Raw genomic sequence first — 57,671 nt, 5'->3', positions numbered from 1 at the left:
AAAACTGCGCGCGATTTCCGTAGTGCCAGTCGAGGTACACGCGATGCTCGTGCCTTCCCGTGCGGGTGACGTTGAAAAGCCGCGGCGACGAAACGCCGAATATTTGCTCGCACATCGGCGGCAGAGGGGGAGAATAGTCCGCTATGACCTACCGTAGCCCGTTCGGCGACATCGACACCAAAGATCACAACGGCGAGGACGCGCTGTGCCTATCCCGAACGCACAGCGCGAACGCTGTCGAAGACACGCTGATCGAGTTCCATCAGGCCGCTCTTGCCGCGATCGACAGTCAGGCGCCGCAACCCGCGTTCTTCCTCGCTCGGCAACTCGCTGAGCTTACGCTGAAGGCTCTGCATTTGCCGCACTTCCCGAACGGGCACAATCTCACCGAGCTGCTCGACAGCCTCCACAGGCGCGGCGACGACCTGCTCACCGGCGGAGCTGAACAGGTCTTGATCGTCGCGTTCGTCCGCGACCTCGCCCATCACGACCCCCGCGGCGACGAGGGGCGGTATCCGACCACCCGCGCCGGCGACCCGGCGCTGAAGAAAGTGTGCTGCGCGGACCCTACCCTGCTGCGCGAACATGTCGATCGCCTGCACAGCTACGTCCAGCGCAGGCTGGCTGCCCAGGCGGTCGCGCCAGCCTGACCACGCCCGTGGGGGCCTGGCTGAACTTCAGGCCGGGCCGCTGAGATAGGCGATTTGCAGGAACGCATCGGGGCCCGCATCATCGGGGCGTCGGGCGCGCGACCCGCAACGCCAAGGACTCCGCCGCGGTGCTCGTGCTCGACGACAACCTCGTCTCCTACGTCACTCGCCGCGACGTCCAGGAGGCACTGCAACCGGAACCACGCCGAGCTGGTTGCAGTCAGTGTTTCGCGACGCGATCGAACACGATGAGGTCCCAGCCCGCTGCGATGACGAGTTCGCCACCAGGCCCAGCCGCTACGGCGCCAATACTACGGCAGTCGACAATGGAGTGAGGCTGGCCGGTCGCGAGGTCCCATACCCATGCGGTGTGGCCTTGGTCGGCGGTGATGGCGATCGGACGCCCTTCGATCGTGCTGCATGCCACCGCCGTCACGGGGTCGTTGTGCCCAGTGAAGGTCGTTATCTCATCACCGGTGGAGAGGTCCCAGACCTTTGCGGTGCGATCCTCGCTGGCGGTGATGGCGACGGCGTGGCCATCGAGAGGGCTGCTTGTTACCGCAGTCACATTGCGGGTGTGGCCCTTAATGGTGGTGATCTGGTGGCCGCCGGCGAGATCCCATACTCGAGCGGTGTGGTCTTCGCCAACGGTGATGGCGACAGGGCGCCCTTTGATCGTGCTGCAGGCCACTGCCGTCACCGGGTCGTTGTGCCCGGTGAACCTCGTTATCTCATCGCCGGTGGAGAGGTCCCAGACGCGCGCTGTGGTGTCGTTGCTAGTGGTGATGGCGATGGGGCGACCGTCGAGGGTGCTCCATGCCACTCGCCTCATGTAGCCGGTGGCGCGGCCGAGAGTCGTGATGAGGTTGCCGGTGGCGACGTCCCACAACTGGGGGTTACCGCCATGGCCGCTGGTGAGGGCGAACAGTTGGCCCCCACTAGAGGGCACGGCCCCCACCCTCACCCACTGGGTGGGGCTGTTGAAGGTAACAATCTCATCGCCGGTGGACAGGTCCCAAACCTTCACCGTGGCGTCCTCGCTGGCTGTGGCAGCTACCGGGCGACCGCCGAGCACACTGCTTACCACCGCATATATGTCGGCAGAGTGACCAGGGGTGGCATATGAACGAACTGTGCCAGTCGGCAATCGCCAGACACGGGCGGTGTTGTCCTCACTGGCGGTGATGGTGACAGGGCGTCCGTCAACGGTGCTGCTGGTCACCGCCGTCAACCAGTCGGTGTGGCCGGTAAGGGTCGTGATCTGGTTTCCGGTGGCGAGATCCCACACCCGTGCTGTGTAGTCATAACTAGCGGTGATGGCGACGGGGCGGCCGTCGAGGGTACTGGTGGTCGCGGCCTCCACCGCTTCGGTGTGGCCGATGAGCGTGGTGATCTTATCGCCAGTGGCGAGGTCCCAGACCTGGGCTGTGGTGTCGCCGCCGCCAGTGATGGCGATAGGGCGGCCGTCGAGAGTGTCGCTGGTCGCGGCCGTCAACCAGGACTCGTGGCCGGCGTAGGTGGTGATCAGATCGCCGGTGGCGAGGTTCCAGACTCGGGCTGTGGTGTCGTAGCCGGCGGTGATAGCGACGGGGTTGCTGTCGAGGGTGCCGTAAGCCACCGCATTTATGGCGCGGGTGTGGCCGGTGTGGGTGGTGATCAGATCGCCGGTGGCGAGATCCCAAACCCGTGGGGTGTGATCGTCGCCGGCGGTGACGGCGACGGGGCGGCCGTCGAGGGTGCCGCAGGCCACGGCCCTCAAGGGGAGGGTGTGGCCGGTGTGGGTGGTGATCAGATCGCCGGTGGCGAGATCCCAAACCCGTGGGGTGTGATCGTCGCCGGCGGTGACGGCGATGGAGCGGCCGTCGAGGGTGCCGCAGGCCACCGCCGCCACGGGGCCCATGTGCCCAGCGAAGGTAGTGAGGAGGTTCGGACTTGCTTGCGTGCCGGTCGCCCAGCGTGGTTGCCACGTCAACCGCGCAGCCAAGTGGTATTGCAGGCTTGAGGCTTTAAAGCGGACCGCATCGACGGCGAGTAACTGCCGACGCCGTGTTGCCGGGAGGTGGCGGCTGATGTCGATGGAGCAGCGGTAAACGGCAGCGGCAAGCCTGCCTGCGTCGGTATTGGCTCGGTGCATGGCCTGCAGGAGCGCGTCGGGCTCAGCGTGCACAAGGTAGTCGGCATCGACGACCAACGTGTCGATTTGCCCAGCGAGCGCGGCGTGGGTGGCGAGGTGCCGCAGGGCGTACGGATGGGCGCGGGTCCAATCACGGTGGCCGTCGAGCGTTCGCGGCACGCGGCTCACCAGGACCTTCGTGATTGCGGTGTGTATGGCGAGGTCGTCAACGCCGTCGCGGAGATGGTCAGCCAATGCTTGGTGGTATAGCCGGTAGGTGGAGTGGCCGTCCTCGGTGGCTTCGACGACGTAGGAGCCGGCGTGTCGACGCAGCCAGAACAGGTCCTCATTGGTGTAGTTGTTGCCAGCTGCACGCGAGGCGACGGCAGCCCAGATGTCTTCCCAGGGAAAGCCCTGGCCTTCGGCGAATGCCAGCGGGCGGAGCAGGTCTCGGACCTTGGTGGCGTTGTCGCCGAGGCGGGTATCGATGTCGCGGTGCATCGCCTCGCCGGGATAGGTGGGTAGCGAGCTGCGCCAGGCCGAATCGGTTGGGTCGACGGCCTGACCTTCGGCGGCAAGGGTGGCGCTGGTGATCCGCGCAACTAGGAACGAGCGGTGGGCGGCTTCGGCGACGGCGTCTGCGACGGCGCGGATCAGCTGCGGTGATTCGTGGCGGTAGGGGCTATCCTGGGCAGCTTCGAGCAAGCCGCGGGCGGCGTAGGCGGTTAGCGCCTGAAGGTCGGCGTACCGGTCAGCGTCCAGGTCAACTACGTCTTCGCGGCTCAGGTCGAGACGGTTGAGGAGGAAGTCGCGAGTACCGACCAACAGTCGCAGCCGTCCCGCCGCGTGCTCGATAAGGGGTCGGATCAGGCGGCGGACGAGGTGGTCGGGGTCGGCAGCCTCGTCGAGGGCGTCGACGATCACGGTCAACGGTCTGCTGCGGTCGTCGAGCTCTTCCAGAAGTTGGCCAGGTGTGCTGGCGTGAGAGCGCACGGCGGCGGCGATCCCGGCTAGAACTTGATCGGTGGTCAGACTCTGGGCGTAGATCGTCACGTCCACCGCGCCTGGGTCGGGCACTGCCGCGGCTGGAAGTCCGAGTGTGTGCACAGGAACGGTGGCGCGGTGCTGGGGGTGGGTGAGGGTGGCGATGAGACCGAGTACGGCGGTCTTTCCGGATCCGGGGTTTCCTGTGACCACGTGCAGTGGCCGGTCTGGATGTGGGTGGTGAAGCCAGGCGGTGATGTCCAGCAGCGCGGTGTGTCGGCCGCAGAACCACCACCCCTGCAAGTCATGGGCGGCGTGGCCGCCCATGGCGCGGACCAGCAGCCGGGTATGCAACTCAGTGTCGCGGCGCGCGGATTGGATATCGAATTCGCTGGCTTGCTGGATGGCGAGGTCCACCTCTGTCATCCGGGGGTCGTGGCGCGGGTTGGGCAGGAATGGTGGGACCTCCCCGGTGAGACCCGTGACGCTATGGCCGATAGTCTGATAGCCCGGTTTTTCGGCGTTGGTGTTCATCGCCTGCACGATTGCGTCCAAGGGCAACGTGGCGGGGTTGTATCCAGCCGCTGGCAGGGCGCGGACCGCATCCTGCAGCAGTCGCGGGAACGCGCCGGTGCCAGCCTCCTCAGCTGGTTGTGCAGAGGTGATGACGGCCAAGCCAGCGCCGTGTTCGTCCCCCCAGTTGCGGGTCATGGTGGTAATGGCGGCGGCCGTCAGTTCAGCGCCGCCGTGACCGGAATAGCAGGTATCAAGCATCAGCAGCACCCGGCGGACTCGGGTCTTGAGCAACATCTTGCGGGCCAGCTCTGCAGTGGGCAAGGCGTCGGCAACGTCGGCCGGGTCTGTGTCGGCCGTCAGTAGAAGATGCTCATGGGTGTCGTCTAGAACTTCGCCGTGTCCGCCGATGTAGACGGCGACGATGTCGTCAGGTTTGCGGGCCTCGTCTAGGCAAAATGTCCGCAGTAGCGCGGTCAGCTGGCCCTTGTGCGGGTCGAGCCCGAGAGCGCTGATGTGCTGGTAGCCGAGATCTTCGGTGAACAGACGGATGATCCGCTCCCGCGCGTCGACGAGGCCCGGCCGATCCCACTGCGGAGCGCTCGGGTAATGCGCAATTGCAGTCGCGAGTAAGAACCGCCGCGGCCCCTCAGATTCATTGGGCACGCAGACCTCCCGCGATCGCCTTGCCGGTGAGCTCGTCGGTGAGGTATGCGCTGACGGCGTGGGCGTGGGCGCCGTTGTGCACCACCGTGTTGATCACCCGCGATCCGAATCGCGGCCGGAGATCCTTCTCGAGCGCAACGACGTCGCCACGGTCGGCCACGTTCGTCCATTCCAGATCTTCAGAACCCGGCCAGGTGCCGAGCCCGCCGGTCGGGGCCGGCATTAATCGGTCGAAAATCAGCTTCTCGATGCCCAGCGGCGACCCCAGGGTTACCAACGCCCGCACTGGATGGCCCGGCATCGCCGCCAGCGTCTCGTAGGCCACCACTGACCCCAGCGAATGCGCCACCACCACACGGGTGTCCTGTGTGATCAGCGTACGCACCACCGCCTGGGCCGCCTCACGCAGCAGCTGGTCCAGCAAGTAGCGGCGGACCTGTTTGAGATCAAACACCATCGCTCGCAAAGCCAGACCACCGAAGAAGCCCGAGCGGGAAAGCTGTCGTAACGCTGCTTGCACCGCTCTCGGCGCCCGCACCAGCGTGTCCGCCTCCGGCCGCGCTACCTTCGGATCCACTCGCGCGGCCTCCCGCCACCAGGCCAGCAGCAGGTCCTCCTCCAGCCCGGGGTCAACGTCGGTCTCGGTGTACATCGGGTCTCCGACAGCTAGCCGTTGCCCAGCCGGGCGGAACAGGTGTCCGTAGAAACCCATTACCACCTCGTCAGGGGTAACCGTACGGTCACAGCCAGCACGGGTGAGCCCGTCCAGCAGAGCCGGGGTCCAAGTACGCAACAACGACTGCTCGCCGGCCAGCTGCTGCCCTATGCCGTGTACGCAGACGATCCGCCCCATCGCACCTCCCACCGCGAGAGCGCATGAGTCTACGGCGCGCTCGGCAAGTAGTCGCTGACTGCACCTCTAACGTTGCCGCGCCACGTACCAACCACGTGGTGCCCCGAACAGCGGAGTCCAGCTGACCTCTATTCGAGAGCTCGCGCTGGATGGCGTCTCGACCATCGTGTCCCGTCAAGAGGGGCTGTCACCGCAGATCCGGGCGAAGTGCGAGCGCGACGCCCGCTACCTGCGCGCGGTCGCCCGCACCATCAACGCTGACGCGGCGCCTGAACTCGACGCCGCGCTGGCCGAAGCGGTGTTTCTGCAGAGCGTGCACGACCTGGACGTCCATTACAGCTCCGACAGGCTGCCCGACGCACTGGAGCCGGAGGCGGTGGAAGCTGTCACCCACGCGGTGACCGAGGCGTTGAACAACGTCGCCAAGCACGCCGGCACGACGGAGGCGTGGGTCGTGGCCACCGGCGAGGAGAGCGGCGAGCTGGCGGTGATCGTCACCGATCATGGCTGCGGCTTCGACCCGGCCACCACGCCGTCCGGCACGGGGCTGTCCCACTCCCTCCCGGCGAGGTTGGCCGAGGTGGGAGGGACCGTCGCGGTCGAGAGCCACGCCGGCAGCGGCACGATTGTGAAAATCTGCTTGCCGCTCTGCCCGACGACCCCCGCCACCAGGAGGTACGACCGTGACAGAACCGGCCGGCGACCAGGGCAACGCGACCGAGATCGCGGCGCTGGGATCGCTGTACCAGGCGGAGCGATCCGAGAACGTAACCCTGCTCAACATCAACATCGCGCTGCTGGGCGCGGTGCTGGCCTACGCGGCAGCGTCAGTGGCGTTCCTGGACAAGGTGCCCCAACTGCCGAGGCTGGCCGCGGCGCTGGTGCCCATCCCGCTGTGGCTCGGAATGCTCTACAGCACGCTGCTGGTGGCGTTGCAGGGCAGGCGCGGAGCATCCGCGATGGCCGTGGAGGATGCGCTGTTCCGGCAGACCGGCATGGACCAGAGCCTTCGCGGCCGGATCGGTTCCCGGGCGGGGAGCGCGTGGTCAACCCGACCGTCGCGACGTGGCCGTACCGGATCCCGCTCGGCGTCCTCTGTGTGGTGCCGTGGGCATTGGTGGGTCTCTACATCGGCTACATGCTGGTCCACTACGTGAAGTCCGGGGCGATGCTGACCTGGTCGGCGGGCGGGTACGCGCTGGTGCTGGGTGTGGCCGGCGCGGCCTACTTCCGTGCCTTCCGTGACACGCCCAAGCTCACACCATCCCCATGACCACGCGCCGGAACCGCGACAAACCTCAGCACCACATAACAGGGCAGGTCAACACGCAAACAGCAGGTCAGAGTCGACGACTCGCCGCAGGGGAGCAATAAACGAGACCTCATCTGAGGCTTGGTCTATAGTCGCCTCAACTTAGGAGGCAGCTTGACCCACGCGCTTACTCAGCCGGACCCCGACGACTCCGACGCGTGGCTGGCCTGGGCTACGCAGCAGCTCGAACCCCTCGATCTCACTGTCGACCTGCTGCACCGCGTCGCCGAGAACAGCCAGCGCAAGAAGGACGCGACCAGTCCGCTGGCCCCGCCGCAGACGCCGGGGCAGGACCAATGGAGCGAGGCCGTCATCAGCTTCCGGGAACAGACGGGCTGGGACCGGGACGAGGAGGGCGGTCTTCCTCGCACCTGGCACCCGTCGCACAACTTCTACGTGGTGATTCGCGCCGGAGACGACAGGACTGGCCTGTTCGACACCTGCCCGAGCCCCAAAACGGTCTTGCGACCGATGCTGCGTGACCTCATCGACGACGTGCCGCGCACGGTTCCGCTGTTCGACGTGACCGGCGCCGGCAAGCCCATCCCGTCGCCGAGCGGGCAGCCCGAGCTTTGGCTGTTCATGTTCTCGTTCCGCGACGGCGTCCTGTATTCGGAGCTGTCCAGGCCGGCCGAGCGGGTCGAGGACAAGATCACGAAATACCACCAGCGGATCCCTATTCCGCCGCTGCCGTACACGCGTACTGATACTACTGTCATCGTCACCCCGGACGACGATCTGGACACCGGGCCAGACATCGACGTTCGGCCGATCTGATGCTCAGAAGCGGAGTTTCGCGTGTCCGTCTCACCGTCACGTCTCACGTTGGCGCGCAAGCTGCGCGGTCTGACGCTGGCCGAGCTCGGACGCATGACGGACCTGAGTCCGCAGACGATCAACCGCTGGGAAAATGATCACCAGCAGCCGACGCCGGAGTGCCTCGAACGGCTGGCCGAGGCACTCCGGCTACCGGTCGAGTTCTTCATGCAGCCGGAGCTGGAGCCGATCCCGATCGAGGCGGTGAGCTTCCGGGCGCTGACCAAGACCCCGGCGTACCGGCGCGATGCGGTGCTCGCCGCAGGCGGTATCGCGAGAGAGATCGCGACGTGGATCTCCGAGCGATACCGGCTGCCTGCTCCTGACCTGCCGTCGCTTAACCTGCCGCCTGAGGCGTCGCTGCACGACATCGAGACGATCGCCCTGCGCGTTCGCGGCCAGTGGGACCTCGACCAACGGCCGATCCCCAACATGGTGCATCTCCTCGAGGCGCACGGCGTCCGAATGTTCTCCCTCGTGCAAGAGGTCCGCGACGTCGACGCCTTCTCCCTGTACATCGAGAACGAGCCGTTCATCTTCATCGACACCGGTAAGACCGCGGAGAGGCAGCGGTTCGACGCAGCCCACGAGCTCGGCCACCTCGTCATGCACCAAGGGCGCGAACGCGTGCAAAGCCGGGAGGCCGAACGGCAGGCGGACCGATTCGCCGCCGCGTTCCTGATGCCCAGGGCCGACGTCCTCGCTCACAACTTGCGCAACGCCAGTCCCGACCAGCTCATCCAGGCCAGTCGCCGCTGGCGCGTATCTGCCATGGCGTTGGCTCACCGCCTCAGTGAACTGGGGCTGCTTACCGAGTGGGGTTACCGCACCGTCTGCGTTGAACTCGCCAAGCGTGGCTACCGCCGCAGCGAACCCGGCAGTCAGCTCGTTCCCGAATCGTCGCAAGTGCTGGAGAAGGTCTTGGCGCACCTCCGGGCCAACGGAGCTGGCGTCAAGGCCATCGTCAACAGCACCAAGCTCACTTACGACGAGTTCAATCGGCATGTCTTCGGGCTGGCCAGGACGGTGAGTCGAGGTGGCGCCACCGGGTCGGCCGTAACTGTTCAACAGGGCAGGGAACACCTCCGCGTGGTGAGTAGCCAGTCCTGACTCGGCTGACGATCACTGCTGGCGAACTGGTGCAGCGGGGTCGAACAGCTCCTTGTATCCCCTGCACAAACGAGGGTCGAACGTGATCACGGTCGCGGAGCGCTCAGCCTGTGGGGAAGTGTTGGTCGATTCAACGCTGCGGAGGCGACTGCGGGCTTCGTTGGCGGTCGACGACTTGCGGGAGGGGGCGCCAGGCGAGCGTGGCTGCTATCGACTCCTGTCAGGGGCTGGAGCTGTCAGCCCGCGCTGGAACAAGGTCAGGACTTTCGCGGAACGGCTGTGCTGGCTGCAGCCATAACGCACGCGCGTCTTCCCGGTCGCCCCGGTCCCGCAGGATCGCCGCCAGCGTGTCCAGTGCTCGCCCTTGGCCCCGTCGCGTGACCCGTGCGGTCCGCCAGTTCCGACGCCCGGTGATCGTGCTGCAGGGCGTTGCTGTGGCGGCCTTCCGCGTGACGGAGTTGCACCTGCACGGTGTTTCAGCTTCATCCACGCCGGCAGGTACTGGTCCGCCCCGAGCAGCACCGCGGCCGCCCCAGCCCGTCGTCGATGAGCTTGCGCAGCGCCAGCGCCTCCCGGTACGGCTCGAGTGCCTCGCTCTGGTGCCGCATTGTTCCAGCATCGCGTCCGGGAGGCGGTGCAGTGCCGCCGCACACCGGTCCGGGTCGCCCAGCTTGCGCGCGGCCACCAGCGCCTCTCGCGGCACCTCCACCGCTTGTGTGATCCGGCCGGCGTCCAGGTGCCGCCGCGCCGTGTTGAGCGTCACCGTCACCAACGTCATGACCCGCAACAGCTAGCTGGCGAGCTTGGCGCGCAGTGACTGGAGGTCGCCGGTTCGGTTCCGCAGTAATCGGCCGCGGTGATTCGAGGCCAGGTCTGCGGGTTTGATGACGACCAGCCGCAGGCCGTGGGCGGGGATCTGCTCGTCGCGGTGCTGGTCGTATCGGGCGCGTTGCAGGCCACGGTGGACGCCGCTGATGGTGAGCTGGTCGGGCTTGTCGAAGTGTCGGACCGGGCGGTCGTGCTGAATCTCCCGGTACTCCACCACCAGATGCTGCCGGGGCCAGTAGCTGTCGACGGGCAGTGTCCGGGCGCGGCCGTTCTTGCCGGGGTCGCCCTGCAGCCAGTCGAAGCGGGCTTGACGCTGGCCGCGCTCGCCTAAGATCTCGTCGCATTGGTCGAGGACGTAGGTTTCGTCGCTGCTCTCGCGCCCCATAGGGACCATCGTGCTCGCCTGTACGGCCGCCTGCACCAGCCGCGATCGGGGCGCGGGGAGGCTCAAACCGCTCGCGTCACTGTTCGAACGCGAGCCGGAAGATCGCCACAAGTTCTGCATCCATGTGCATTCCGCCAGCGCGTTGGTAGCTGCGCACCGCCGGGTCGTAGTCGGTCTCGGTCGGAGGTTGTGTGCCCTCGGGCAAGACGCCTTCGGCGATCAGGTTCTTGACGTGTTTCGAGATGGGCCCGGTCAGTCCCTTGATCTGGCCATTCTCGTTCCCGAACGACGCCCGCAGCTCCTGCTGTCCCGCATGTCCGCCCCCGTCCACCAGCAGCTTGAGAACGGTGCGCTGCTTGGACGCCAGCCGGGAGAGCAGGATTTTGGCTCGTTCAACGGTGTAACCCTTGTGCTCAAGTGGGTTGATCTCCGCGTGTAGCCCGGCCGGAAACTCTGCTTGCAGGCGATTAGCCACCTTGGCGAGGACGTCGAGCTCGCCGGTTAGAACCAGAGTGCCGATCATCATCGGGTCCCGTCTCTTGATGCAACTTGAACCCTAGTGTGACACGTCTGCTGATGGAATCAAGACCCGAACAGCAACTGTTCATCGACATGGCTATGCGACAGCGCTGTCCTAGATGCATCGTTCGACACGCCCGTGCGCAAACTCGACTTCGGCAGCGTGTCGGATGAGCAGTCGCGCTCGTCGAGATGCACCGCGTCGAGTGCGGCCAGTGCATGCAGGTGCGGTCGGAGAGCCGTTTGTTGCGATTTTCGATGCGGTCATTGGGTCGCTGGTGCTCGCGATCAGCGGTGCCCGCCGCTTTGAATGGCTGGGTTCGAGCCCCAGGCGGCCCACAGTTGATCACGCGTTTGACGTGCGCGTTTGCTGAATAACCTGCAGGGGTTCGTTGTCGGGGAAACCCGGTGGAGCTCCGTTGCGTCTCCGTTTGCACCGGCGTGCCGAACGGCGGGTGTGTCGACCTGTGGACCTGCGCAGGGTGCGGCTGGCCTGACGGATGTGACCGTCGTCCAGTGACGCTCGTTTGCGTCGGTGGAGGGCCGCGCCGCCGCATACGGTCACCCGACTTCCAGGCAACGTCGATCCATGACCGCAGACCCCAGCACCTAGCCCGCAGAAACCGCTTCAGGGATGTGCGCTCCGTGCTGGTTCACTCGATCGTGGGTCGTACCCGTGATCGGCGTCCCGTTCCCGGACACCCTTGGGAACGCCCCATGACCTGGCCCGAATGGCGCTCCGTGGCGCTGCGCGGTGCCCACGTGCCGAAACAAACCGCTCGGCCACACCGACTATGCGTCGTTAGAGTCGTCGTATCCGATGCCGAGGGGACGAGATGCAGTCGTTTGACGAGGGGCTTCGCTGCCAGGACGTCCATGCCGGCCTGCGCAACGTTGACCCGAACTCGGGCACCCTGACGCCCCTGGCCGACACCCAGCTGATCGGGATGGCCGCAAGCCTGGCTGCTCTCATCCGTGGCCAGGACGTCATCGCCGATGCGCAGGCGCTGCGCGCCGTGGCTGCCGAGCAACTCGATGTCAACCAGTTCGCCTTCGACACCGTCATCGGGGCCTTGGCCGACATCGAGTTCGTGCAGGGAATTCAGACCTCGGGCGGCAAGATTACTCGATTCACCGAGAACGTCCCCTATTACGACGACCTCTACGCAGAGCTCGGTCGGGCCTGGCGAGCTCGGCAACCTACCGAACTCGAGCAGCAGATGGTGACGCTGGTCGACCACCTCGCCGACACCCCGGTACCGGTCGAGGAACTTGCCGCTCGCATCGGCCTGGACACCGCCGCTGTCCCCCAGCTCCTCGAGGTCGGCGACCGGGCAGAGCTTGTCAGGACAATCCCGCTGCTGGACGGTGACGTGGTCTATTCGCCGTTCTTTGGGTTCGAGAACCCCGACATCGTCGGCGACCTCGTCCGCGACCATGGCCCGGCGCAACTGGCCGACGCCTTCGCTGCCCTGCGTGGCGAACAAGGTATGCCGATCACCGACGCGCAGCCGGTGCTGCAGGACGCCATCGGACGTGGGCTCCTGCTCGCCCCGGCGGTGGAACTGCCGAACCACACTGTGCAGCCGTTCGCCGCCCTGCCCTACACCCTCGATCGGGAGCTGCTGCGCGGCCGGAAGCCGGTGCTGGAGAAGGCGCTGGCCGTGCTGGCGTGTTTGCGTTGTGGGCAGCACTTCGGTGGGTTTACCCGCCTCTCGGCCGGCGCCCTGGTCAACGTGATCGACAAGCTGCTGGACCCGCACCGTGGGTTCCTACAGCCCCACAGTTCCCACGCACGCCAGTACCGGCTCATGCACTCGGCCGGAATCATCGCGTTCGACCCCGACCCGTATCCCGGCGGAGTCTGGGTGCAGCCCCGGTTCATCGACACCCAGGACAACCGGGACGCCCTGCGCATCGCACGCGATCTGATCACTCACGGTGAGCCTGTTGCGGGGAGGGTCGGCGACGATCAAGCTCGAGCCGCGTTGGTGCTCGAACGGCCATTCACGGCGCCCATGCAGACCACGGCGCGACTGCGGAGCAGGGCTACGGTGTCGCCCAAGCAGTGGCAGTCGGTGGTCGACGCGGCGCTGGGACGGGGACGGATCCGATGACTGAACAAGACCTCGGCCTCAAGGTCGCATCGCGGCGGCTGCTGTGGCGGATGGGCTACACGACCCGCCTCGACGTGCAACTTCGCGGGGCATGGGGCCCCGTGACGGCATCGGATACGTCCAAACATCGGGGACGGGCTACCTCGCAGCCCGAGTCGTTCACCGATCTGGACGTGCTCGGCCTCAGCCTCACAGGCGGGGCCCGGCTGCACAGCACGATTGTGGACTGCAAGACAACCGAACGCGGGTCCACCGGCCGCATGTTTTGGGTGCGCGGCGTCGGTGACTTCTTCGCGGCCGACGACGCCTACATGGTGCGCGACACGGTCGTCACCGACGCCGCGCGGCAGCTCGCCGTCCGGCTGGGTATCACCACGCTGACCAGCACCGACCTCCGCCGGCTCGAAGAGTTGCACCCGTGCGACATCCCGCTGGACACCGCGCCGATCTCGCACCTGTTCGACGTGGCCAGCGCAGCGGATGTCCTCGCCGCCTTCAACGGTCTGAACAAGAAACTCAAGCCACTCCTCGACTACCGGGAGTTCGGCTACTGGCTCCACGACGATCACCGCAACCTGGTGCAACTCGTCGAGCATCTTCGCGCCTGCGCCGACCTACTCGACCCGCGCAATCCCCACCACCTTGCCTTGGTGCTCGATCTGACCTGGCTCTATCTGGTCAGCCTCAGCCAGGCCATCCACGTCATTCGGTCCGCCCACGTCTCCGACCCTGACCGCGGTCTACAGGAGTACCTGTTCGGCGGTGTCGCTGGCCTGCGGGAAAAGGAGCAACTATCGGGACTGCTCGCGAGCCTCCGTGAAGGCGGGGCACTGCCCGCGCAGGTCCGAGTCGATCCTCTGCCGGACTACTATCCCAAGCTTCGTGAGCTCATCACAAGAATCATGCGCCGTCCCGACCGAGTACTGTCGGCGCTGCGGCTGCTGGAGGTGCTGTCCACAGTCACTGCGTTGGCTCAGCGTGTCGAACCAGCCGAGCTGGGTTCGCTGCACGACGACTTGGCCGCGAAGCAGGCAGCCGACGTTGTCCAGTTCCTGGTGAGCACCACCGGGCTGGGCGACGGCTTCCGAGTGCGCGTGCGCTCGCTCCTTTTCGGCGAACCTGTTCCGGGCGCCGCTGAACAGACCGCAATCAATACGTAACTGTGGCGGCGTGACGACCCTGCTGCTGGTGGAGTAAGGACGACGAGTCTAGTGCTGCGAACCGGCAGCCGAAAAGGTAAAGTTTCGGCCCGATATGCAAACCTGACGTGTGCGGCCAAGCATTGCGCCGATTAGGTGACAGCGGATCGAAGATCGACCTCTGGTGTGGTGAAGGCGGTAATTTCTCCATATCGGCATTCGGTGGAATGGTGGGAAGTGTGTCTCCACGAGAACGGCTTGACGAGGTCGCCGCACTTGCCGATGGGGCTGCCGACGACGGGCTTGCCCGGTTCATGACTGCGGGTGGCTGCGCAGCTAAGGTCGATAGCGTGACCCTCGACGGCATCCTCAGCGGGCTAGCGTTCCCCGGGCCGGCTGACACGCTCGTCGGGATGGAGAGCCGGGACGATGCGGCGGTTGTCGCCCTGACTGGGACGAACGGTTTGGTCACCACCGTTGACGTGATCCCGCCGCCGGTCGCTGACGCCTACGAGTGGGGGTGGATAGCTGCCGCGAATGCGATCAGCGATGTCTACGCGATGGCCGGCCGGCCGATGTGGGCCTTGGCTATCCTAGGTATCCCGGAAGCCTTAGGTGGTGACTCGGCACGGCGTGTGCTGCTCGGGGCCGCAGACTGCTTGACTGGGTGCGAGGCCGGTCTCGTCGGGGGGCACACCATTAGGTCCGATGCGCCGTTCTTTGGTCTGGCTGTCCACGGGAGGGTCTCGATCGACGGGATCTGGCTGAAGTCAGGTGCCCAGGTTGGTGACGCCGTAGTTCTTACCCGCCCGATCGGAGTCGGCGTTGCCATGAGCGCGGCTCGGAGCGGGTTGCGCCCTATGGGTGACGAGACATGGCGGTGTCTTAAGACCACCAATGCAGTTGCGGCCGAGGTGCTGCGGGAATTCCCTGTGCACGCAGCGACCGACGTAACGGGGTTCGGGCTGGCAAATCAGATCATAGACGTCGCAAAGCGCTCAGCGGCCGCCATACAGCTCGACCTCGGCGCGGTGCCCATGTTGAAGGACGCCGAAGAGCTGGCAGCCGAAGGCGTGGCGACCTCCCTGACCTCGGCGAATCGTCGCGCAGCGGTGCCGGACATGTCGGCTGAGAACCAGGGTGGGGATGTCGATCTGCTATTCGACCCGCAGACCAATGGCGGGTTGTTGGCTGTCGTCTCATCGGAGTCCGCTGCTGGTATCGTTAGCGCCCTTCGTATGCGCGGCCTGGGTGATGCAGCGGTCATCGGTTATGTCCGCGATTGTGTGGGCCCGCGGTTGATTCTATGAAATTGTCGTTCGGCGAGTAGTGAGGTAACAGATGCCCAAGGACCGCATGGTGGTCGATACCGCCCGATTGGATGAAATCGTGGCCGAAATCGCCACGCGTCTAGGCGATGCTGCTCCTCGGCGGTCGTCGGCCGGTTTCGCTAATGACGTGTTCATCGGTGGGAGCTACGTCTACAAACGTGTTCCCCGCTTGTCCGACGGCACATTGGAAGCGCCGAAAGAGCGAGTCGTTCTCGAGTTTCTGTCGACTAGGCTGCCAGAATCGACGCGGAAGCTCGTCCCCAAGTTGGTTCATACTGAGGACGACCTCGGTGAATTGGGTTGCATGGACGTGTACACCAAGCTTCCTGGTAATGCGATTGAAGGCTTCACCGAACCTCTGGGAGTACAGCTAGGCGGTTTTCTGGATGCGTTGCACGGATGTGCCGAACACGATTTCATCCACGAGTTCGAGGGCGAGACCCACGGAATCACCTTTAGTGCATACGTGGACACGTCCGTCGAAAAGTTCGTGACTAAGCTCCGCGGCGCCGGCCTCGAAGACACGCTGATGGATCTCGTCGACCAGGCGGCATTGCGGGCGCGGGAACTCGTCGCGGGCCGACCGGAACCCGTGCTGGTTACTCTGCACAAGGACCTGTTCGGTCAGAACCTGCTCGCCGAGGGGGGCACGCTGCACGGGGTGATCGACTGGGAAGCCGCTCAGTCTGGCCCGGCAGAGTGGGAGTTCGCCATCCTTCGGCAGCGATTCCCAGCTGATTGGACGGGGATCCGTAACGCTTACGGCCGCCAGCTCGACCATCAGTTGCTGGACTTGTGCGGTCTCGTGCAGAGCCTGCGCTTCTGGAAATCGTTTCCGTATCAGCAGGACTTCGTCAAGCAGCAGGTCGACTACATTCGGGAGATCCTAGCGTGACACTGAACTACGCCGTTCCGTGGGGACGGGAAGAGGGCGAGCTCTATCATCGGTTGATCGACGATCCGCTCGGCGATCCCTATCACATCGTCGACCTGTTGGAACACGAGCAGTTGCTGGGCGTTGCGGTCGATGACGAGAGCTTGTTGCCGACTGTGGAAATGGCCGACCGTTGTCTCGAATACATCAACGCGCAGGTCGGCAGGGACTCGACAGTCTTCGCGGCGGAGCTGATCCGTCCGGGCAAGTACCCGCGGATCAGGCAGATGCGTGACGTACACCAGTTCGACGTAGGCAGTCACCTTGCGCTCTGCCATGCCTACGCGGTGCGTTGCGGCCCGGTCCGGATGGCCGAGCGAGCCGGCTTCCCAGCCGTCGCCAGGCTCCTCGGCAAAGCCGCTGAGCAGCCCGGAACAGTAGTCCTCGGCGCCGCGGCGGTGCTCCACGACTTCTTCAAGTGTTTCCGCCAGCGTCGCAGGCTTCCGAGCAAGGTGGGTGGGACCGAAAGCGTGGCCTGGTACCTGCCTTCAGGTGAACAGGCTTCGGAAGAGCTCTCCGCGGACGAGAACGTCATCGCGGCCGAGGTGCTGCCGACGCTCGTCGGCGATACTCCGATGGTGGCCGCGATCACCGACAGCATCCTCTTCAGCGGCCGGTTCGGCGCAATGCTCTACCGGCTGCTCGATCTCGACGACCAGGACGCCGACACGGCGGCGGACCAGTTCTGGCAGACTGAGCTGCCTGGTGCCGGCCTGGCCGCCGGTCTGTACGTCGGGACGACCGACTGGATGGGCAAGGGCTGGTCGCAGGACCTCGTCACACATCGCAAGAGCCGGGTCCGGTCTTTACGCGAAGCGGGCACGTTGGCGCTGGCGCGTCTGGAACCCAGGCTGTAACCGTGGTGACCCACATCCGAACGTGGGCGGAGTTGGCGACAGTGCTCCGCACGGAGGGCATCAGCGTGGTCGGCCTGGACGTGCGGGGTACCCTGGCCCGCCCGCCGCGGCGAGACAACCTCGCGAGGGCATTCCAGGGAGTGGCTCCCGCGCCGGTGCTGGCCGACCTCGACGCGGTGGTTCCGCGTGCGGTCATCGACCGGCACCGGACTGACACGTCGGTCGCGGACTGGACGTTGGTCACGGTGCTGGAGGCGGCTCGCAGGCTGGGGGACGCAGCGACGCCTTTGGACATCACGGCGGCGTTCACCTACATCCAGCATGAGTACCTCACCCAAACCGTGCCCTTGGTTCGAGACGAGGATCTGTCACTTTTCATCGAACGTTGTCACGATCTTGGAATCAAGGTCGTCGTCGCGGCGGACGGTCCGCTGCACCGCGAGTCGGCGCTCTTCACCGCCCTGTTTCCGCGCGCTGCCCGGAAAGTCGACGCGATCTTCTCCAGCGAGCCTGGCCACGGCAACAAGCTCGGCACTCGCTACTTCGCCGAACTGGCGCGGCGCAATGGGACTGAGCCGCTGCGGCTACTCATGATTGGCGACCGTTACGACAAGGATGTGCGGATCGCCGAGCAGGCGGGCTGTATGGCTTTGCATGTGTCAGAAGCTCCGTCCCCGGCAGGCTTCCGCGCGGGCTCGTTCGCCGATCTTGTCAAGTCTGAGGACGAGCAGGCCCAGAAGACGACGTATGCGGCCGTGCTGGGCCGGTTCCAGCCGTTCCACCGGGAGCACTTGCGCTTCGTCCTTGCCGCTGGCCGGCTTGCCACCCACCTCACTATCGGGGTGACGCAACCCTTCCCGCGGGGACCCGAAGAGAGCGGCGGCTCCCGGACCGAGCCGCAGTCGAACCCGTTCCCGTTCTGGCTGCGGAAACGGTGTATCGAGGACGCCGTGACGGCCGCCGGTGGACCGCCGATCGACGTTGTGCCGGCGCCGTTGACCGTCGATTGCCTGCGTGCTGTGCTGCCGCCCGAATGTGTTGTGTTCACCACTAGCGTCGAAGAATGGAGTCTGATCAAGGAGGGTGTTATCGCGCAGGCCGACCTCCCGGTCCACCGGCTTGATCTCGGGGTGAAGGGGGTAGCGGGCTCGGACATCCGCCGCCGCATGGCTGAAGGTGATCTCTCCTGGCGTAATATGGTTCCGGAGACCGTCGCAACCAAGTACGGCGAGGTCCTGGAACAGTACCTCCTGGCAAATCTGGGATAGTGTGGGAACGCGTCCGTGAATAGTCCTCATGCGGTGGATCGTGGCCAGACCGAACTGGATGCCGAGCGCGAGCACCTCGCCTACGCGACCGAATGTCTCCGTCTCAGCCGAGCTGAGCTGCTCGAGATGGCTGAAAGTGCGAAGAAAACGGGCGACGATGAACTGATCGTGTGGTTGCTTCGCCGGGCGCGCCAGCTGGAGGACGACCACAAGTCACCGCTGTTCTTCGGCCGGATGGAAGTCGACGAGATCGGCTCGGTATACGTCGGCAGGCGCCATGTTAGCGACCCGCGGCGCGATGCCGAGATCGTCGTGACTGACTGGCGCACGACCCTGGCAGGGCGATTCTACCGGGCGAGCCAGGCAGACCCGATGGGTGTCGAGCGGAGGCGACGCTTCGGGTTTTCCGACGACAACGTGCTCACTGGCTTCGACGACGAACACGTCCGAGAGGAGAACAACGAGCTGAGTTCGATCGTCCGTGACGAGATCGAGCGGGCACGGTTCGGGCCGATGCGCGACATCGTGGCCACGATTCAACCGGATCAGGACGAGATCGTTCGCACGGAACTCGGGGACACCCTGATCATCCAAGGCGGCCCCGGCACCGGCAAGACCGCTGTCGGCCTGCACCGCGCGGCGTTCCTGCTGTTCGAACACCAGAACCTGCAGCGCAAGGGTGTCCTAGTGGTCGGCCCCAATGACGTCTTCCTCCGCTACATTGGCCGGGTGCTTCCCGCGCTCGGCGAGAACGACGTGGCACACGTATCCGTGGAGCAGCTGGTCCGGACGAAGCAGGCACCCGCTGCGGAGGATCCGCGAATTGCCCGCCTTAAGGGAGACGCTCGGATGGTGGGCGTCATCGAGCGGTTGATGGCGTCTAACGTCGGGTCACATGTCGGCGACCTGCTCATCCGCGAGACGAGCCCATTCATTCGCATCTACCCCGAAACGGTTGTCGAGCTTGCTGCCGACCTTGTCGGTTCGCTCATTCCCTGGGACCGCGCGCGGGCTCGGCTGGTCGAGCGGCTCGTCGTCCATACACAACGTCAACTGGAACTGCGTGGCCGCGCTCCTGGGGACTCCGAGATGAGGCGGGTGGCGCGGAGCAAAGGCGTGCGGGCGGTGGCCACCGCCATCTGGCCGGACGTCAAGCCCGTCCAGTTCCTGCACAACCTGCTCTCAGACAGCGAAACCCTGGCTGCGGCGGCCGCCGGAATATTCGACGACGCTGAACAGAAGCTGCTGCTCTGGCCGCAGGCACCCACCACACCCGGACGGTCGAAGTGGTCACTTGCCGACCTGTATCTGCTGGACGAGATCCGCGCGCATCTCGGCGAGCCCGAACGCTACGGGCACATCGTGGTGGACGAGGCCCAAGATCTATCGGCGATGCAGCTGCGCGCGGTTGGCCGCCGGTGCCTGAACTCGGCGACCGTGCTGGGGGACATGGCACAGCGGACTACTGCGTGGGCAGAAGGCAGCTGGGATGCCGTGCGCGAGCACCTCGGTCTCGGCGGCAACGTCCTGACTCTGAGCAAGAGTTACCGGGTGCCGGCCGAGGTCATCACCGTAGCAAATCGGCTGCTACCCCGGATCGCGCCCGAACTTCCGCCGACTCAATCGACCCGGAACACGCGGGGATCATTTAGCATCATGCGAGCCTCCGACGCTGCCGCGACGCTAGCCGCGGAACTGACCGGGACCGTACGTGTGGGAAGTACCGGGGTAGTGGTCCGGGACGAGCACTACCCGCAACTCCTTCGCCGATTGACCGCGCTGGGGGTCGAGGCGGCCACGTCCATCGATGACGCTGGCCGCGACATCGTTCTCGTGCCTGCGGGGCTGGCCAAAGGTCTCGAGTTCGACCACGTGTACGTCGTCGAGCCGGCGGATATTCTGGACAGCGGGCCGGACGGCGCCCGGCTGCTGTACATTGCGCTGACCAGGGCAGTGTCCCGCCTGACCCTCCTGCATAGCAAGGAACTCCCTGACGTGTTAGCTGTCGTCTGACGCTCAGACGCCGAGGTGGCGCGTCGCGAAGCGGGACGGTTCCGCGACGTTCGACCCCGAACCAAGATCACCGATGAAGGCGAGTAGATCGGTCGTGAGCTCATCGAGCAGCCGCTGTTTGAGCGTGTCCGGCGCGAAGCTGGCCGTGATACTTGTGAAGACCGCTCGGACGACATCTCGCCAGCGGAGGCCGACGTGATGCACGCCGCAGAAGAACTCGTCGGTCATCCGCGTTCCGGTCACGCCCGGGTTGTCAGTGTTAAGGCATACGCCGACACCGGCAGCGAAGAACCGATCGACCGGGTGAACCGACGGCGCCGGAACTTGTCCCAGCATGAAGTTGCCGGTGATGCTCGATTCCACTGTGATCCTGCGGGTGGCGAGTTCGGTGACGGCCTCCGGATCGCGGATGGCTGCGAGTCCGTGACCCACCCGCGAGACCGGCAAGGTTAGCGCGGATCGCACCGCGGGCAGCAGTTCCGTTCCGCCTTCGCCGGCATGGACGGCGATACCGAGTTGCCGGTATTTTCCGTGGAGCTGCCAGTAGAGATCGTGCAGTGACCGTAAGTCGTCGCGGCCAGGGTGTTCCGGGCCGGAGAGGTGCACACCGCCCCATAGGTCGAAGTTCTCGGCGGCGAACCGGAAGCTCGCCTTCAGTCGATCAGCTGTGTCGGGGGCATTTCGCTTGACGTTGATGATGAACCGCGTGTGAACGCCGGTCGCCCGTGCTGTGGAACTCGACAACGTTTCCCGATATAGGTCGGCCATAGCGGAAGGTTCCAGCAGGCCGTCTCCGGAGCCGTGGTAACCGAAGGGCCCCGTCTGGATCTCCAGGTACCGGACGTTGTCGGCGGCGGCCCGTCGCAGAGTGGCGAGTAGCACCCCCTGGATCAGGCGCGGGTCCTTGCGTAGCCTTTTCAATGCCGGTACGACCGTGGTGAAGAACCGACCGGGGTGTGGTTCATCCATGGCTAACGCCGCAAGCCACTCAGCTGGTGCGTTGGGCGGAAGCTCGCAGACTTGTCCGTCTGCGGCAGGAAACCAATCCGTGGGGCGTCCGCAACCAGACAGGTGCAGGTGTAATTCTCCACCCTTAGGAAGTCGTGAGAGCAAGCCGTACAGGTCGGTGGGAGAAAGCTCTTGGGTCAGCTGGTCGAACTTCGCCGAACCAGCCTCGACGATCTGCTGGATCGCTAGGTCCGGGTTCCCGGCTGCCGACGTCATTTTCCGGCGTGTCCCAGCGAGCTGCGCACGATCTCGTAGCCGCCCTGCAGCTCTTGGAACGCGACCATCCGCCGAATCGCTTCATCGGTGATGTTCCCGTCCTTCTCCTCGACTACAACGAGCTTGTCGTCGTCGTCGGCGTACCGGTGGACGATGGCGACCACCAACCCGCTTGCCTGGGCTACAGGGGTGGTCGTCAGGTAGTAAGCGTCCAGGTCATCGCCATCGGGGGCGCGCACGCCGGGAATGTGTCCGTAGTTGACTGGATAGACAAAACCGAACCGTGGATGCCTGCTGCCAGCCGGGCGGTCGATAAGGACTGTCACGTTCTTGCCGAGGTAAGGAACCGCCAAGCCCAGTGTGATCGAGTGTTTCGGCATCGGGCATCCGTTCGTGGTGGTGACTGAATGGTACGCCGAGGCGTTCGTTGCCGCCCTATGACACGGCGGGACGTGGCTTGCCGATCCAGGTGCACAGATAGTCCATATGTACCAGACGCTGGTCGGTGGGCAGCGCCGGATTGACCGGGAAAGGTCCCGTTGGCTCTACTTCGGCTGGGCAGTACGGATCCCGGCTGAACAAGCTGCGCTCACCGGTGGTGTGTGCGTGATGGAGGTAGGCGCGCCCGGCGCAGCCAGCCCGGCAGGAGTCGAGCAACGCGCATCCTGCGCAGCCGGGGACCACGTCGGGGTTGGCGTTGCGGCGGCGGAAACTCCTGAACTGGGGCGACCGGATGATGTCGTGAAGATCGTCGGTGACGAGGTCACCAACCTTGTAGTCGTGCAGGTAAACGCACGGTGAGACCGGGATTCGTCCGTCCGGAGTGATCGAGTGGATCCGGAATGAGGTACGTCCGCAAGGACATCCTTTGGCGCCGGCGAATCCAGTCACCGCTGCCAGCGGAGGTTCGCCGAGGTCGACCGGGGAGCACTTGGCCATGAGTCGCGAAAACCCCGCGTAGTACTGGCTGGCGGGCAGGGCCGAGTCCATGTGTCGAGGCTCGACTGGCTTGAGCGGGTTGATGCGGATGTGTGCGTCATGACTGTGGGCCAGCTCTATGAGGGCGTCGATGCGGTCCTCGGTGAAGTTCCACGACATCGCACACATGATCACGCTGTGTGGTATCCCGTAGTCTTGGCAGATCTTCAGAGCCTGAGTCGCCTGCTTGTAGAGCTTGGCTCCGCGATTGGCATTGTGTTCTTCGGGGTACGGAGAATCGAACGAGACGTCGACGTCGTTGAGCCGGGCCAGTGCTTTGGGGTGGTCGCGGTCAAGGTGCAGGAGCGTGATTCCCGATGTGGTCAGTCCGACGAGGATTCCGGCGTCTGCCAGGCCGTGGATGATCGACGGCAGCAGGGTGTCCGCCGGATTCGCGCCGTTGGTGAACAGCGGCTCGTTGCCACCCAGATTGACCGTCTCCACACCGTTGATCGCCAGTTGCTCGATGATGCGGTCGATGATCGCGGGGGTGAAGTCCTGGCCCTTCTCCCTGGCCGACATTGAATAGCAGTGCGTGCATCGGTAAGGGCAGTCGTTGCCTAGTGTCCAGCCGATGTTGCGGATGGTGATCGGGCATTCATCCAGATCGTCGTGTTCGATGGGACCGACATCTGGCCGGTCGAAGTGCTCGGTCGCGTTGATCAGCGGCAGCCGGGTGCGGCCGGCGGGATCGGCGTTCCACGGGAACTCGGTGTCGGGCACGGGCGTCTCCTGGTGGGTTGCGGATCAGCAGAGGAACGGGTTGTCCACGGCGTCGTAGCTCAGGCCTGCCCGGCGGTATGCGTCGTCGACGCGGATAGCTGCCCTGTCGAAGAACGGAGCCGTCCGATCGATCATGGCGTCGGTGAACTCGACCAGGTCTTGGATCGAAGCGCCGTTGTGCGCCAGGTCGAGCACCGGGCGGAAAAAGTTGAGATCCTGTTCGCGCAATTGCTGACACAGGAGGTGAAAGGTGGCGCGGTGGGGAGGGTCTACGGCTTTAGGCGCGGCGAGCGGATCGACAGTCTGATCGTAGATCCGTGAGTGGCTGCGTTGCCATCGCTTCAGGGCGACGTATACAGCGGCTGCCGCCGGGTCGGCTACGGCATAGGCCGCATTGCCCATCCCGGCAGTCCCGGCAGCTGCTGTCCCCTGCTCCAGTCGGCCCTGCTTGGCCAATCTCCGGGTGAAGGACGTCCCCGTCGCTGCGTACATCTCGGTGAAGATGCCCTTCGAGATCGTCCACGAGTACTGGCTCATGCCTGACCAATTTTCTTCCAGCTCGGAGAGTGTGGTCGCGTGGTCGAACAGGATATGCCCGGCTTGCACGTAGACGCCCGACCGCCGGAATGCTTCCAGAGCGGCGATGTTGTTCTCCATGCGCGCCTGCTTAGCCATCCGCCGCAAGGCGGTCGGTGCAAAGTTTTCGATGCCGCAGGCGAATGCCCAGAACCCGGCACGCACCAGTTCGGTCAGGACGGCGTCGTCGATCCGGTCAGCGCGGACCTGCCCTCGCAGCCAAATGCGCACGCCCCGCCGGCAGAGCTCATCGGCGAGCTCAGCGCACCACTCAACCCCGCGCGGCGGCTCGACCAGGCTGTCGTCCACCACCTTGACGTACCGCACACCGCGTTCGGCCAAGCTCTCCAGCTCTCCAGCGACTGCTGGGATCGATCGCTGCCGCCACGTCGGCCCTTCTCCCAGCCGTTCGAACGCCACAATCGAGCAGAACACGCAGCTCGCTTGGCAGCCCCGGGACGTCTGCACATGCACCGGGCTGCGCCGAGCCATGCTCAGTTCGAGGGTGTCACGGGCTGGCAGGGGCAGTGTGTCGATGTCAGCAATCAACGGCCTGGCTGGACGGTGGATCAGCCTCTCGCCGTGCATGAAGCTGATGCCCATGATTGTCTCCATGGCGGGCATTCCGGAACGAAAGTGTCGGGCGAGATCGACTATGGTCCGTTCACCTTCACCGCGCACGACCACATCGAAGCCGGCCGAAAGAAACTCTTCCGGATGAAAGCTCGGGCCGAAACCGCCCGCCACCAAGGGAATCTCAGGCCAGGTAGTGCGAATTCGTCTTGCCGTCCGCATGGCGGAGTCCATGTTGGACCGATAGCAGGCAAATCCGACAAACATCGGCGGCCCGACCTCGATTATCGCGTCGGCGAGCTGGTCAGCGGACAGGCCGGCCAGCCAGCCGTCCAGCACTCGGACGGCAACCCCTTCGGCACGTAGCACCGCCGCGAGGTAGCCGAGACCCAGATTCTCTTCAGCGGTCCGGTGTGACACTGGCGCTGGCGTAGCCAACGTGATAGCACCAGATTGCTCCATCGGCATCGCCTCCCCACTCTGGATCATCCTGAGTTGTTTTCAATTCCGGAAGCCAGCAAACAGGTGACGTGTAGGAAGCCAGAGTCGGAGCTGGCACTGTCAAGAGGCGAAGCAGTTTCGTTGATGGCCGTTTGTTTCCGACCCCGAGGTGCTGGCGCTTGTTGCGATAGGCGCCCCTGTGGGGTCAGGGTAGGACCTGCATAGTGGCGAACGCGAGAAAGTGTCCGGTCAAGCTGGGGGAATGTGCCGTGGCCACGGTGCGGCAGTGTGCGCTTGGCCCGGGCGTGGTGTGATCATCCGTATGATCGAGCCTTCTGACTGAACGCGGAAGCGCTGCGGGCGGGTACTCCAAGACGACTGTGGCGGTCACCCTCACCTGCAGTGACTCCAGTCCGGAGGCAGACCAGGGCGCACGGATCGCTGAGTTGGCGCAGAGGTTGAATGGGACACTGCAGGCGAACGACATCCTGCGGGTGTCGGCCGTTCTTCGACCAGCAAACCAACCCTAGACGGCCACGTCCTGGTTCGTCGATTCCAGCCTTCGTGTTAACCGAGGGTGCTGGCCCTGGCGGCTGTCGGAGGCCGGCACTTACGGCTTGCTCGTTCGGCGCGCTCGACGACAGATCGACACTTCTGTCGCCGAGCGCGGTGGTGGCGGGTCGTCGGTTCAGGGCAGCTCATCATCTCCGGTAGACAGGTCTGAGACAGTCGATTCGGTGGGCAGCGCGGTGCGGCGGTATTGGGGGTGGTCGAGGTCCATCTTGGCTGCGGCGTGCAGATGCGCGGGGTAGGTGGTGCGTTCGGCCCAGGCCAGGGCCTGGTGGCACAGCCTGGCGGTCATGACGGCCAGCTTGTTGGGGTTGATGTCGTCCTTGACGGCGACGGGGAAGATCCCCAGCGTCGTCATGGCGTACCAGTTGTCTTTCATCTCGTTGCGTCGCAGTTCGCCTTCGACGTCAGAGCCGTGGTCTGCGGTCCATCGCGTCTTGTTGCTGCCCAGCCGGCCTGCTCCCTGACCGTCGTACTGGTTGGGGACGGTGATCAGGGCGAAGGAGTCGTCCCCGAAGTCGGACTTGACGCGGAACAGGCTGTTCGTTGTTTTGTCACCGTCGCCGACCTTCTCGCCGTTCTCGTCGAGGACGGTGATGCCCAGGGCACGGAACATCTCATCGGCGTTCTTGTTGACGCGGACGATAGCTCGAGGTCGGTCGGAGGGATGGATGGTGGAGCCGGGGAGCCAGGTGCCGGATCGTTCGGCGTCGCCCTGCTTGTTGTTGTGCAGCCCGCTCCACAGGCGTCGGGAGCCGAACGCGTCGACGGTGACCGTGTAGGGAGTACCGCCGAGGTAGCGGGCAAGGTCGGCGAGGGCACCGTCGACGCGGGCGGCGACCTTCTTGTAGCTGGCGTTGTCGTCCTGCAGTTCGGTCATTTTGCCGGTCGGGTAGTCCTTGGCGTGGAACGCGGCCTGGGCTCGGTGGTAGGGCCGCCACGTCGGGTCGGTGTAGCTCCAGCCGTGCAGCGTCCACGCTTGACCGTCGTGTGCGGGGGGCTTGAGCACGGTCGCGGTGATGACGATCTTGGTGGTGCGGTCCTTGCCCCGCCTGCTCTGGCGCCGGATGTGCACGGCGCAGTGGGCGACGGCGTCAGGAGCGTGGGGGCCGAGTTGGTCGACCATGACGTCGGTGAGTCGGTTGTCGATGATGCCCAGGCTGCGGTGCAGATCCAGCAGCGAGTGAATCACCGGGTAATCGCGGACCTTCCTGCCCTTGCGAGGCTTGCGCGGCGTGCGGTGGATGATGAACTGGGAGTTGATGCCCTTACAGGCGAGGGTGCGGCGGGCGCGGAACTTGGCGTCCTCGTCTTCCTTGACGCTGGTGGCCTGCTCCGCGGCGTCGTCTTCGATCTCATCGCCGTCTTCGGCGAAGTCTTCCTCGTCGCCGCGGCGGGTGAACTCGGTCTCGGCCCAGACCCCAATTAGAGTCTCGGGGCCGCAGTCCAGCTGAACGTGGGTGATCGCCTCGGCGCTGCCGGCGTTCGGGCCGTGGTCAAGGAAGCCGGGAACTCGGTGGAAGACCGCGCTGATCGCCTCGCCGTTCAATGCCAGCTGTATTTCGTCTGCTGGGTCGAGGGGCTGACCGTCGCCGGGGCTGTCGTTGGCGGAGTAGGTGTGGTGTAGGCCGTCGAGCATGCGGCGGCGCACTTCGTCGGTGTTCCACAGGCACACGATCCGCAGGTGGCGGTAGCCCATGGTGTCCAGGGAACGCGCGATCTCCTCGGGAGTGGGCAGGAGCTCGTCGAGGTCGAGCTGCTTGAAGTTTCGGCCCTCGAAGTAGACCGGGACCCTGGTCGTCGTGACGAGCGCGTCGCCGAGTGCCTCGTCGATGTGGCGGCGCAGCTCGCGGAGGTGATGCATGCCGACGCCGCGGCCGATCGGGAACCGGAAGTTCTTGCTCTGGATCGGTCGGATCACCGGTGCGGGCGCGGAGCCCGGCGCCGAGATGGTGTCTTGGCCCGATGCTGTGGTCTGTTCGTCCAGAGCCTGGGTTTCCAGCACGACGCGGTTTTGCACGTGGCGCAGGATCGACTGTTCGACGCCGAGCCGGGCCAGCACGTCCAGTGCCATGGCGCTGACGCGTCGGACACTGGAGCGTCCGGCCATGGCGACCTCGACGATGGGCCGCGTCGGGTCGTCCTGTTCGACCAGGACGGTCCGCGCCCAGGCCATCCGGGACTGGATGCGGGTGACCGTCGGACTGATGAGCAGAATCGGGTCGGCGATGTTGGGCAGGGTCTTCATGACGATGGCGGCTCGGAAGAGGGCCTCGGCGTTGCCGGACTTGTTGGTCCACGGATCCTGCCAGGCGATCAGGCCGCCGCGGCTGTCCACGCGCAACGCGATCTCTCGGCCGTCGACGCGCCACTGCCGTTCGGCGATACGTCGGGACAGATCCCAGGCGACGGTGTTGTAGACCCAGGTCGGAGCGTCGGGCTGTCCAGTTTCGGTGGTGTGCAGGTAGTCGGCCAGCAGGCGCTGTTCCTGCTTGGACTCGGCGATGCGCTCGGCGAGCCTGGGCGGTGCTGTCAAGTCGATCTCGTCGATCGGTGTGCCCAGGACACGCCCGTGCATGAGGGTGAACGCGGCGAGCAGAGTGTCGTCGTCGATCTCCTCGAGGGTGACGAGAAAGCCTTCGACGGGATCGAAGGCCGCGTAGCCGCCGGTCAGGCAGCGCAGCGCGTTGACCACCACACTGTGCGGCGCCTGCGCCTCCTCGGCCTTGACGTAGTCGCGGTAGTCGCGGTCGAACATCCGCCACAGCGAGGTGACGCCCTTGTCGAACTCGCGGATGTACACGGCGGCGTCGCCGAGCAGCTCGGGGGTGCCCCGGTAGGCCAGCACGTCGAGCCGGCGTCGGGTGTTGAGGGCCATCGGTGTCGCTTCTCCTGTTGATGGGGTCAGATGGTGCTGGTGTCGGTGGTGTCGATGCCGGCGTAGGCGAGGAACGCGGCGAGCGCTTCGCGGTAGATCTGGTTCATGCGCCGGCGGACGTCGGGCGACGAGGCGGCGTGCATGCGGCGCAGGATGTTGCCGAGGTCGGCCTGCCAGGCGTCCTCGTGGAAGGCGTGGTCGACCAGGTGCAACGTCATGTCGGTCCCGCCGCGGCGGGCTCGGCCGGCGAGCTGCACCATGTCCACGACCATGCCTGCGACGATCTCTTCCTGGAGTTCGGGACTGGTGTTGGTGAACCCGGCGGCCGACCGCATGATCAGCCCGAGGCGTTTCCACGCGGCCTCGCGCCCGAGTTCCAGGGCGTGCAACGGGTCGGCGGAGCCGGCGCGGGGCATGGCGTTGAGTCCCGCGACGTGCACGCTGCCGTACATCTCGGCCGCGTCGGACATCAACGCCAGTGGCCTGGTGCACAGGTAGACCGGGGTGATGGCCGACTTGGTGCCGATGACGATGTTGAGGCCGCGGGCGATGCGGGCTATGGGCACCACCAGCACGTTGCCGCGATTGGGGAAGTCTTCGAACTCCTCGGGTGTCAGTTCAACGATCCCCGGTGGCAGCGGAGGCAGTTTGTCCCGGCGTCCGCGGTCGCCGGGCACCGCCACGCACAGCCCGTCGGTGTAGAGCCCGGCGGAGTAGATGCCCAATGCGAGGTAACGGCAGTGCTCGTAGGAGTTGACCACCACCGCGGCGTGCGCCCGGTCGCGGTCGACACCGCGGACACGCTCGAGTTCGGAGTGGATTTCGGTGTCGTAGAGCCGGTCGCCCAGGTTCATCAACGCGTCGCGCTTCAGCGCCTGGGGCAGCCCGGAAATCCGAATCGGGGTGTCGCCCTCGGCGCTGGTGGTGACGGAGTGGCGTTGGGCACGGATGCTATCGGGTGCCGCGTCGGTCATCCACCACTTGACCTCGCTGTGGACGTGCTCGCGTACGGCCTGGGGGAAGTAGGCGGTCGCCGACAGGCCCATCACCGGGCGTTCCACCCCGGCCAGTACCAGGGACACGATGCTGCCCAGCTGGGCTGTGTAGGTGTGCGGGTCTCCGGTGATGCTCTGGGCGGTGAGCTCCGCGGACTTGTCGGGCTCGTCCAGGCCGGTGATCCGGTAGCTGACGATGGCCTTGCCGAGCATGCCGTAGGGCAGGATGCCCGAAGCGATGGAGGAGCCGAGCCGTTCGGCGACCTTGCGGGCGGAGTCCAAGCCTGCTGCGCGGAGTTGGGCGGTTTTGCGTCGCAGCAGGTCGAGGGCGTCGTCGAGTTCGGCGAGCCAGGTGCGCACGATTAGCAGCTCAGCGGCCTCGGCGCGTTCGTGAGCGTCCTTGACCGTCGTCGACAGCGCGTCGTCGAGTTCCAGCTGGACGTGGGCCAGCAGGTCCTCTCCGCGCGGCGCGAGGATCTTCTCGAGGATGTCGCGCACGGCCAGCAGATGCGCCGGCAGGGTGACTGGCTGGGCGTTGCTCGTGGGCCTTCCGGTTCCCAGAGGAGGGGCGGGCCGCAGGGCGTCGAGGCGGTCGAATAGTTCGGCGGGGATTTCCTTGTCGTCGTCGACCTGGTCGTGGGGGAACAGCAGGCCGATCAGGCGTCGGTCGCGGCTGACGACCAGGTGCCATCCGGTGCTGCTGGCCCCCGGCGCCTCGCCAGCGGAGTTACGTCCGGAGTAGTGGCGCAGGTGGATCTGCTGCTGGCAGATCCCGGCGAGCAGGAACTCCGCCAGGTAGCGGGCATGGCTGATGGTGGGCAGCAGGTCCTTGATCGCGTCGCTGCGGAGCGAGGCGCTGTCGGCGTCCAGTTCCCGCAAGGGCACCTTGGCGGTGCGGCGGGAGGCCAGGACCAGGTCGCTGGTGCACATGTCCAGTGCGGTGGACTGGAACTGGTCGACTTCGTCGATCATGACGGCGTGGGAGCGGCGCAGGACCACCTCCGCGACCGAGACTTGGCCGGTTGCTCGGCCGTCGAGGTTGACGCCGATCTTGAAGCGGCCGGCCATGAAGTTGTGGTGGTTGGTGACGATGACCGAGGCGGTGCACGCCTGGCGCTGCTGCTCGTACTTGCCGCAGGTCGGCATCCAGGGACACGTGCGGATGCCTTGTTCCGGAGGCAGGGGCGTCAGGCGCTGACACGACTCCTGACCGTCGGGGTAGGGGGCGGTGGCCCTGGTGTGGTGCGCCAGGGCGCAGCCGTAGGACATCTGGTCGAGCTTCCACAGCGCCTTCTCGGTCTGCTCCAACAGGTTGCCGTCCAGGCGTATTACGGCTTTGGCCGCACGCCCGAGCAGCCCGTCGGGGGACATCAACGCGGCACACCGGCGGTCGTGCCCCAGACGTCCGATCTTCCTGAGGTGCGTGAGGTCGGCGGTGATATCCCAGGCCGCGGAGAGCGTCGCCTCGACGTTCGGCAGCACGATGGTGACGACCAGGTCGTTGACGGCAAACCAGCTGGCCGCGACACGGACCAGAACGCTCTTGCCGGTACCGGTGGGTGCGTTGAACACCTCCGTCGGGCCCGCCAGCAACCGCAGCATCGTCAGCGGCGCCACCGTGTCGGTCGTCTCCAGCGCCGTGAACAGACCGCTGAGGACCTTGTGCAGGTAGCGATCTCGCGCCTTGTAACGACCGTCGATGTCCTTAGCGAGGCTGAGCAATTCGGCGGTCGGGATGTCCTGCTGCGGGCAGTACGGCACCGTGGTGACGGCCGGGAGGTCGGCGATCGGGCCGTCGGTGTCGTAGTCGGGGATGGTGGCGGTGCCTTGGATGGCACCGACGGTCGGTGAGTATCGGGTGTGGGTGTGCCAGATCCCCGGTGTGGCCGGTTTCACCGCTCGCGCGCGCCGGTGGTCCTTGCGCACGCGATCGATGAGGCGATCGACGTAGCCGAGCGCGTCTCCGCCGACCAGCGGAACCGCGCCGACCGCCGAGGCCACCGACCCGCCCGCGGCCTGCAACGGCAGTGTGCCGTTGTCGTTGCCCGCCAGCAGGGTCCGCGCGCGGGCAGTGAACGCGGCCGGATTGGCCAGCTCTTCCGGGGCGAAGCCTAGGACCGCGGCGATGCGTTGTTTGTCGGCCTGCGGCATCGGCGCCCACGCCGACCAGGTGTCCAGATGCCCGCCCACGAGGAACGCGGCGTGCCGGAACATACCCACCGGGCGATCAGTGTCGTCCAGGGTGGGGAAGTAGTGGGCGGCCAAGGCGACGGCGGCGCACACGGCCGCGTCGGACTTGGAGATCTTCGGACGGCTCACAGCCATGATGTCCCTGCTTCCTCGCAGATTCGCGCACCGAGGTCGGATGCATGGGCAACGCGCAGACCGAACTGGCCGCACACCGCCGAGAGCATGGACACGGTTGCGCGCCGGTAGTCGGGCACGACCAGCCACTGCGCCCCGCCGGCATCGCCCTCGTCGGCGCGGATCTTGTCCGCGAGCAGCAGCGAGGAGGTGAAGTCCTTGACGTCGATCCGGTACGGCGCGGCGGTCCGGCGCGATCCGGGCATCTTGACGAGCAGGTCGTAGCTGTCCAGGTCCGGCCATAACTCGCACGACAGACCGCGTGCGCTCAACGCGTCGTACAGCGCGACCTCCACCAGGCCGGGGATGGTGGTCGACCGCCACACGCCGCGGGTCAACGCCTTGTGCCCGGCCACCGGCAGCGCTTCCGGCAGCCGGCCCGTGACGTCGGGGTACAACACCCGTTCCGCGCCGGTCGGCGCCGTTGGTGGCGGAGCAGGCACCAGCACGGGCGCCTTTCCTGTGTCGGGAACCCGGAAGTGGTAGGAGGCGCCAAACTCCACGTGCGGGCGGTGGTGGCAGCGTGCCGCGCCGGTCGCCGCCTTGCCCGAGCTCCGCACGGTGATTCGCATCGGCCATTTGCACAGCGGGCAGGCGAACCACCACTGCCCGAACGAACTGGGCGCAGGAATCGGCTGATAGTGATCGGTGACGGTGCTGGGCAGGTTCAACTTGCGCACCTGGGCATCGCTTCCCGCTGGGGTGTCGATTAACGCCCGTCGGCCACGCACATAGGCGTCCTGGTTCTGGCGTTTCCGCAGCGCCGTATACACGGTGTCTTGATCCAGTTCGCCCTGGAGGATCTCGGAGCTGGTGGACTTTCCCCCGCGCGTGGTGGAAGCCAAGGCCCGCAACACCGCCCGCTGTTCCTGCTCCAGGTCCCAGACGTCGTCGTCGAATTCCCCGTCGGGTGTGATCAGCCGCCAGCCGGCCATTTCGGCGGGAGCTACCCCGCTGGGCAGAAGCTCAGCCAGGTCGCCGGTCAGCATCCTGCGGAACTCGTCGAAGGGCAGTGCCGCGCCCACGCCGCGCGCCGCCAACACCGCGCGCCGCCAACACCGCGCCGTGGGCGTCCCACAGCGACCGTAACCGCGCCTCCGGCTTCCGCTCGGTGTCGGTGAGCGCATGGGCGGCGATGGCCGCTGCTTTCATGACCTTGTGCCGCACAGCGGCGTCGTCAATCGTGTCGTCCCGGACACCGGTCTCCATCACGCTGCGCACCGTAGAGCAGGGCACCGACAATTCCCGGAGCGTCAGCAGCCGACTTCCTGGCTGTATCACAATCGGTTACGATGAACGCCGGTTATTTCACTCCACTGGGTCGTGTCCGCCCGGCGTTTGATACAGGGAAAGATACTCAGAGTTGTGCTCGTCGAGGTGTGCGCGACCAGAATTGGTAAGCATCCAACGACGCTCCGCAACAGGTCCGCGACCGTCTGCAGGTGGCTCGGAGACGACTAGATCAATAAATCCCCGGCTGGGACGCCCCTGTGGTCGGTAGCCGGCCCCCAGATAGAAGCGGGCTCTGGCCGCGAGACGTTCGGGGGGAAGTCCGCCGTCGCCGGCGGCGGCTACCGCCAGCAGGCTGCGCCACAACCACTCCGAGAGCAGATGAGGCGGACGTCGCGGCACGGCCGGCGCGCCCACTCCGGCTCGCGCGACTTTCCGACCCAGCCTGGTCAACTCCACCAGGGTGCGTGGCACGAATCCCAGCGGAGCCACCTGCACCTGGTCCATCTGCACCACCACCAGCGATCGGCGGGCCAGCGCCCGCAATGTCGCGCCTGCACCGGGATCGAGGTGCCCGTTTCGTCGCAGTGCTTCCTGGAGCTCTGTGTACCCTGTGAACGCCGGATCGGCGTGCACGGTAAACGGAATCCGGCGCCACCCTCCCGCTCCGCCTGCTTGCCGCGCTCTCGCCGTTCCAGCGCGTGCGTCACGCTCCTGTCGCTGGTCCTCGCGGAGAATCTCGGCCAGATAGGACTGCTGCCTCGGATTCAGCTGTTCCCACACCTCGTGCGTGGCGCTCCACTCGGTCATGCCCGAGGCCACGGACGGGTAGCCATGGCCGGAGCGATCGGGGCTTGGAGTGTGTGGAGCACTCTGTACCTCCGGGTCGGCACGGCTTTGGATGGAACGTGGTCAACGGTAGGCATCGAGTCGACGCGCTGCCTACCGTCGCCTTGGGACATCCGATCGATGTCGGGAGTCATCGGCGCCGGTAGCGGCTGGGCTTGGCTTCGAGCTTCATCTCCTGGAGCAGCTGTAGCGCAGCTTCTCGACCAGGAGAGTGTTCGGCGGTGCTGGTGGAGGCACGGATAAGTTCGGCGAGCGCCATGCCGGCGGTTCGGCGGCCGATCATCTCGAACCAGCGGGCCGTCTCCGCGGCGTGAACACCGTGGAACGTGGCCACCGGTGGGCCGTCGAGGTCGCGGAGCATGATCTCGTCGCCGGTGTCGTCAAGCCGCCAGAACGGCACCCGCGAGGCGACGGCGTGCACGGCATCCGCGTGCTCCCTCATGCGCTTCGCGACCTCAGCGCGCTGCAACTCGCGCTCGTACTTCGTGACCATGGCGTGCTCCTTGTGCGCGGCGTCGGGCAGGTACTTCCCCTACTTGCCCGACGCTCACCCGAATGTAGAACACATGTTCGACTGGGGCAAGTTGGGGCTGGTCACGGACGCCACTCGTCTCGGTAGCCCGGTCTGTCCGCGTACGGCAGCGCGAGGCGTTGAATTACCGACCAGATGAGCCGGCACTCCATCTCGACGGCCGGATTGACTGAAGCCTCGCGGCATTTCTGCTCGTAGTGGTCCAGAAGCAGCTCGGTACGGTGCGCTGCACGGGGATCGCCGGTGGCGATCTGTGCGCGCAGCCAGGTCGTCGGCTCGTCGTCCGCCCGGCTTCCATCGCCGTGGCGAATGTAGACGACATCGCGTGTCGGGACGTGCCCATCGTCGGCTTGGAGATCGGTATGGGCTGGTTCTTCGTCCACCCTGCGGATTTTGCCAGCTCCTCGTGGCTGGCACTGCTCGTCTGACCCGGTCAGTAGTTCACGACCAGGTGACTTCCTCAGAGCCGTCCTCAGTCGACCAGGTAGTGGGCTTCGATGTAGGCGACCGTGGAGTCATACGGCTCCCCGACCGGCTTCAGGGCGTATCGGCGGAAGACAGCGGCGGTGGCGCGGCGGACGCCGCGGTTGCGGGCGTCGGCGTTGTCCCATGATCGGGCGAGGGTGCGGGTGACGACCTGATCGATCTCCTCGGCCAGGTTCCGTTCCGTCACTGTGAGGCCGGGCGGGGCATGATCGTGGATGATTCGCGACAGGACACCCACGCGGTCCTCGTCCAACACGATGACGGCTTCGTCAGGGCGCTTCTCGGCGTCCACGATCGCGCGGGCGACCCTGAGCGCCTCCTCCAGGAAATCCAGGGCGTCCTGAGCGTTCTGGATGATTCGGTCACGAAGCTGCCTGATCCGTTCCGCCAGGGCGGTGTACTTCGCGGATCCGGGTTCGACTCCCTCCTCGAGAGCAGCTTTGATGTGGTCCAGGATCTCCGCAGCGGACGGCGGCGTCTCGTCCTCGCTGTCATCCTTGCCGGGCTTGGGACGAAAAAGGGCGAGCAGTTCCTTGAGTACGGCGATGCCCTGGGCGTCCAGGACGAGGGCCTCCTCCCGAGCGGCCGCCACGGAGAACGAGTGGACGTGGGCATTGATGATCTCTAGGACCATCGGCCCCAGCTCGCTGAGCCGTTCCCTTCTTTCCTCGTCGGAAGCCTTCTTGAACAGGGTCGTGTAAACGGACCCGAAGAGTCCGAAGCCGTCTTGATACTTGGTGATCCGCTTGTCGGTGTTGATCAGCGGGTACAGGCGGGCCAAGAGGCGGTAGTCCTTAGTGAACACCTCGGCGGCGCCCGGATTGGCGTCGAGGAAGGCGTTGATGGCTCGAACTGACTCGTATCCGTGGACAGCGAGGTCCAGGTCGTCCACGTCGACGAGGAGATCTTCGATCCGAGCGAAGGTGGTACGGAACTCGGCGACCAGCTCGGATAGGTCGGTGACGAATCCGCCACCCTTGCCGGCGGTGGCAGAGGCAGGCTCGACGACGGCCTTCTGCACTTCTTCGGCCAGCCCGATGTAGTCCACGACCACGCCGGATGTCTTCACGAACCCGGTCGGGGACACCCAGGTGCGGTTCGGGCGGGTGATCGTCTGGAACAGGTTGTGTGCCTTCAGCGGCTTGTCCAGGTAGAGGACGCCCTCGTTGGGTGCGTCGAACCCGGTCATCAGCTTCGCGGTCACCACCAGGAAGCACAGCGGGTCATCCGGGGTGAGGAACCTCCGCTTCTGCTCCTCCTCTGCAGCCTCCGAGAGCCGGAACGGCCGCATGGCGGGGTCTTCGTCCTTGGCGTCGGAGACGGAGATGTTCACCTCGGCGGAGATCCGGCCATGCTTTCCAACCTCAGCGAGTACCTGTGTCGCCTCGAAGCCGGCCAGCAGTTCGTTGATCTTGTCGGTGTAGGCGACAGCCAGCTCACGGTTGTAGGCGACGACCTGGGCCTTCAGACCGTTGCGGTAGGCGCCGGCCAGGTAGTGGTCGACGATGTCCTGGCAGACCGCGTCGACGCGGTCGGGGTTGGCGAACACCGAGGTGAGACGCCCGAACTTGCGCGAGAGAGCGTCACGGTCGGGATCGTCGAGGTCGAACTCGTCGGCGAACTCGTCGAACTCGGCCTGCAGCTCTTCGTCGTTCATCTCGAAGGCCACCGGGCGCGGGTCCAGCATGACCGGAACGGTCGCTTCGTCCAGCAACGACCGAGACACCGAGTACCGGTGCAGCACCCTGCCGGGGTCGGTCTTCTCGCCGAAGAGGGCGAACGTGTCGGTGGCGAGGTTGCGGACGGGGGTACCGGTCATGCCGAAGAATTTCGCGTGCGGCAACGCCGCGCGCATCTGCCCGGCCAGGGACGCCGTCCTGGCGGACTGGGTGCGGTGTGCCTCGTCGACCATCACGATGATGTTGTCGCGGGTCGAGAGGTTCTTGCCAGCCTCGCCGAACTTGTGGACGGTCGTCGATATGACGCCGCGCACATCGTCGGCCAGCAACGCCCGCAGCTCGGCGCTGCTAGCCGGCTGGTGGAAATAGGCGTCGCCCATCGCAGAGGTGAACACCCCTGAGGTCTGCCGGACGAGCTGGGTCCGATCGGAGAGCAAGATGATCGTGGGCGAGTCGGTACGGGTGTCGGCCAGAAGCAGCGAGGCGGCGAACACCATAAGCAGCGTCTTTCCGCTGCCTTGGTGATGCCAGATCAGACCTTTCTGACCGCCTGCCAGGACTCGTTGGTGGATCAGGTGGGCGGCTTCCATCTGCGGGTAGCGCGGCAGGTACTTCTGGTCTGCTCCACCACCGGAGGTGTCGAACAAGGCGAAGTTGGCGAGCATGTCCAGGACGGTCGCTGGGTTGAGCAACAGTTCAACAGAGCGTCGCACGTCGGCCTGCCCGGCCAGGTTCTCGTCGTCGGCGGTGGACCGGAATGGCTGCCACAGGTTCGTGGGCGCACCGGCGGCACCGAACCGCAACTTCAGCCCGTCGGAGGCGACAGCGAAGACATTGGGCGTGAAGAACCACGGGTACTCGGTGGCGTACACGTCATTGATCTCGCGGGCAGCGTCTGTCCACCCGGACTTCGCGGTCGGCGACTTCACTTCGACCACGACCAAGGGCATGCCGTTGACCCAGTACACGAGGTCGAACCGGCGGGAGGTCTTGCCCGGGACCGTGATGGTCACCTCGTCCGACACGACCAGGGTGTTGGCGGTTGGGTCCTCGAGGTCGAGAATCTTGAGCGCGTGCCACACGCCGTCGGCATCGCGGAACTCCTTAAGCCCCCGTAGTAGGTGCAGCACCTGCTCGTTGGCCCGCACGAGACCACCATCTACGGCGTTGACAGTGGCGACGATTTCCGCCACCACCGCGTCCACATCGAACCCGTCGATCACCCCGGGGTTGAGCTCGACGAGGGCGTTTCGCAGTTCGCCGACGAGCACCGTCTGCGTCGTTTCACGCGGCAGCGACCTACCCGCTGTGAAGCTCCAGCCCATCGGGAGGGACCACTGGATCATCAAGTTCTGAAACTCGCGCTCCCGAACGCCTTTCGCCACGTGCTCAGCCCCCCTGCTCGACAGACTCGACGTCGATGGTGTGGTCCAGCAACCCTGCCAGCAGTCTCGCCCGCACGGAACGGAGGCGGTTCGCCTCCGCTCGGGTGGTGGCGACGACTTCGCTCATAGAGTCGAGCTGCAGAGCTATCCGCTTCTGGTCTGCGACGGGTGGAAGGCGTACCGGCATTCGAACTGCACGCATGGCGGTAATATGCTTGATATTGGTGCCTCCCGCGATATCGAGGAACGTGCCCGACTCATAGGCCCACAAGCACCAATGGTTCACGAAGCCCGAGACGCTGACGCCCTCGATGGCTCGATACCGCATGAGCGTCTTCTGAAAGCAGATCGGCTCTGGTAGCTCTCCGCGCCACACCGCCGGCATGCCGACCGCGGACTGGCTTGCGCTGCCTTCAGACACGAGTACATCGCCGGGTACGAGACCGAATACCTTGCGTTCCTTCAGGTCGAAGTTCATCTCCAACACATCGGTCAAGTCGAGCGTTCCGTACCCTACGTTGGCGGAACGCAGGTACGGCGTCATGTAGGGCCCCGTCGCATACTTGGGTGCCCTCTGTCGTCCCATCGTGATCTCGAACACCTCGTCAGCACGGATGGCCGGAGTGTCCTGGTTATTGACCAGTTCGGCACGAAGCTGTCGCAATACCATGTGTACCGCCGCTGCTTCGGCTTCGAGTGCGGTGATCTGGTCGTCGACTGCGGCGATCACCTCGACGATTCGCTCTTGGGTGGGCAGCGGAGGCAAGGCGAACGGAATGGCACGGAATGACGCGTCGGAGATAGTCTTGCGGCGCAGAACCGTTCCCGAGGCGCGGTCCCGCATCTCATCCCAGAACGCCGGCGTCTGGAAGTACAGCCCCAAGAACGCAGGGAGAGCGCTCTGGTCCACCTCGTAGGTGATGAAGACACCAGAGACGTGGGTCCGATCGTGTTCAGGCCGCGCGACGCCTGCTGGGGCTTCGAACGCTGTAATCGTGCGGAGAACGACATCGTCCTCGCGCACCATGTTCAGGGTTGTGTATTTCGAGACACCACCGATGAAAGGCTCCTTCTCGCCCAGGCCGCGCCCATACATCTGGACACTGACTGCGGGGTAGCTATCGCCATCCCGCACCACCACCTTGCGGCGCACGCGAGCCAGCAGGTCACCGAGGGTGATCTGCTTCCAGTCACTCATCGAAGCCCTCGATTCCGGCAGCCGCAAGGACGGCGTGCATGCGTTGCTCGGACTTCTGGCGCTCGGCTCGGGCAACGTTGTAGATGTCGATGAGGGTGCCGAGGTCTTGCTGCTCGGCGGCGGCCTGCTTGATGTACTTCCCGATGTCGAGGTTGTACCCGTTCGCTGAGATCTCCATTGCGGAGACGAATCGCGCGGCGAGTCCACCGTCGCCGTTGGGGTCGGCCGGGTTGCCTTCAGAATCGAAGCTCGAGTGGTAAGCGGTTACCACATCGGCAATGTCCACTTCAGTCAGGACGTTGCGGTTCTTGGCCTTAGTGAACCGCTTGGAGGCGTCGATGAACAGCACCCCGTTCCGGCGCTCCTTCTTCTTGGTGCCGGGCGCGCGAAACACGAGGATGCAGGTCGGAATGGAAGTCGAATAGAAGAGGTTCACCGGCAGACCGATCACGGCTTCCAGCAGGTCGTCGTCCAGGACGCGCTGACGGATGGCTGCTTCCTGGCCGCCGCGGAAGAGGACGCCGTGGGGGAGGACGACGCCAGCGCGGCCTTTCTCGGGGTTCATGCTGGCGATCATGTGTTGTACGAACGCCCAGTCAGCGGACGACTGCGGGGCGACGCCGCCGATGGCGCGCGGGTCGTCGGTCCAGGGCTTCCACTTCAGACTGAAGGGCGGATTGGCGACGATCACGTCGAACTGGGCGACGGACCCGTCGGGCTTTTTGAATCGCGGGTCCTTCAGGGTGTCCCCGACCTCGATTTGAAACTCGGTGAGGTTGTGCATGAACAGGTTCATGCGCGCCACACCCGCAGTGTCCGGAACGGCCTCTTGTCCGTGCAGCTTGAGCGTGTAGCCACGCCCGCCGCTGGCCTTCAGAAGGTTCGCGGAGGCAATGAGCATGCCGCCTGACCCGCAGGTCGGGTCATACACCGACTCGAAGTTCTTGGGATCCAAGATCTCGACGATCAGCTCGACGACCTCGCGCGGGGTGAAGAACTGGCCGGCGCGGGTGCCGGACCCATCGGAGAACCGTTTCAGGAGGTATTCGTACGCCCCACCGAGCACGTCGTGGGACATGTTGCCCTCGTGCATCTTCGGAGTACGGTTCATCGCCTGCATGACTGCCGCCAAGACATCCCCTGATAGCACCGCCTCGGAGGTCCAGTTCATCGATCCGAATAAGCGGGAGAACTTGTCAGGGTTCGCCGTTTCGATGGCCTGAAGGGAGGCGCGAACCCTCATGCCGAGGCCTGGCATGGCGACCGTGGCGAGGATGGACGACCAGGATGCGCGACGTTCACTGACCGTGCCGCGATGAATGAAGGGGATCTCGAACGACTGGTAGTCTCGGTACTCGATCTCGTGGGCTTCCTCGGCGGAGAGGTCGTCCAGGCCCTCGTTGTCGGCCAGGAACTCCTGGTGTTGGTGTTCCCAGGTGTCCGACAGGTACTTCCAGAACATCAGCGGGAAGACGACCGAGGAGTATTGCGCTTCGGGCATCACCGCGCGCAGCTCGTCGGCGGCGTCCCACAACCTGTTCTCGATCTCCTGCTGAGTCACTGCCATCAGTCGGTCTGTCCTTCGTCGTGAAAGAGTGGCGGCCGGCAGGCCGTGGCGGTCCTGCTTGTCACCTTATTTCGAGAGTGTGCGGCATGTACACGCCGGGTGCGGCGCTAGTTGACTACCCTGCGTGAACATCACTGCTAACCTGGTCTGAAGGAACCTGGCCGACCGCCAAACCTACGACGAAGGACAGGCAAGGCGATCGTGAAGGTGGACTTCGAGGAGATGCCATTCGCCTGCGGCGAAAGTGCCAGTGGCGGATGCCGATGAAGGGTGGTGGTCCCGGCCGTGGGTGCTGTGCATCGCGGACTTCGACGGTTTCGGCGGCCTCCGCCGGCATCGTCCACGGATGTCCGTGCCGGGGCCTAGCGTTCTCCCTGGTCGGCTGATGCAAGATCTCGGCGGTGACGACGCGGGAGAGCGCGGTGCAGTCGCGTTCCCAGTCGTCGGAGGCTGCGGCCGCGGTGCCGTCAGCGACGCTCGTCCGTCTCCGTAGCGCCAGTTAGACGTCATAGCCGAGATCGCCCGGTCGCGGGCTCGCCCACCTGGGTGATGAAAAGCAACCCTTGAAGAAGGTACTTGCGTGGAGTTGGTTGCGGGACAGGTCCGTCGACGACACGTCGGCCAGCGCCACGGCCCTCCACGACGATCTCGTGGGACTTGGGGGCCGACCCGTCGGCGGCTGCCGTCACGGTACTCGCATACGAGAGCATCACCAGCTGGACCGCTCGCTCCGAGCGGTCAACGGGGCCCTGGGCAGCGGGCTTGGGCGCGCTGGTTGACCAACCGAAAAGCCATCTCGGTGTGGTGGTAGGCCGCGCCTGGCAGCGTCCTATCTCATGCGCACGCGCGCCACAGCGCCTGTGCAGCTGTGGTCTTGGAGTCCGCGACTGCCTTGGCCCACCTGGCTTGCAGGCTTTCGAGGAGGCGTTGTTCGACGGCGGCAGCGACGTGGGAGTAGGTCTCTTGGACTTTGTCTTGGAGGACGTGACCGAGGCGGAGGGCTTGGGCAATTTCGGGGATGCCGTCGTCGATCATCCAGGTTTTGTGGCTGTGACGGAGGCCGTGGAAGGTGAGGCCGGGCTTCGCAGGCTGGAGGCGGATGGCCGGGTTGGCGATGTGGAGGTTGCCGTCGGCGGCGGGGCGGAAGGCTCGGCGGGAGAAGTTGCTGCGGCGGTGCCATTCGAGGTTGGGGGTGACGAAGACCTGGCGGTGGTTGTGGGTGGTCAGGTGCCAGCGCAGGAGGCGGACGAGGAACGGGGGCAGGCTGATGGTGCGTTCGGATTCGTCGGTTTTGAGGTGGCCGAGGTAGAGGGGGCCGCTGCAGGGTTCGTGGAGAGCGCCGGTGTCGGGGTCGAGGTAGATGGTGCCGGTGTCGTCATCGTAGAGGTGGACGTTGGCTCGGTCGAGGCCGGTGAGTTCGCCCCAGCGGGCTCCGGTCCAGCCTCCGGTGACGATGAGGACCGCTCCGTATGGTCCGTATTTGAGGGCGGCTTGGTCGGCGACGTGGAGGACTTCGGCGGGTTCGCCCCAGATTTTGCGCGGGGTGCGCTGGGCTCGGCGACGGCGCCCGCGGCGGCGGGCAACGAGAGGGTTGGCAGCGATCAGCTTCTCCGGGACGGCGTCGGAGAGCAGGAGCGAGAAGCATTTGATGATGCTGTCGACCGTGGTCTTGGCCAGCCCGGAGGCGCGGACAGTCTTCTCCCAGGTGCGGATGCCGAGGTTGGTGAGTTCGGCGAAGGCGGTGGTGCCCCAGCGGGGGAGGACGTGGACTTTGAGGAAGCTGCGGTAGTTCTCTTCGGTGCGTTGGTCGATGTCGAGGGAGTCGAGCCAGGCGGGGGCGAATTGGGCGATGGTGGTGCGGCCGTCTTCGGGGTCGATCCAGGTTCCGGTGCGTTGTTCGTGGAGCATCGTGCTGATGTGGTCTTCGGCGGCGTCGGCGGTGGGGAAGCCGTAGATGGCGCCTTTGGTGCCGTCGGTGCGGCGATAGCGGACTCGCCAGGTGTCGTCGCCGGCGGGTTCGGTCCAGGGCACGGTGAACTCCTGCGCTGTGGTGAGGGGGTCGCGTGGTGGTGCGTGTCCAGGACCGCTCCATAGGCGACAGAGGGGAAGCGTCTTCGGTGAAGAACCTCGTCGTGGTACCGGAACGGGTGTCAGCGACGGGTGCGACGTCGGCGTCCGGGGCGGCCGGTCTGGTCGCGGTTGCGCGGTCCGCGGTGGCCGGCGGCGATGATGGCGTGGAGGTTGGCTTCGGAGAAGCGCAGGTGTTTGCCGACGAAGGTGCAGGGGATGAGGCGCTGGCCGGCTTTGCGGCGGAGCCAGGACTCGCCGACGGTCAGTCGCTCGGCCGCGGCTGCCGGCGTGTAGAGAAGCCGGCCCGTCTCACTGGTGGAGGAGTCGGCGGGTTGGGCGTGCTTCGGTAGCCCGAGTTCCGCAGCGGCAGGTTGCCGGAGGGCTTCATCGTTGGTCTGCATGGCGCCTCGAAGTGAGCGACGGGTCGTGGTCGCTGCTAACTCCGTCCAGCCGCAGTGGAGGAGACAGGACTGCGGTGATGCACGGCGAAACGCTTCGGGACGAGACTCGGCGACGGAGCTGAGCTTGCCGCCGGTGGCACGAAGGCGCGCGCAAAGAACCTTTGGCGTCCACCTGTCCGGGGGACGCTACTGGGGCACTTTTCGTGACCCCATTTCGCCGCTCTTGGGCCGGTGCCCCAGTTTTGCCCCAGCTACTAGCCGGTAGCTCAACTTATTCTCGACAAAACTCAAGATCCGCCACAACGAAAAAACCGCCCTACCTGGATCTTTGGATCCGGTGGGCGGTGTTTCGTCACTGTGGAGCTAAGGGGACTCGAACCCCTGACCCCCTCACTGCCAGTGAGGTGCGCTACCAGCTGCGCCATAGCCCCGAGGCGAAGGTGAACTCCGCATCTCGTATGGCCATACACTACACGGCGCTCCGCAGGCCTCGACGCGGGGGTGCCCACTGGACCAACAAGCCTCCGACCTGCAGCTTTATACCTTATTTTTAGTCGTGTATTGACTCCGGGTGTGGTCGCCGTTACATTTTGCGCGGTTGTGACGCCGAGGTCCCCGCCCGTTACGCCGCGTCTTCAAGACCGGGCACGCCTCTGTCGTTTCCTGCTCGAAGGACGCCGCGCGTGCGGCGGAGGAGGTTTCGAATGAAGACGAGACGGCGGGTGATGACGCTGCTCTCCGCAGCGTTCGTCCTGGTCGGAAGCGCGGTCGCGGTGGCGGCTCCGGCGGCGCAGGCCGCGATCACCCCGGACGGGTGGTACACGGTCGCCGCCGTGAACAGCGGGAAGTGCGTGGATGCGCGGGCTGCCGGGACCGGGAACGGGACCGCTGTGCAGCAGTACTCCTGCAACCAGACCGCTTCGCAGGAGTGGCAGTTCTCCTCGACCGGAGACGGCTACTACCGGGTGAACACCCGGGGCAACCCGGCCGCGGCCTGGGACGTCAGCAACGTCTCCACCGCCGACGGCGGCCTGATCCAGCTGTGGACCTACTCGAACGGCGCCAACCAGCAGTGGCAGGCCGTCGACGAGGGGAACGGCCGGTACCACTTCGTCAGCCGCAACAGCGGGAAGTGTCTCGACGTCCCGGGGGCCTCCGTCGCCGACTCCGTGCAACTCCAGCAGTATGCCTGTAACGGCACGACCGCCCAGTCCTTCACACTGAACCCCGTGGGTGGCACAACTCCGCCGACCTCCGGTCAACCGGACCTCGGCCCGAACGTCGTGATCTTCGACCCTTCGATGTCCAGCTCGAGCATCCAGAGCCGGCTCAACAGCATCTTCAGCCAGCAGGAAACCAACCAGTTCGGCAGCCAGCGCTACGCCGTGATGTTCAAGCCGGGCACGTACTCCAACGACGTGAACGTCGGCTTCTACACGCAGGTCCTCGGCCTCGGGCTCAGCCCGGACGCCGTGACGATCAACGGCGCCGTGCACGTCGAGGCCGACTGGTTCCCGCCGCAGAACGCGACGCAGAACTTCTGGCGCAGCGCCGAGAACCTTTCGGTCAACCCGACCGGCGGCACCGACCGCTGGGCGGTCAGCCAGGCCGCGCCGTACCGACGCATGCACGTCCGCGGCGACCTGCAGCTCGACGACGGTGGCTGGGCCAGCGGCGGCTGGATCTCCGACTCCAAGATCGACGGCCAGGTCCGCTCCGGCTCGCAGCAGCAGTGGATCTCGCGCAACTCGCAGTTCGGCAGCTGGAACGGCTCGAACTGGAACATGGTCTTCGCCGGCGTGCAGGGCGCCCCGCAGAACACGTTCCCGTCGCCGCCGTACACGACCGTCAACACGACGCCGGTCACGCGCGAGAAGCCGTTCCTCTACATCGACAACGCCGGCAACTACCAGGTTTTCGTCCCGAGCGTGAAGACCAACGCCGCGGGCACGACCTGGGCGAACGGCACCGCTCCCGGCTCGTCGATCCCGATCGACCAGTTCTACATCGCCAAGCCGGGCGCGAGCGCCGCGGACATGAACGCCGCACTGGCCGCGGGCAAGAACCTGCTGGTCACGCCGGGTGTCTACCACCTGAACCAGGCGCTGCACGTCACCCGGCCGGACACCGTCGTGCTCGGGCTCGGCATCGCCACGCTGGTGCCGGACGGCGGCGTGACCGCGATGAACGTCGACGACGTCAACGGCGTCAAGGTCGCCGGTCTGCTGGTCGACGCGGGCACGACCAACTCGACCACGCTCATGCAGGTCGGCCAGGCCGGCTCGACCGCCGACCACTCGGCGGACCCGACGTCGCTGCACGACGTGTTCTTCCGGATCGGCGGCGCGACCGTCGGCAAGGCGACCACCAGCCTGGTGGTGAACAGCAACAACGTGATCGGCGACCACATGTGGATCTGGCGCGCCGACCACGGCAACGGCGGCACGGTCGGCTGGAACACCAACACGGCCGACACCGGGCTCACGGTCAACGGCAACAACGTGACGATGTACGGCCTGTTCGTCGAGCACTACCAGAAGACGCAGGTCGTCTGGAACGGCAACGGCGGCCGGACCTACTTCTTCCAGAACGAGATGCCCTACGACGTGCCGAACCAGGCCGGGTGGATGAACGGGTCCACGCAGGGTTACTCCGCGTACAAGGTGGGCCCGAACGTCACCAGTCACGAGGCGTGGGGGCTGGGCAGCTACTGCTTCTTCAGCACCAACCCCTCGGTCGTCGCCGCGCACGCGTTCGAGGCGCCGACCACCCCGAACGTCCGGTTCCACGACATGGTGACCGTCTCGCTGGGCACCCAGGGCCGGATCAACCACGTCATCAACAACACCGGTGACATCACCCCGGACGGCACCCGGCCGTCCAACCTGGTGAGCTACCCCTGATCAACCGGCGTGCGCCGTGGTGGCGGCCGCGGCGCACGCCGGTCCTCACGCTTCGTGAATTCCTCCGCAGAAACCCGCTGGTCAGGGTAGTGGGCAACCGCCAACAGTGTGATCACGGAACGTGCATGCGTACGGATGTACGTATTCACGCTCCAGACCAAGATCGTTCACCTCGTTCGTGAACCGTTCGCTCCGGACACCCACCCGGGCAACGGAGGACGCAGCAAGTGAACAGACGTTTTGTGGCGCTCACCGCGGCGGTCGCCGCGGCCGCCCTCGTAGCCACCGCCTGCAGTGGCGCTTCCGGCGACACCAAGGACTCCGCGAGCGGGGCGGCGACGGCGAAGTCCGCCGCCGACCTCGGCGGCATGGACAAGCTGGTCGAGGCGGCCAAGAAGGAGGGCACGCTCAACGTCATCGCCCTCCCGCACGACTGGGCGAACTACGGCGAGCTGCTCGACGCCTTCAAGAAGAAGTACGGCCTCAAGGTCACCGAGGCGAACCCCGAGGGGTCGAGCCAGGACGAGGTCAACGCCGTCAAGCAGCTCAAGGGCCAGGACCGCGCCCCCGACGTGCTCGACCTCGGCGGCGCCTTCGCGCTGACCGCGGCCCAGGACGGCCTGCTCGCGCCCTACAAGGTCGCGACCTTCGGCGACATCCCGGACAACCAGAAGGACGCCGACGGCCAGTGGGTCAACGACTACGGCGGCTACATCTCCATCGGCTACGACGCCAAGAAGGTCACGAACCCGCCGAAGTCCTTCGCCGACCTGAAGAAGCCCGAGTACGCGGGCAAGATCGCCCTCAACGGCGACCCGACGAAGGCGGGCGCGGCGTTCGCCGGCGTCTACGCCGCGGCGCTGGGCAACGGCGGTTCGTTCGCCGACATCAAGCCCGGCATCACCTACTTCGGTGACCTCAAGAAGTCCGGCAACTTCATCCCGGTGCAGGCCAGCGCGGCCACCGTGGAGAGCGGCCAGACCCCGATCACGCTGGACTGGGACTACCTCCAGGCCGGTTACGCGAAGAAGCTCGAGGGCAAGGTCGACTGGAAGGTCGCGGTCCCGGCCGACGGCGTCTACTCGAACTTCTACTGCCAGGCCGTCAGCAAGACCGCCCCGCACCCGGCCGCCGCGCGGCTGTGGCAGGAGTTCCTGTTCTCCGACGAGGGTCAGAACCTCTTCCTGAAGGGCCTTTCGCGCCCGGCGCGGCTGCCGAAGATGGAGTCGGCGGGCACCGCGGACAAGACGTCGCTCGCGGCCCTGCCGCAGATCCCGGGCGAGACGAAGTTCCCGACCAACGACCAGATCGACGCGGCCAAGAAGGTCGTCGCGGACGAGTGGGCGAAGGCCGTCGGCTGACGTGACGGCCGAAACCCTCACCACGGCGGCGGGCGCGACCACGCCCGCCGCCGTGCCCGTGCGCCCCGGGTTCGCGCGGCGCCTGCTCAAGGCGGTGACCGGCCACCTCGGCCTGGTCCCCTTCCTCGCCTACACCGGCGTTTTCCTCGGCGCGCCGGTGGTGATGGTCGCGGTCGGCGCCTTCCAAGACAACAACGGCGCGTTCACCACCGACAACCTCGACGCGGCCTTCAAGGACCAGTTCGGCCGCTCGTTCGTGACGTCGATCGAGCTGTCCGCGCTGACCGCCGTCCTGGGCGCCGTGCTCGGCGCGCTGCTCGCGCACGCCGTGCTCGGGTCCAAACCGGACGGTCTCCTGCGCAAGGTCGTCTCCAGCGCGGCGGGGGTGCTCGCCAACTTCGGCGGCGTGCCGCTGGCGTTCGCGTTCATCGCGACGCTCGGCAGCATCGGCATCGTCACCAAGGCGCTGACCGGGATCGGCCTGGACCTCTACGCGTCCGGGTTCAGCCTGTTCAGCTTCACCGGCATCGCGATCGTCTACGTCTACTTCCAGATCCCGTTGATGGTCATCGTGTTCACCCCGGCGCTGGAGGGCATGCGCGCGCAATGGCGCGAGGCGGCGGAGAACCTCGGTGCGACGCGCGCGCAGTACTTCCGGCTCATCGCCGTCCCGGTGCTGCTGCCGCCGTTCCTGGCCTCGACGCTGCTGCTGTTCGCGAACGCGTTCTCCGCCTACGCCACGGCGTACGCGCTGACCACCGGCATCATCCCGCTGGTCCCGATCCAGATCGGCTCGCTCGTCTCCGGCAACGTCGTCGCCGACCAGCAGAACCTCGGGAAGGCGCTCGGCCTCGGCATGATCGTCGTGGTCGCAGTCGTGATGGCGTTCTACTCGTGGATGCAGCGGCGCGCGTCGAGGTGGCTCGGATGACGAACAAATGGGGCCGCTGGACGATCCTCACCCTGTTCGGGCTGTACTTCATGGTGCCGATGGCCGCGTCGGTCGAGTTCAGCCTCCGCGACGTCAACAACACGCACAGCTTCGCCTCCTGGGGCAAGCTGCTCGACGAGCCGGGCCTGTTCGAGACCCTCGGGACGTCGTTGTGGGTCGCCGCCGGCACCGTCGCGCTGACCCTGCTGATCATGGTCCCGACGGTCAGCTGGGTGCACCTGCGCAAGCCCAAGCTGCGCCGGCTGATGGAGGGGATCAGCCTGCTGCCGCTGGTCATCCCGCCGATCGTGCTGGTCAACGGCGTGCTCGTGGTGTTCGCCGACGCGCCCGAGGTGATCAACGGGACGCCGGTCATCCTCGTGCTCGAGTACGTCGTCCTCGCGCTGCCGTTCACCTACCGCACGCTCGACGCGGGCCTGCAGGCGATCGCGCTGCCGACGCTGGTCGAGGCCGCGCGTAGTCTCGGCGCGGGTTGGGGAACTGTGCTGCTGCGAGTGATCGTGCCCAACATCCGCAGCGCGGTGTTCGGCGCGGCCTTCCTCAACCTGGCCCTGGTGCTCGGCGAATACACCCTGGCCAGCATCCTGCTGATGGACACCTTTCCCGTGTGGACGGTCCAAACCGGACAGTCCGAGGCCGGGGTGTCGGTCGCGGTGTCGCTGTTCAGCCTGTTCGTCGCCTTCCTGTTGCTGTTCGTCCTGTCCGTGGTGGCGGGTCGCCGCCGGCTCGAGCGAGGAATCGCCTGATGATCGAAACCAAGACCGGCGCCTCCGTCGAGTTCCGGGGCCTGCGCCGCGAATTCGGCGAGGTCCGCGCCCTCGACGGCCTGAACCTGCTGATCGAGCCGGGCGAGCTGGTCGCCCTGCTCGGCCCGTCCGGCTGCGGCAAGACGACGGCGTTGCGCGTGCTCGCCGGACTGGAGCAGGTCGACTCCGGCGAGGTGCTCGTCGACGGCTCCGACGTCGTCGGCGTGCCGGCGAACAAGCGCGACATGGGCATGGTGTTCCAGGCCTACAGCCTGTTCCCGAACTTGACGGTCCAGGACAACGTCGCGTTCGGCCTGCGGCTGCGCGGCCAGGGCACGGCCACCCGGCAGAAGCGGGCGCAGGAGCTGCTGGAGCTGGTCGGCTTGGACACCCACGCCAAGCGCTACCCGCACCAGCTCTCCGGCGGCCAGCAGCAGCGGGTCGCGCTCGCCCGGGCGCTGGCCATCGAGCCGCGCGTGCTGCTGCTCGACGAGCCGCTGTCCGCGCTCGACGCCCAGGTCCGCACCCAGCTCCGGGACGAGATCCGGCGGCTGCAGCTGCGGGTCGGCATCACGACGCTGTTCGTCACGCACGACCAGGAGGAAGCGCTGTCCATCGCGGACCGCGTCGGCGTCATGAAATCCGGCCGCCTGGAGCAGTGCGACACCCCGGCCGCGTTGTACGCGCGTCCGGCGACGGCGTTCGTCGCGGAGTTCGTCGGCACGATGAACCACCTCGCGGGCACGGTCACCGGCGGCGGCGCCGAGGTCGACGTCGCCGGGCAGCGGCTGAAGCTGGCCGAGCCGGGGGAGCGCCCGGACGGCGCGGCCGTGCGTGTGCTCGTCCGCCCCGAGTCGGTGACGCTCGAAGCGGCCGTCGGCGGCCCGGCCCGGATCACCGACCACAGCTTCCGCGGCGCGGTCACCCGGCTCACCGCGGTCCTGCCGGACGGCACCGCCGTGCTCGCCGACCTGCCGAGCGTCGCGGCCGCGGAACTGCTTCCGGGCAGCGCGGCGGCCATCGGCTTCGGCCGCCGCCCGGTGCTGCTGGCGGCGGACGCCTGAGCCGTCCCCGTTCGGGCCACAGTGGACCGTGGCCCGAACGGGTGGTGAACCGCGCCGACCGGGACTTTTGTCGCGATACTGGGGCTCCCTGACACCCAGAGGAGCGACTCATGACCTCCTTCACGGCCTTCTCCGTCGTCGAACCACGCCAGGCGTGGCCCCTCGCCGCCGTCCGCGGGGTGCTCGCCGTCCTGTTCGGGATCTTCGCCCTCGTCTGGCCGGGCGCCACCGTGCTGGTGCTGGCCATCCTCTACGGCGTGTACGCGATCGTGGACGGCATCGGCGGGCTCATGCAGGCCTTCCGGCCGGGGGACGGCGCCCACCGCGCCGCCTACGGGATCCTCGGCGCGCTCGGCATCATCGCCGGAATCGTCGTCCTCGTGTGGCCGGGGCTGACGGTCCTGCTGCTCGCGCTCTTCGTCGGGTTCTGGGCGATCATCACCGGAGGCGCCGAGATCGTCGCCGCGATCCGGCTGCGCAAGCAGATCGAGGGCGAGGCGTTCCTCATCGCCGCCGGGGCGCTCTCCGTGCTCGCCGGGATCCTCATCGTGATCAACCCGATCGCCGGCGCGTACGGCATCGCGCTGCTCGTCGGGATCTACGCGCTCCTCTACGGGATCATGCTGCTCGTGCTGGCGTTCCGGCTGCGCAAACTCGGGGACACCACACCCGCCGCGTGAGTAGCGTGCGGGTGTGTCGACCCGCGAACTGGTGGTGCTGGGCACCGCGAGCCAGGTGCCCACGCGCCACCGCAACCAGAACGGTTACCTCCTCCGCTGGGACGGCGAAGGCATCCTCTTCGACCCCGGCGAAGGCACCCAGCGCCAGATGCTCCGGGCCGGCGTCGCCGCCACCGACGTCACCCGGATCTGCGTCACGCACTTCCACGGCGACCACAGCCTCGGCCTCTCCGGCGTGATCCAGCGCCTGTCGCTGGACAAGGTGAAGCATCCCGTCCATGCCCACTTCCCGGCGTCCGGCGCGCACTACTTCGAGCGGATGCGGCACGCGACGGCGTTCTACGAGACCGCCGACCTGCGGGAACACCCCATCGCCGAAGACGGCCCGATCGCCACCGGGAAGCTCACCCTCGAGGCGCGACGGCTGAGCCACCCCGTCGAGGCGTTCGGCTACCGGCTGACCGAGCCGGACGGCCGCACCATGCTGCCCGAGCGGCTGCGCGAACGGGGCATCACCGGCCCGGACGTCGGCCGGCTGCAGCGGGAGGGCCGTCTCGGTGACACCGGCCTCGACGACGTCAGCGTCCCGCGCCGCGGCCAGCGGTTCGCGTTTGTCATGGACACCCGCCTCTGCGACGCCGTCTACGCCCTGAGCGAAAACGCCGACATGCTCGTGATCGAGTCGACCTTCCTCGCCGAGGACACGAACCTCGCCCGCGACTTCGGGCACCTGACCGCGCGGCAGGCCGCCCGTGTCGCCGCCGAGTCCGGTGTCCGGCAGCTCGTCCTGACCCACTTTTCGCAGCGCTACCCCGACCCGGCGCGGTTCCTGGCGGAGGCGCGCGCCGAGTTCGACGGGGAGATCGTGGTGGCCGCGGACCTGGAGCGGGTCCAGGTCCCGAAACGGCGGTCCTCCCCAGCCGGGCGCCCCGCGCCGTAGGCTGCATCTCGTGAGCCAGCCGATCCTGATGACCGTCGACGACGATCCCGCCGTGTCCCGCTCGGTCGCCCGAGACCTGCGCCGGCGCTACGGGAAGGACTACCGCGTCATCCGTGCCGACTCCGGCATGGACGCGCTCGAAGCGCTGCGCGAGATCAAGCTGCGCGGCGACGCCGTGGCCGCGATCCTCGCCGACTACCGGATGCCGCAGATGGACGGCATCGCCTTCCTCGAGAAGGCGATGGACCTGTTCCCGCACGCCCGCCGCGCCCTGCTGACCGCCTACGCCGACACCGACGCCGCGATCCAGGCGATCAACGTCGTCGACGTCGACCACTACCTGCTCAAGCCGTGGGACCCGCCGGAGGAGAAGCTCTACCCGGTGATCGACGCGCTGGTCGAGACCTGGCGCGCGGTCGGCGACAAGCCGGTCGAAGAGGTCAAGCTCATCGGCCACCGCTACAACTCGCCGTCGTTCCACCTGCGTGACTTCCTCGCGCGCAACGCCGTCCCGTACCGCTGGTACTCGGTCGAGGATGACGAAGGCAAGCGGATCCTGCAGGCCGCGGACGCCGCCGAAGCCGACATCCCGGTGGTCGTCACCCCCGACGGCACCGTGCTCAAGCAGCCCAGCGGCAGCGAGATCGCGGACGCGGTGGGCTTGTCGACCCGCCCGGCGCAGGAGTTCTACGACCTCGTGGTGATCGGCGGCGGCCCGGCCGGGCTCGGCGCCGCGGTCTACGGCGCGTCCGAAGGCCTGCGGACCGTGCTCGTCGAGAAGAAGGCCACCGGTGGCCAGGCCGGCACCAGTTCGCGGATCGAGAACTACCTCGGCTTCCCCGACGGCGTCTCCGGCGCGCAGCTGACCGACCGGGCGCGGCGCCAGGCGCAGAAGTTCGGCGCCGAGGTGCTGACCGCCCGCGACGTCGTCGGCCTGGAGGCCCGCGGCTCCTCGCGGGTTATCACCTTCGGCGACGGCAGTGAGATCGCCGCGCACTCGGTGATCCTCGCCAGCGGCGTCACCTACCGCGCGCTGGAGGCCGAAGGCATCGAGGAGCTCTCCGGCCGCGGCGTCTACTACGGCTCGGCCGCGACCGAGGCGCCCGAGTGCAAGGGTGAGCACGTCTACATCGTCGGCGGCGCCAACTCCGCCGGGCAGGCCGCGGTGTTCTTCTCCCGGCACGCCAGCGACGTCACGATCCTCGTGCGCGGCTCGTCGCTGGAGGCGTCGATGTCGCACTACCTGATCGAGCAGATCGCCGGCATCGGGAACATCCACGTCCGCACGCACACCACGGTCAAGCAGGTCCACGGCGACGGCCACCTCGAGCGGCTGACGCTGTGCGAGAACGGCGTCACCGAGACGGTGGAGACCGGCCACCTGTTCATCTTCATCGGCGCGGCCCCGCGCACCGACTGGCTCGGCGACGGCATCCACCGCGACGACCACGGCTTCGTCTGCACCGGCCCCGACCTGACGGCGAACGGCCAGCGGCCGGCCGGCTGGTCGCTCGACCGTGATCCGCACTACCTCGAGTCGTCGATCCCCGGCGTGTTCGTGGCCGGTGACGTGCGGTCGCAGTCGGTCAAGCGGGTGGCGTCCGCGGTCGGCGAGGGCGCGATGGCCGTGACGCTGGTACACCGGTACCTGGAGGAACAATGAGCGCACTGCCGCGGGAAGAGCTTCGCGGCCTCTTCCTGTTCGAACACCTTTCCGAGGCCCAGCTCGACTGGATCGCCGCCAACGCCGTGCTCGAAGAGTACGAGGGCGACACCGTCGTCATCCGCGAAGGCGACGAGGCCACCTGCTTCTACGTCCTGCTCACCGGCGCGATCCGGATGACGCGGCTGGTCAGCGGCACCGAGGTGGAGACCAACCGGTCCGACCAGCGCGGCGCCTACTTCGGCGCGACGCAGTTCTTCGTACACCAGGACACCGACCACCGCTACGGCGCTTCGGTGCGCGCGCTGTCCGACGTCACCTTCCTGGCGCTGCCGTCGCAGGAGTTCTCCGTCGAGTTCCGCAAGTGGTTCCCGATGGCGACGCACCTGCTCGAGGGCATGTACCTCGGCTGGCGCAACAGCGACACGGTGATCGGCTCCCGCCGCCGTCTGCTGGCGCTCGGTGAGCTCTCGGCCGGCCTGACGCACGAGCTGAACAACCCGGCCGCGGCCGCCGTCCGGGCGACGTCCGCGCTGCGCGAACGGGTCGCCGGGATGCGGCACAAGCTCGCCTACCTGGCGAAGAAGGACATCGACCCCGAGCTGCTCGACATGCTCATCGACGTCCAGGAACGGCTCGTCAAGCAGGTCGCGCAGGCCCCGAAGCTGACCGCGATGCAGCAGTCGGACCGCGAGGACGAGATCGGCGACTGGTTCGAGGACCACGGCGTCGACGGCGGCTGGGACCTGGCCGACATCTACGTCCGCGCCGGGCTGACCGCGCCGGACATGGACAACGTCCTGGAGTCGGTCGGCGACACCTTCCTCGACGGCGCCGTCCGCTGGCTCGCCTACGCGCTCGAGACCGAGATGCTGATGGGCGAGATCGAGGACTCGACCAACCGCATCTCCGCGCTGGTCGGCAAGGCCAAGCAGTACTCGCAGATGGACCGGGCGCCGCACCAGTGGATCGACGTCCACGACGGCCTCGACTCCACGCTCGTCATGCTCGCCGGCAAGATCGGCGACGGCGTCCGCGTGGTCAAGGAGTACGACCGCGACCTGCCGAAGATCCCGGCGTACCCGGCCGAGCTGAACCAGGTCTGGACGAACATCATCGACAACGCGCTGGGCGCGATGGGCGGTGAGGGCACGCTGACGCTGCGCACGTGGCGCGTCGACGACCAGGTGCGCGTCGAGATCGGCGACACCGGCCCGGGCATCCCGGACGAGATCAAGCCGCGGATCTTCGAGCCGTTCTTCACCACGAAGGCGGTCGGCGAGGGCACCGGGCTGGGCCTGGACATCTCGTTCAAGATCGTCGTCGAGCGGCACCAGGGTGACCTGCGGGTCGAGTCCGAACCCGGGACCACCCGGTTCGAGGTCTGCCTGCCGACGGTCGAGCAGGCCTCGCTCTGATGGTTTCCGTCCCGACGGTCACGACCGAGCTCGGGGCGCTGGTGGGGCTGGCGGGGGACGGCGTCCGCGTCTGGCGCGGGATCCCGTACGCCCGCCCGCCGGTCGGCGAGCTGCGGTGGAAGGCGCCGCGGCCGCCGTCGCTCTCGGGCGGCGTGCACGTCGCGACGGAGTACGGGCCGCACGCGATGCAGTCGCCGGACCCGATGAACCCGTCCGCCGTCTGCGACGAGGACTGCCTGTACCTCAACGTCTGCACCCCGGAAGGCCCGGCGCCCGAGGGCGGGTGGCCGGTGCTGTTCTGGCTGCACGGCGGCGGCTACCGCGTCGGCCACGGCGAGCAGCTCGGTGACGGCGAGGAGTTCGCGCGCGCCGGGATCGTCGTCGTCACGATCAACTACCGCCTCGGTTCGCTCGGCTTCCTGCACCTCGCCGGGATCTTCGGCGAGGCCGAAGCCGACGCCGGGGTGTGCGGCTTCCTCGACCAGGTCGAGGCCCTGAAGTGGGTGCGCCGCAACGTTTCCGCGTTCGGCGGTGACCCCGCGCGGATCACCGTCTACGGCGTCTCGGCGGGCGCGAAGAGCATCGGGAACCTGATGGGCAGCCCGCTCGGCGCCGGGTTGTTCGCGCAGGCGATCAGCAGCAGCGGCAGCACCTACGCGATGATGCTCGGCGACGACGTCGCGACCGCGCCCGCGAGCGACGTCCTCGCTCGTGTTCTCGGTGACCAGGGTTCTGCGCACCTCCTCCAGACGTACCTGCGCCGCGTGCCGGATCTCAAGTCGGCGAAGATCGCCGCAATGGGTGACGAGCGCTACGGCATCCCGACGCAGCGCCTCGCCGACGCGCAGTCCGCGCACGCGCCCGTCTACCGCTACCGCATCGACATCGCCGCGCCCGGCGTGCCCGAACAGCTCGACGGCGGCCACGGCACCGAAACGACGATGGCGTGGAAGACACCGTTGCCGCTCTACGCCGAGGCGACCGACGTGAACCCGGCCCGCGAGCGCGCGGCGTTGCTGATCCACCGCTGCTGGGTGCGGTTCGTGCACGACGGCGTCGCGTCGGCGGACGGCCCGGAGTGGCCGCCCTACGGTCCGGAGCTGCGTCCGGTCATGGTTTTCCGGGAAGACACGGACCTGGTGCTCGACCCACGGGCCGAAGAGCGAAAGGCTTGGGGCGACACGGAATGGGTGTCGGGCACCTGGTTCCCCGTGGCGTGACACTGTTCATTTGCCGTTCACTTCGAACTGGCTCGTTCGCGCGTCAAACGAGTCGAAGGCCGTAGAGGATTTGGCCGTCGAGGGGAGTGACAGTGAAACGCCAGGTGTCCATCGGGTTGGCCGTGGTGCTGCTGCTGGCCGTCGTCGCCGTGATCATCTGGGGCCGCGGTGACGACTCAGCGCAAGGCGGTGACCTCACCACCGTGCGCGGGGTCATCGGTTCGGAGAAGCAAGCCTTCTTCACCGACCAGCGCGTCGTCGACGCCTTCGCCCGCCACGGCCTGAAGGTCGAGGTCGACACGGCCGGGTCGCGGCAGATCGCGACGGCCGTCGACCTCGGGAAGTACGCCTTCGCGTTCCCGTCGTCGTCGCCCGCGGCGCAGAAGATCCAGCGCGACCGCAAGGTGACCACGGTGTACACGCCGTTCCAGTCGCCGATGGCGATCGCCAGCTTCGAGCCGATCGTCGCGCTGCTGAAGGCGAACGGCGTGGTGCACAAGGGCGCGGGCGACTACGACGTCCTCGACATCACGAAGTACCTCGACCTCGCGAAGGCGGGCACGCGCTGGGACCAGCTGCCCGGCAACACCGCCTACCCGGCGCGCAAGAACGTCCTGGTCACGACCACCGACCCGCGCGAGTCGAACTCCGCGGCGATGTACCTGTCGATCGTTTCCTTCGTGGCCAACGGGAACACCGTCGTCAGCACGCCCGACCAGGAGGCGAAGGTGCTGCCGGCGGTGTCGAAGCTGTTCCTCGACCAGGGGTACACGCAGAACAGCACCGAGGGGCCGTTCGAGGACTACCTGTCCGCGGGCATGGGCAAGACGCCGCTCGCGCTGATCTACGAGTCGCAGTTCGTCGACCGGGTCGTGCGCGGCGACGGCTCGATCCGGCCGGACATGCGGATGCTCTACACCGCACCGACCGTGTACTCCAAGCACACGCTCGTCCCGCTCTCGGGTGACGGCGACAAGGTCGGGCAGCTGCTCTCGACCGACCCCGAGCTCGGGAAGCTCGCCGCGACCTTCGGGTTCCGCACGAACGACCCGAAGCTGTTCGCCGACGTCGCCGCGAAGGCGCACGCGCCCGCCGACCTGGTGGACGCCGTCGAACCGCCGTCGTTCGAGACGCTCGAGCGGCTGCTCGACGCCGTCGGCAAGCAGTACTGACATGGACGAGTTCACCCTCACCCCGCCCGAGCCGGTCACCCCGATCCCCGCCGAGCGCGTGGCCGGGCTCATCACGCTCGGCGACGACACGCGGTCGGAAATCACCGCTCGCGCCGAGAAGTTCACGGCTCGCCTGGAAGCGCTGGACGTCAAGTCGCCGGAGTTCACCGACCTCCTCGACGAGCTGCTGGCCGTCGGCGAGGCCGACATGCGGGCCGCGGCCGGCGTCGCCGGCTCGATGCTGGACCGGACCAGCCGGGCGCTCACCGCGTCCCCGCAGGAACACGTCACGACGAGCCTGACCAGCCTGCGCCGCACGGTCGCCGAGCTGGACCCGGCGAAGCTGCCGCTGACCGGGCGGAAGCTGCTCGGGATGTTCCCGGTCGCGGCCGGGGCGAAGCGCGCGCTGGACCGCTACCGGGCGG

43 protein-coding genes, 1 tRNA gene and 1 pseudogene (1 of these 45 cut by a window edge) are annotated in these 57,671 nt (G+C 66.5%); 25 read left to right on the top strand and 20 right to left on the bottom strand.

Annotation, left to right across the window (positions count from 1 at the left end; genetic code table 11):
* The first annotated feature begins 143 nt into the window (after positions 1-143).
* Positions 144-650 carry a hypothetical protein gene (locus ACZ63E_RS23635; protein WP_465338276.1) on the top strand — a complete coding sequence of 169 codons (507 nt, stop codon included), beginning with the start codon at positions 144-146 and terminating at the stop codon, positions 648-650.
* Positions 651-870: 220 nt separating this feature from the next.
* Here the strand turns inward: ACZ63E_RS23635 and ACZ63E_RS23630 are convergent, their stop codons facing one another.
* The 3 genes from ACZ63E_RS23630 to ACZ63E_RS23620 all read right to left on the bottom strand — a co-directional run bounded on the left by ACZ63E_RS23630 (position 871) and on the right by ACZ63E_RS23620 (position 6,113).
* Positions 871-4,926: an nSTAND1 domain-containing NTPase gene (locus ACZ63E_RS23630; RefSeq protein WP_465338275.1), complete on the bottom strand. Its 4,056-nt coding sequence runs from the start codon at positions 4,924-4,926 to the stop codon at positions 871-873.
* Positions 4,916-5,578, bottom strand: coding sequence for a hypothetical protein (locus ACZ63E_RS23625; RefSeq protein ID WP_465338274.1), 663 nt, complete (start codon positions 5,576-5,578; stop codon positions 4,916-4,918). Before ACZ63E_RS23625 ends, ACZ63E_RS23630 begins: the two co-directional genes overlap by 11 nt.
* Positions 5,579-5,966: 388 nt before the next feature.
* Positions 5,967-6,113, bottom strand: a complete 147-nt coding sequence (locus tag ACZ63E_RS23620) for a hypothetical protein (protein WP_465338599.1) — start codon at positions 6,111-6,113, stop codon at positions 5,967-5,969.
* Between ACZ63E_RS23620 and ACZ63E_RS23615 the strand changes: the two are divergent.
* The 5 genes and pseudogenes from ACZ63E_RS23615 to ACZ63E_RS23595 form a co-directional block, all read left to right on the top strand.
* Positions 6,078-6,368: pseudogene (locus ACZ63E_RS23615) on the top strand (sensor histidine kinase); the annotation flags it as partial. The gene ACZ63E_RS23620 and the pseudogene ACZ63E_RS23615 sit on opposite strands and share 36 nt — an antisense overlap.
* A gap of 94 nt (positions 6,369-6,462) precedes the next feature.
* Complete coding sequence (locus tag ACZ63E_RS23610; protein WP_465338598.1) at positions 6,463-6,936, top strand: hypothetical protein; 474 nt, start codon at positions 6,463-6,465, stop codon at positions 6,934-6,936.
* The gene (locus ACZ63E_RS23605) at positions 6,918-7,052 is read left to right on the top strand and encodes a hypothetical protein (protein ID WP_465338597.1); all 135 of its coding nucleotides are present in this window, start codon (positions 6,918-6,920) and stop codon (positions 7,050-7,052) included. Before ACZ63E_RS23610 ends, ACZ63E_RS23605 begins: the two co-directional genes overlap by 19 nt.
* Positions 7,053-7,205: 153 nt before the next feature.
* Positions 7,206-7,868, top strand: coding sequence for a hypothetical protein (locus tag ACZ63E_RS23600; protein WP_465338273.1), 663 nt, complete (start codon positions 7,206-7,208; stop codon positions 7,866-7,868).
* Between the two features lie 48 nt (positions 7,869-7,916).
* On the top strand, positions 7,917-9,017 hold the full coding sequence (locus ACZ63E_RS23595; RefSeq protein ID WP_465338272.1) for a helix-turn-helix domain-containing protein: 1,101 nt from the start codon (positions 7,917-7,919) through the stop codon (positions 9,015-9,017).
* A gap of 790 nt (positions 9,018-9,807) precedes the next feature.
* On the opposite strand, the gene ACZ63E_RS23590 is transcribed toward ACZ63E_RS23595, so the two are convergent.
* Both ACZ63E_RS23590 and ACZ63E_RS23585 read right to left on the bottom strand, forming a co-directional pair.
* A complete protein-coding gene (locus ACZ63E_RS23590; RefSeq protein WP_465338271.1) occupies positions 9,808-10,230 on the bottom strand; it encodes a hypothetical protein in 423 nt (140 codons plus the stop codon).
* A 76-nt stretch (positions 10,231-10,306) separates the two neighbouring features.
* On the bottom strand, positions 10,307-10,753 hold the full coding sequence (locus tag ACZ63E_RS23585; protein ID WP_465338270.1) for a hypothetical protein: 447 nt from the start codon (positions 10,751-10,753) through the stop codon (positions 10,307-10,309).
* Positions 10,754-11,585: 832 nt separating this feature from the next.
* Here ACZ63E_RS23585 and ACZ63E_RS23580 point away from each other — a divergent pair.
* From ACZ63E_RS23580 to ACZ63E_RS23550, 7 genes are all read left to right on the top strand, one after another.
* A complete protein-coding gene (locus ACZ63E_RS23580; protein WP_465338269.1) occupies positions 11,586-12,866 on the top strand; it encodes a hypothetical protein in 1,281 nt (426 codons plus the stop codon).
* A complete protein-coding gene (locus tag ACZ63E_RS23575; protein WP_465338268.1) occupies positions 12,863-14,026 on the top strand; it encodes a hypothetical protein in 1,164 nt (387 codons plus the stop codon). The genes ACZ63E_RS23580 and ACZ63E_RS23575 overlap by 4 nt, the downstream gene beginning before the upstream one ends.
* Before the next feature lie 206 nt (positions 14,027-14,232).
* Complete coding sequence (gene selD / locus ACZ63E_RS23570) at positions 14,233-15,315, top strand: selenide, water dikinase SelD (RefSeq protein ID WP_465338582.1); 1,083 nt, start codon at positions 14,233-14,235, stop codon at positions 15,313-15,315.
* 31 nt (positions 15,316-15,346) lie between these two features.
* Entirely contained in the window at positions 15,347-16,231 is an 885-nt protein-coding gene (locus tag ACZ63E_RS23565) for an aminoglycoside phosphotransferase family protein (RefSeq protein ID WP_465338267.1), read from the top strand.
* Positions 16,228-17,127: a hypothetical protein gene (locus tag ACZ63E_RS23560; protein WP_465338266.1), complete on the top strand. Its 900-nt coding sequence runs from the start codon at positions 16,228-16,230 to the stop codon at positions 17,125-17,127. Before ACZ63E_RS23565 ends, ACZ63E_RS23560 begins: the two co-directional genes overlap by 4 nt.
* A gap of 2 nt (positions 17,128-17,129) precedes the next feature.
* Positions 17,130-18,395 (top strand): HAD hydrolase-like protein, encoded by a 1,266-nt coding sequence (locus tag ACZ63E_RS23555; protein ID WP_465338265.1) that lies wholly within the window; start codon positions 17,130-17,132, stop codon positions 18,393-18,395.
* 33 nt (positions 18,396-18,428) lie between these two features.
* On the top strand, positions 18,429-20,408 hold the full coding sequence (locus ACZ63E_RS23550; protein ID WP_465338264.1) for a HelD family protein: 1,980 nt from the start codon (positions 18,429-18,431) through the stop codon (positions 20,406-20,408).
* A gap of 3 nt (positions 20,409-20,411) precedes the next feature.
* On the opposite strand, the gene ACZ63E_RS23545 is transcribed toward ACZ63E_RS23550, so the two are convergent.
* The 15 genes from ACZ63E_RS23545 to ACZ63E_RS23475 all read right to left on the bottom strand — a co-directional run bounded on the left by ACZ63E_RS23545 (position 20,412) and on the right by ACZ63E_RS23475 (position 43,558).
* Positions 20,412-21,632, bottom strand: coding sequence for an amidohydrolase family protein (locus ACZ63E_RS23545; protein WP_465338263.1), 1,221 nt, complete (start codon positions 21,630-21,632; stop codon positions 20,412-20,414).
* Positions 21,629-22,012, bottom strand: coding sequence for an inorganic diphosphatase (locus tag ACZ63E_RS23540; protein ID WP_465338262.1), 384 nt, complete (start codon positions 22,010-22,012; stop codon positions 21,629-21,631). The genes ACZ63E_RS23545 and ACZ63E_RS23540 overlap by 4 nt, the downstream gene beginning before the upstream one ends.
* A 55-nt stretch (positions 22,013-22,067) precedes the next feature.
* Positions 22,068-23,333 (bottom strand): radical SAM protein, encoded by a 1,266-nt coding sequence (locus ACZ63E_RS23535; RefSeq protein ID WP_465338261.1) that lies wholly within the window; start codon positions 23,331-23,333, stop codon positions 22,068-22,070.
* A gap of 24 nt (positions 23,334-23,357) precedes the next feature.
* On the bottom strand, positions 23,358-24,902 hold the full coding sequence (locus ACZ63E_RS23530) for a B12-binding domain-containing radical SAM protein (RefSeq protein WP_465338260.1): 1,545 nt from the start codon (positions 24,900-24,902) through the stop codon (positions 23,358-23,360).
* A 709-nt stretch (positions 24,903-25,611) separates the two neighbouring features.
* Positions 25,612-28,371: an RNaseH domain-containing protein gene (locus ACZ63E_RS23525; protein ID WP_465338259.1), complete on the bottom strand. Its 2,760-nt coding sequence runs from the start codon at positions 28,369-28,371 to the stop codon at positions 25,612-25,614.
* A gap of 26 nt (positions 28,372-28,397) precedes the next feature.
* Entirely contained in the window at positions 28,398-31,691 is a 3,294-nt protein-coding gene (locus tag ACZ63E_RS23520; protein WP_465338258.1) for an ATP-dependent DNA helicase, read from the bottom strand.
* Entirely contained in the window at positions 31,682-32,755 is a 1,074-nt protein-coding gene (locus ACZ63E_RS23515) for a restriction endonuclease-related protein (RefSeq protein ID WP_465338257.1), read from the bottom strand. Before ACZ63E_RS23515 ends, ACZ63E_RS23520 begins: the two co-directional genes overlap by 10 nt.
* 1,184 nt (positions 32,756-33,939) lie before the next feature.
* A complete protein-coding gene (locus tag ACZ63E_RS23510; RefSeq protein WP_465338256.1) occupies positions 33,940-34,302 on the bottom strand; it encodes a hypothetical protein in 363 nt (120 codons plus the stop codon).
* Positions 34,303-34,403: 101 nt separating this feature from the next.
* On the bottom strand, positions 34,404-34,724 hold the full coding sequence (locus ACZ63E_RS23505; RefSeq protein ID WP_465338255.1) for a DUF6221 family protein: 321 nt from the start codon (positions 34,722-34,724) through the stop codon (positions 34,404-34,406).
* Between the two features lie 89 nt (positions 34,725-34,813).
* Positions 34,814-37,891, bottom strand: coding sequence for a type I restriction endonuclease subunit R (locus tag ACZ63E_RS23500; protein WP_465338254.1), 3,078 nt, complete (start codon positions 37,889-37,891; stop codon positions 34,814-34,816).
* Positions 37,892-37,895: 4 nt separating this feature from the next.
* The gene (locus ACZ63E_RS23495) at positions 37,896-39,089 is read right to left on the bottom strand and encodes a restriction endonuclease subunit S (protein WP_465338253.1); all 1,194 of its coding nucleotides are present in this window, start codon (positions 39,087-39,089) and stop codon (positions 37,896-37,898) included.
* Positions 39,082-40,656, bottom strand: coding sequence for a type I restriction-modification system subunit M (locus ACZ63E_RS23490; RefSeq protein WP_465338252.1), 1,575 nt, complete (start codon positions 40,654-40,656; stop codon positions 39,082-39,084). The genes ACZ63E_RS23495 and ACZ63E_RS23490 overlap by 8 nt, the downstream gene beginning before the upstream one ends.
* A gap of 834 nt (positions 40,657-41,490) precedes the next feature.
* Positions 41,491-42,687 (bottom strand): tyrosine-type recombinase/integrase, encoded by a 1,197-nt coding sequence (locus tag ACZ63E_RS23485; protein WP_465338251.1) that lies wholly within the window; start codon positions 42,685-42,687, stop codon positions 41,491-41,493.
* A gap of 119 nt (positions 42,688-42,806) precedes the next feature.
* The gene (locus ACZ63E_RS23480) at positions 42,807-43,127 is read right to left on the bottom strand and encodes a helix-turn-helix domain-containing protein (protein ID WP_465338250.1); all 321 of its coding nucleotides are present in this window, start codon (positions 43,125-43,127) and stop codon (positions 42,807-42,809) included.
* Between the two features lie 358 nt (positions 43,128-43,485).
* A tRNA-Ala gene (locus tag ACZ63E_RS23475) sits at positions 43,486-43,558 on the bottom strand.
* 273 nt (positions 43,559-43,831) lie between these two features.
* On the opposite strand from ACZ63E_RS23475, the gene ACZ63E_RS23470 reads away from it, so the two are divergent.
* From ACZ63E_RS23470 to ACZ63E_RS23415, 12 genes are all read left to right on the top strand, one after another.
* On the top strand, positions 43,832-46,030 hold the full coding sequence (locus ACZ63E_RS23470) for an RICIN domain-containing protein (RefSeq protein ID WP_465338249.1): 2,199 nt from the start codon (positions 43,832-43,834) through the stop codon (positions 46,028-46,030).
* 227 nt (positions 46,031-46,257) lie between these two features.
* Positions 46,258-47,391, top strand: coding sequence for an ABC transporter substrate-binding protein (locus ACZ63E_RS23465; protein ID WP_465338248.1), 1,134 nt, complete (start codon positions 46,258-46,260; stop codon positions 47,389-47,391).
* A 1-nt stretch (position 47,392) separates the two neighbouring features.
* Positions 47,393-48,322 (top strand): ABC transporter permease, encoded by a 930-nt coding sequence (locus tag ACZ63E_RS23460; RefSeq protein WP_465338247.1) that lies wholly within the window; start codon positions 47,393-47,395, stop codon positions 48,320-48,322.
* Positions 48,319-49,089 carry an ABC transporter permease gene (locus ACZ63E_RS23455; RefSeq protein WP_465338246.1) on the top strand — a complete coding sequence of 257 codons (771 nt, stop codon included), beginning with the start codon at positions 48,319-48,321 and terminating at the stop codon, positions 49,087-49,089. Before ACZ63E_RS23460 ends, ACZ63E_RS23455 begins: the two co-directional genes overlap by 4 nt.
* Complete coding sequence (locus ACZ63E_RS23450; RefSeq protein ID WP_465338245.1) at positions 49,089-50,153, top strand: ABC transporter ATP-binding protein; 1,065 nt, start codon at positions 49,089-49,091, stop codon at positions 50,151-50,153. Before ACZ63E_RS23455 ends, ACZ63E_RS23450 begins: the two co-directional genes overlap by 1 nt.
* 110 nt (positions 50,154-50,263) lie before the next feature.
* The gene (locus ACZ63E_RS23445; protein ID WP_465338244.1) at positions 50,264-50,833 is read left to right on the top strand and encodes an HdeD family acid-resistance protein; all 570 of its coding nucleotides are present in this window, start codon (positions 50,264-50,266) and stop codon (positions 50,831-50,833) included.
* Between the two features lie 13 nt (positions 50,834-50,846).
* Positions 50,847-51,773 carry a ribonuclease Z gene (locus ACZ63E_RS23440; protein ID WP_465338243.1) on the top strand — a complete coding sequence of 309 codons (927 nt, stop codon included), beginning with the start codon at positions 50,847-50,849 and terminating at the stop codon, positions 51,771-51,773.
* A gap of 10 nt (positions 51,774-51,783) precedes the next feature.
* The gene (locus ACZ63E_RS23435; protein WP_465338242.1) at positions 51,784-53,436 is read left to right on the top strand and encodes an FAD-dependent oxidoreductase; all 1,653 of its coding nucleotides are present in this window, start codon (positions 51,784-51,786) and stop codon (positions 53,434-53,436) included.
* Positions 53,433-54,854, top strand: a complete 1,422-nt coding sequence (locus ACZ63E_RS23430; RefSeq protein ID WP_465338241.1) for an ATP-binding protein — start codon at positions 53,433-53,435, stop codon at positions 54,852-54,854. The genes ACZ63E_RS23435 and ACZ63E_RS23430 overlap by 4 nt, the downstream gene beginning before the upstream one ends.
* The gene (locus ACZ63E_RS23425; RefSeq protein WP_465338240.1) at positions 54,854-56,074 is read left to right on the top strand and encodes a carboxylesterase/lipase family protein; all 1,221 of its coding nucleotides are present in this window, start codon (positions 54,854-54,856) and stop codon (positions 56,072-56,074) included. Before ACZ63E_RS23430 ends, ACZ63E_RS23425 begins: the two co-directional genes overlap by 1 nt.
* A gap of 92 nt (positions 56,075-56,166) precedes the next feature.
* Complete coding sequence (locus ACZ63E_RS23420; RefSeq protein ID WP_465311474.1) at positions 56,167-57,246, top strand: hypothetical protein; 1,080 nt, start codon at positions 56,167-56,169, stop codon at positions 57,244-57,246.
* A gap of 1 nt (position 57,247) precedes the next feature.
* Positions 57,248-57,671, top strand: the 5' end (the start) of a protein-coding gene (locus tag ACZ63E_RS23415) for a toxic anion resistance protein (RefSeq protein ID WP_465311473.1). 710 nt of this gene lie beyond the right edge of the window; only the first 424 of its 1,134 coding nucleotides appear in the window; the start codon lies at positions 57,248-57,250; its stop codon lies beyond the right edge, outside the window.

The organism is Amycolatopsis sp. NPDC104819, from assembly GCF_055583145.1.
Note: the sequence above shows the minus strand (reverse complement) of the source record. Positions and strands in the feature narration are given on the sequence as shown.

Coding starts and splice junctions, on each gene's coding strand:
- ACZ63E_RS23635 (WP_465338276.1), top strand. CDS start 144: ATGACCTACCGTAGCCCGTTCGGCGACATCGACACCAAAGATCACAAC.
- ACZ63E_RS23625 (WP_465338274.1), bottom strand. CDS start 5,578: ATGTACACCGAGACCGACGTTGACCCCGGGCTGGAGGAGGACCTGCTG.
- ACZ63E_RS23620 (WP_465338599.1), bottom strand. CDS start 6,113: ATGGACGTCCAGGTCGTGCACGCTCTGCAGAAACACCGCTTCGGCCAG.
- ACZ63E_RS23605 (WP_465338597.1), top strand. CDS start 6,918: ATGCTGGTCCACTACGTGAAGTCCGGGGCGATGCTGACCTGGTCGGCG.
- ACZ63E_RS23590 (WP_465338271.1), bottom strand. CDS start 10,230: ATGGGGCGCGAGAGCAGCGACGAAACCTACGTCCTCGACCAATGCGAC.
- ACZ63E_RS23585 (WP_465338270.1), bottom strand. CDS start 10,753: ATGATCGGCACTCTGGTTCTAACCGGCGAGCTCGACGTCCTCGCCAAG.
- ACZ63E_RS23580 (WP_465338269.1), top strand. CDS start 11,586: ATGCAGTCGTTTGACGAGGGGCTTCGCTGCCAGGACGTCCATGCCGGC.
- ACZ63E_RS23575 (WP_465338268.1), top strand. CDS start 12,863: ATGACTGAACAAGACCTCGGCCTCAAGGTCGCATCGCGGCGGCTGCTG.
- selD (WP_465338582.1), top strand. CDS start 14,233: ATGGTGGGAAGTGTGTCTCCACGAGAACGGCTTGACGAGGTCGCCGCA.
- ACZ63E_RS23565 (WP_465338267.1), top strand. CDS start 15,347: ATGCCCAAGGACCGCATGGTGGTCGATACCGCCCGATTGGATGAAATC.
- ACZ63E_RS23545 (WP_465338263.1), bottom strand. CDS start 21,632: ATGACGTCGGCAGCCGGGAACCCGGACCTAGCGATCCAGCAGATCGTC.
- ACZ63E_RS23540 (WP_465338262.1), bottom strand. CDS start 22,012: ATGCCGAAACACTCGATCACACTGGGCTTGGCGGTTCCTTACCTCGGC.
- ACZ63E_RS23525 (WP_465338259.1), bottom strand. CDS start 28,371: ATGGCCCTCAACACCCGACGCCGGCTCGACGTGCTGGCCTACCGGGGC.
- ACZ63E_RS23520 (WP_465338258.1), bottom strand. CDS start 31,691: ATGGCTGTGAGCCGTCCGAAGATCTCCAAGTCCGACGCGGCCGTGTGC.
- ACZ63E_RS23510 (WP_465338256.1), bottom strand. CDS start 34,302: ATGGTCACGAAGTACGAGCGCGAGTTGCAGCGCGCTGAGGTCGCGAAG.
- ACZ63E_RS23495 (WP_465338253.1), bottom strand. CDS start 39,089: ATGAGTGACTGGAAGCAGATCACCCTCGGTGACCTGCTGGCTCGCGTG.
- ACZ63E_RS23490 (WP_465338252.1), bottom strand. CDS start 40,656: ATGGCAGTGACTCAGCAGGAGATCGAGAACAGGTTGTGGGACGCCGCC.
- ACZ63E_RS23480 (WP_465338250.1), bottom strand. CDS start 43,127: ATGCAGACCAACGATGAAGCCCTCCGGCAACCTGCCGCTGCGGAACTC.
- ACZ63E_RS23470 (WP_465338249.1), top strand. CDS start 43,832: ATGAAGACGAGACGGCGGGTGATGACGCTGCTCTCCGCAGCGTTCGTC.
- ACZ63E_RS23455 (WP_465338246.1), top strand. CDS start 48,319: ATGACGAACAAATGGGGCCGCTGGACGATCCTCACCCTGTTCGGGCTG.
- ACZ63E_RS23450 (WP_465338245.1), top strand. CDS start 49,089: ATGATCGAAACCAAGACCGGCGCCTCCGTCGAGTTCCGGGGCCTGCGC.
- ACZ63E_RS23445 (WP_465338244.1), top strand. CDS start 50,264: ATGACCTCCTTCACGGCCTTCTCCGTCGTCGAACCACGCCAGGCGTGG.
- ACZ63E_RS23430 (WP_465338241.1), top strand. CDS start 53,433: ATGAGCGCACTGCCGCGGGAAGAGCTTCGCGGCCTCTTCCTGTTCGAA.
- ACZ63E_RS23425 (WP_465338240.1), top strand. CDS start 54,854: ATGGTTTCCGTCCCGACGGTCACGACCGAGCTCGGGGCGCTGGTGGGG.